The 57,671-nt window shown below is 41.0% G+C and carries 56 protein-coding genes (1 of these 56 cut by a window edge); 43 read left to right on the forward strand and 13 right to left on the reverse strand.

Annotated features, from left to right (window positions below; translation table 11 throughout):
* Positions 1-269 precede the first annotated feature (269 nt).
* From VPNCDNU1_RS14545 to rpmG, 4 genes are all read left to right on the forward strand, one after another.
* Positions 270-1,256 carry a cytochrome-c peroxidase gene (locus VPNCDNU1_RS14545; RefSeq protein ID WP_104400983.1) on the forward strand — a complete coding sequence of 329 codons (987 nt, stop codon included), beginning with the start codon at positions 270-272 and terminating at the stop codon, positions 1,254-1,256.
* Between the two features lie 248 nt (positions 1,257-1,504).
* Positions 1,505-2,179 (forward strand): RadC family protein, encoded by a 675-nt coding sequence (gene radC / locus VPNCDNU1_RS14550; RefSeq protein WP_101111461.1) that lies wholly within the window; start codon positions 1,505-1,507, stop codon positions 2,177-2,179.
* Positions 2,180-2,549: 370 nt separating this feature from the next.
* A complete protein-coding gene (rpmB, locus tag VPNCDNU1_RS14555; protein WP_004728407.1) occupies positions 2,550-2,786 on the forward strand; it encodes a 50S ribosomal protein L28 in 237 nt (78 codons plus the stop codon).
* A 13-nt stretch (positions 2,787-2,799) separates the two neighbouring features.
* On the forward strand, positions 2,800-2,967 hold the full coding sequence (gene rpmG / locus VPNCDNU1_RS14560; RefSeq protein WP_004405486.1) for a 50S ribosomal protein L33: 168 nt from the start codon (positions 2,800-2,802) through the stop codon (positions 2,965-2,967).
* Positions 2,968-3,106: 139 nt separating this feature from the next.
* Here the strand turns inward: rpmG and VPNCDNU1_RS14565 are convergent, their stop codons facing one another.
* Positions 3,107-3,577: a hypothetical protein gene (locus VPNCDNU1_RS14565; protein WP_104400984.1), complete on the reverse strand. Its 471-nt coding sequence runs from the start codon at positions 3,575-3,577 to the stop codon at positions 3,107-3,109.
* An 80-nt stretch (positions 3,578-3,657) separates the two neighbouring features.
* Here VPNCDNU1_RS14565 and mutM point away from each other — a divergent pair, with 80 nt between their 5' ends.
* The gene (gene mutM / locus VPNCDNU1_RS14570) at positions 3,658-4,479 is read left to right on the forward strand and encodes a bifunctional DNA-formamidopyrimidine glycosylase/DNA-(apurinic or apyrimidinic site) lyase (RefSeq protein WP_104400985.1); all 822 of its coding nucleotides are present in this window, start codon (positions 3,658-3,660) and stop codon (positions 4,477-4,479) included.
* Here mutM and coaD read toward each other — a convergent pair.
* Entirely contained in the window at positions 4,458-4,964 is a 507-nt protein-coding gene (gene coaD, locus VPNCDNU1_RS14575; RefSeq protein ID WP_104400986.1) for a pantetheine-phosphate adenylyltransferase, read from the reverse strand. The genes mutM and coaD overlap by 22 nt on opposite strands.
* Before the next feature lie 112 nt (positions 4,965-5,076).
* Between coaD and VPNCDNU1_RS14580 the strand changes: the two genes are divergently transcribed.
* Positions 5,077-6,108, forward strand: coding sequence for a glycosyltransferase family 9 protein (locus VPNCDNU1_RS14580; RefSeq protein WP_104400987.1), 1,032 nt, complete (start codon positions 5,077-5,079; stop codon positions 6,106-6,108).
* Positions 6,109-6,139: 31 nt separating this feature from the next.
* Here the strand turns inward: VPNCDNU1_RS14580 and VPNCDNU1_RS14585 are convergent, their stop codons facing one another.
* Together VPNCDNU1_RS14585 and VPNCDNU1_RS14590 are read right to left on the reverse strand one after the other, a co-directional pair.
* Positions 6,140-6,928 carry a glycosyltransferase family 2 protein gene (locus VPNCDNU1_RS14585; RefSeq protein WP_104400988.1) on the reverse strand — a complete coding sequence of 263 codons (789 nt, stop codon included), beginning with the start codon at positions 6,926-6,928 and terminating at the stop codon, positions 6,140-6,142.
* A complete protein-coding gene (locus VPNCDNU1_RS14590) occupies positions 6,925-7,977 on the reverse strand; it encodes a glycosyltransferase family 9 protein (protein ID WP_104400989.1) in 1,053 nt (350 codons plus the stop codon). Before VPNCDNU1_RS14590 ends, VPNCDNU1_RS14585 begins: the two co-directional genes overlap by 4 nt.
* 95 nt (positions 7,978-8,072) lie before the next feature.
* Between VPNCDNU1_RS14590 and VPNCDNU1_RS14595 the strand changes: the two genes are divergently transcribed.
* Positions 8,073-8,789, forward strand: coding sequence for a 3-deoxy-D-manno-octulosonic acid kinase (locus tag VPNCDNU1_RS14595; RefSeq protein WP_104400990.1), 717 nt, complete (start codon positions 8,073-8,075; stop codon positions 8,787-8,789).
* A 27-nt stretch (positions 8,790-8,816) separates the two neighbouring features.
* On the opposite strand, the gene VPNCDNU1_RS14600 is transcribed toward VPNCDNU1_RS14595, so the two are convergent.
* From VPNCDNU1_RS14600 to VPNCDNU1_RS14640, 9 genes are all read right to left on the reverse strand, one after another.
* Complete coding sequence (locus tag VPNCDNU1_RS14600) at positions 8,817-10,040, reverse strand: O-antigen ligase family protein (RefSeq protein WP_104400991.1); 1,224 nt, start codon at positions 10,038-10,040, stop codon at positions 8,817-8,819.
* Between the two features lie 107 nt (positions 10,041-10,147).
* Entirely contained in the window at positions 10,148-11,431 is a 1,284-nt protein-coding gene (gene waaA, locus VPNCDNU1_RS14605; protein ID WP_104400992.1) for a lipid IV(A) 3-deoxy-D-manno-octulosonic acid transferase, read from the reverse strand.
* Positions 11,428-12,462 carry a lipopolysaccharide heptosyltransferase II gene (waaF, locus tag VPNCDNU1_RS14610; RefSeq protein ID WP_104400993.1) on the reverse strand — a complete coding sequence of 345 codons (1,035 nt, stop codon included), beginning with the start codon at positions 12,460-12,462 and terminating at the stop codon, positions 11,428-11,430. The genes waaA and waaF overlap by 4 nt, the downstream gene beginning before the upstream one ends.
* A gap of 63 nt (positions 12,463-12,525) precedes the next feature.
* Positions 12,526-14,289 (reverse strand): polysaccharide deacetylase family protein, encoded by a 1,764-nt coding sequence (locus tag VPNCDNU1_RS14615; protein ID WP_104400994.1) that lies wholly within the window; start codon positions 14,287-14,289, stop codon positions 12,526-12,528.
* Positions 14,286-15,227, reverse strand: coding sequence for an ADP-glyceromanno-heptose 6-epimerase (gene rfaD / locus VPNCDNU1_RS14620; protein WP_104401040.1), 942 nt, complete (start codon positions 15,225-15,227; stop codon positions 14,286-14,288). The genes VPNCDNU1_RS14615 and rfaD overlap by 4 nt, the downstream gene beginning before the upstream one ends.
* Before the next feature lie 118 nt (positions 15,228-15,345).
* Entirely contained in the window at positions 15,346-17,568 is a 2,223-nt protein-coding gene (locus VPNCDNU1_RS14625; RefSeq protein WP_104400995.1) for a YjbH domain-containing protein, read from the reverse strand.
* The gene (locus VPNCDNU1_RS14630) at positions 17,565-18,284 is read right to left on the reverse strand and encodes a capsule biosynthesis GfcC D2 domain-containing protein (protein ID WP_104400996.1); all 720 of its coding nucleotides are present in this window, start codon (positions 18,282-18,284) and stop codon (positions 17,565-17,567) included. The genes VPNCDNU1_RS14625 and VPNCDNU1_RS14630 overlap by 4 nt, the downstream gene beginning before the upstream one ends.
* 7 nt (positions 18,285-18,291) lie before the next feature.
* Positions 18,292-18,963 (reverse strand): YjbF family lipoprotein, encoded by a 672-nt coding sequence (locus VPNCDNU1_RS14635; RefSeq protein ID WP_104400997.1) that lies wholly within the window; start codon positions 18,961-18,963, stop codon positions 18,292-18,294.
* Between the two features lie 67 nt (positions 18,964-19,030).
* A complete protein-coding gene (locus tag VPNCDNU1_RS14640) occupies positions 19,031-19,267 on the reverse strand; it encodes a hypothetical protein (protein ID WP_104400998.1) in 237 nt (78 codons plus the stop codon).
* A 204-nt stretch (positions 19,268-19,471) separates the two neighbouring features.
* Here VPNCDNU1_RS14640 and VPNCDNU1_RS14645 point away from each other — a divergent pair, with 204 nt between their 5' ends.
* From VPNCDNU1_RS14645 to wecB, 36 genes are all read left to right on the forward strand, one after another.
* Complete coding sequence (locus VPNCDNU1_RS14645; RefSeq protein WP_104400999.1) at positions 19,472-20,092, forward strand: TetR/AcrR family transcriptional regulator; 621 nt, start codon at positions 19,472-19,474, stop codon at positions 20,090-20,092.
* Between the two features lie 423 nt (positions 20,093-20,515).
* A complete protein-coding gene (locus VPNCDNU1_RS14650; RefSeq protein WP_104401000.1) occupies positions 20,516-21,829 on the forward strand; it encodes a capsule assembly Wzi family protein in 1,314 nt (437 codons plus the stop codon).
* A 110-nt stretch (positions 21,830-21,939) separates the two neighbouring features.
* A complete protein-coding gene (locus VPNCDNU1_RS14655; RefSeq protein WP_104401001.1) occupies positions 21,940-24,567 on the forward strand; it encodes an SLBB domain-containing protein in 2,628 nt (875 codons plus the stop codon).
* Positions 24,568-24,641: 74 nt separating this feature from the next.
* The gene (locus tag VPNCDNU1_RS14660; protein WP_104401002.1) at positions 24,642-25,616 is read left to right on the forward strand and encodes a Wzz/FepE/Etk N-terminal domain-containing protein; all 975 of its coding nucleotides are present in this window, start codon (positions 24,642-24,644) and stop codon (positions 25,614-25,616) included.
* Between the two features lie 26 nt (positions 25,617-25,642).
* Positions 25,643-26,833 (forward strand): UDP-N-acetylglucosamine 4,6-dehydratase, encoded by a 1,191-nt coding sequence (locus VPNCDNU1_RS14665; RefSeq protein ID WP_104401003.1) that lies wholly within the window; start codon positions 25,643-25,645, stop codon positions 26,831-26,833.
* A gap of 12 nt (positions 26,834-26,845) precedes the next feature.
* On the forward strand, positions 26,846-27,991 hold the full coding sequence (locus VPNCDNU1_RS14670; protein ID WP_167404800.1) for a LegC family aminotransferase: 1,146 nt from the start codon (positions 26,846-26,848) through the stop codon (positions 27,989-27,991).
* Positions 27,992-28,077: 86 nt separating this feature from the next.
* Positions 28,078-29,460 carry an ANL family adenylate-forming protein gene (locus tag VPNCDNU1_RS14675; RefSeq protein WP_104401005.1) on the forward strand — a complete coding sequence of 461 codons (1,383 nt, stop codon included), beginning with the start codon at positions 28,078-28,080 and terminating at the stop codon, positions 29,458-29,460.
* Between the two features lie 2 nt (positions 29,461-29,462).
* Positions 29,463-30,191 (forward strand): SDR family NAD(P)-dependent oxidoreductase, encoded by a 729-nt coding sequence (locus tag VPNCDNU1_RS14680; protein WP_104401006.1) that lies wholly within the window; start codon positions 29,463-29,465, stop codon positions 30,189-30,191.
* A gap of 13 nt (positions 30,192-30,204) precedes the next feature.
* Positions 30,205-30,795 carry an acyltransferase gene (locus tag VPNCDNU1_RS14685; protein ID WP_104401007.1) on the forward strand — a complete coding sequence of 197 codons (591 nt, stop codon included), beginning with the start codon at positions 30,205-30,207 and terminating at the stop codon, positions 30,793-30,795.
* A complete protein-coding gene (gene neuC / locus VPNCDNU1_RS14690) occupies positions 30,782-31,969 on the forward strand; it encodes a UDP-N-acetylglucosamine 2-epimerase (protein WP_442758991.1) in 1,188 nt (395 codons plus the stop codon). Before VPNCDNU1_RS14685 ends, neuC begins: the two co-directional genes overlap by 14 nt.
* Before the next feature lie 11 nt (positions 31,970-31,980).
* Positions 31,981-33,048 carry an N-acetylneuraminate synthase gene (gene neuB, locus VPNCDNU1_RS14695; RefSeq protein ID WP_104401008.1) on the forward strand — a complete coding sequence of 356 codons (1,068 nt, stop codon included), beginning with the start codon at positions 31,981-31,983 and terminating at the stop codon, positions 33,046-33,048.
* Between the two features lie 10 nt (positions 33,049-33,058).
* Positions 33,059-34,120: a nucleotidyltransferase family protein gene (locus VPNCDNU1_RS14700; RefSeq protein WP_104401009.1), complete on the forward strand. Its 1,062-nt coding sequence runs from the start codon at positions 33,059-33,061 to the stop codon at positions 34,118-34,120.
* A gap of 1 nt (position 34,121) precedes the next feature.
* Positions 34,122-35,099, forward strand: a complete 978-nt coding sequence (locus VPNCDNU1_RS14705) for a Gfo/Idh/MocA family protein (RefSeq protein WP_104401010.1) — start codon at positions 34,122-34,124, stop codon at positions 35,097-35,099.
* A 3-nt stretch (positions 35,100-35,102) separates the two neighbouring features.
* Positions 35,103-35,801, forward strand: a complete 699-nt coding sequence (locus VPNCDNU1_RS14710) for an acylneuraminate cytidylyltransferase family protein (RefSeq protein ID WP_104401011.1) — start codon at positions 35,103-35,105, stop codon at positions 35,799-35,801.
* Positions 35,791-36,558, forward strand: a complete 768-nt coding sequence (locus VPNCDNU1_RS14715; RefSeq protein WP_104401012.1) for an oxidoreductase — start codon at positions 35,791-35,793, stop codon at positions 36,556-36,558. Before VPNCDNU1_RS14710 ends, VPNCDNU1_RS14715 begins: the two co-directional genes overlap by 11 nt.
* A 15-nt stretch (positions 36,559-36,573) precedes the next feature.
* Positions 36,574-37,560: a Gfo/Idh/MocA family oxidoreductase gene (locus tag VPNCDNU1_RS14720; RefSeq protein ID WP_104401013.1), complete on the forward strand. Its 987-nt coding sequence runs from the start codon at positions 36,574-36,576 to the stop codon at positions 37,558-37,560.
* A 13-nt stretch (positions 37,561-37,573) separates the two neighbouring features.
* The gene (locus tag VPNCDNU1_RS14725) at positions 37,574-38,512 is read left to right on the forward strand and encodes a Gfo/Idh/MocA family protein (RefSeq protein ID WP_104401014.1); all 939 of its coding nucleotides are present in this window, start codon (positions 37,574-37,576) and stop codon (positions 38,510-38,512) included.
* Positions 38,513-38,548: 36 nt separating this feature from the next.
* Positions 38,549-38,803 (forward strand): acyl carrier protein, encoded by a 255-nt coding sequence (locus tag VPNCDNU1_RS14730; RefSeq protein WP_104401015.1) that lies wholly within the window; start codon positions 38,549-38,551, stop codon positions 38,801-38,803.
* Between the two features lie 146 nt (positions 38,804-38,949).
* Positions 38,950-39,942 (forward strand): hypothetical protein, encoded by a 993-nt coding sequence (locus VPNCDNU1_RS14735; protein ID WP_104401016.1) that lies wholly within the window; start codon positions 38,950-38,952, stop codon positions 39,940-39,942.
* Positions 39,939-40,901 (forward strand): polysaccharide deacetylase family protein, encoded by a 963-nt coding sequence (locus VPNCDNU1_RS14740; RefSeq protein WP_201797127.1) that lies wholly within the window; start codon positions 39,939-39,941, stop codon positions 40,899-40,901. The genes VPNCDNU1_RS14735 and VPNCDNU1_RS14740 overlap by 4 nt, the downstream gene beginning before the upstream one ends.
* A 198-nt stretch (positions 40,902-41,099) precedes the next feature.
* Positions 41,100-42,065, forward strand: coding sequence for an FAD-binding oxidoreductase (locus VPNCDNU1_RS14745; RefSeq protein WP_104401017.1), 966 nt, complete (start codon positions 41,100-41,102; stop codon positions 42,063-42,065).
* A 22-nt stretch (positions 42,066-42,087) separates the two neighbouring features.
* Positions 42,088-42,861 carry a glucose-1-phosphate cytidylyltransferase gene (gene rfbF / locus VPNCDNU1_RS14750; RefSeq protein WP_104401018.1) on the forward strand — a complete coding sequence of 258 codons (774 nt, stop codon included), beginning with the start codon at positions 42,088-42,090 and terminating at the stop codon, positions 42,859-42,861.
* A 2-nt stretch (positions 42,862-42,863) separates the two neighbouring features.
* Entirely contained in the window at positions 42,864-43,964 is a 1,101-nt protein-coding gene (rfbG, locus tag VPNCDNU1_RS14755) for a CDP-glucose 4,6-dehydratase (RefSeq protein WP_104401019.1), read from the forward strand.
* Positions 43,946-45,259, forward strand: a complete 1,314-nt coding sequence (gene rfbH / locus VPNCDNU1_RS14760) for a lipopolysaccharide biosynthesis protein RfbH (RefSeq protein ID WP_104401020.1) — start codon at positions 43,946-43,948, stop codon at positions 45,257-45,259. Before rfbG ends, rfbH begins: the two co-directional genes overlap by 19 nt.
* Positions 45,260-45,272: 13 nt before the next feature.
* A complete protein-coding gene (locus VPNCDNU1_RS14765) occupies positions 45,273-46,145 on the forward strand; it encodes an NAD-dependent epimerase/dehydratase (protein ID WP_104401021.1) in 873 nt (290 codons plus the stop codon).
* Position 46,146: 1 nt separating this feature from the next.
* Positions 46,147-47,424: a protoporphyrinogen/coproporphyrinogen oxidase gene (locus VPNCDNU1_RS14770; RefSeq protein ID WP_104401022.1), complete on the forward strand. Its 1,278-nt coding sequence runs from the start codon at positions 46,147-46,149 to the stop codon at positions 47,422-47,424.
* The gene (locus VPNCDNU1_RS14775; protein ID WP_104401023.1) at positions 47,408-48,304 is read left to right on the forward strand and encodes a TIGR00180 family glycosyltransferase; all 897 of its coding nucleotides are present in this window, start codon (positions 47,408-47,410) and stop codon (positions 48,302-48,304) included. Before VPNCDNU1_RS14770 ends, VPNCDNU1_RS14775 begins: the two co-directional genes overlap by 17 nt.
* Positions 48,301-49,578 carry a hypothetical protein gene (locus VPNCDNU1_RS14780; RefSeq protein WP_104401024.1) on the forward strand — a complete coding sequence of 426 codons (1,278 nt, stop codon included), beginning with the start codon at positions 48,301-48,303 and terminating at the stop codon, positions 49,576-49,578. The genes VPNCDNU1_RS14775 and VPNCDNU1_RS14780 overlap by 4 nt, the downstream gene beginning before the upstream one ends.
* Positions 49,575-50,825, forward strand: a complete 1,251-nt coding sequence (locus VPNCDNU1_RS14785) for a hypothetical protein (RefSeq protein ID WP_145959458.1) — start codon at positions 49,575-49,577, stop codon at positions 50,823-50,825. Before VPNCDNU1_RS14780 ends, VPNCDNU1_RS14785 begins: the two co-directional genes overlap by 4 nt.
* A gap of 463 nt (positions 50,826-51,288) precedes the next feature.
* On the forward strand, positions 51,289-51,909 hold the full coding sequence (locus tag VPNCDNU1_RS28715; protein WP_145959459.1) for a hypothetical protein: 621 nt from the start codon (positions 51,289-51,291) through the stop codon (positions 51,907-51,909).
* Between the two features lie 16 nt (positions 51,910-51,925).
* Complete coding sequence (locus VPNCDNU1_RS14795) at positions 51,926-53,062, forward strand: N-acetyl sugar amidotransferase (protein ID WP_104401043.1); 1,137 nt, start codon at positions 51,926-51,928, stop codon at positions 53,060-53,062.
* Positions 53,062-53,676, forward strand: coding sequence for an imidazole glycerol phosphate synthase subunit HisH (gene hisH, locus VPNCDNU1_RS14800; protein WP_104401027.1), 615 nt, complete (start codon positions 53,062-53,064; stop codon positions 53,674-53,676). Before VPNCDNU1_RS14795 ends, hisH begins: the two co-directional genes overlap by 1 nt.
* A 4-nt stretch (positions 53,677-53,680) precedes the next feature.
* On the forward strand, positions 53,681-54,463 hold the full coding sequence (locus VPNCDNU1_RS14805) for an AglZ/HisF2 family acetamidino modification protein (RefSeq protein WP_104401028.1): 783 nt from the start codon (positions 53,681-53,683) through the stop codon (positions 54,461-54,463).
* 19 nt (positions 54,464-54,482) lie between these two features.
* On the forward strand, positions 54,483-55,520 hold the full coding sequence (locus VPNCDNU1_RS14810) for a polysaccharide biosynthesis protein (protein WP_104401044.1): 1,038 nt from the start codon (positions 54,483-54,485) through the stop codon (positions 55,518-55,520).
* Positions 55,520-56,623 carry a UDP-2-acetamido-2,6-beta-L-arabino-hexul-4-ose reductase gene (wbjC, locus tag VPNCDNU1_RS14815; protein ID WP_104401029.1) on the forward strand — a complete coding sequence of 368 codons (1,104 nt, stop codon included), beginning with the start codon at positions 55,520-55,522 and terminating at the stop codon, positions 56,621-56,623. The genes VPNCDNU1_RS14810 and wbjC overlap by 1 nt, the downstream gene beginning before the upstream one ends.
* Positions 56,624-56,632: 9 nt before the next feature.
* Positions 56,633-57,671: the 5' portion of a non-hydrolyzing UDP-N-acetylglucosamine 2-epimerase gene (gene wecB, locus VPNCDNU1_RS14820; RefSeq protein WP_104401030.1), read on the forward strand. 92 nt of this gene lie beyond the right edge of the window; 1,039 of the gene's 1,131 nt are visible here — the first part of the coding sequence; its start codon is at positions 56,633-56,635; its stop codon lies off the right edge, out of view.

The raw sequence follows: 57,671 nt of genomic DNA on the forward strand, positions 1-57,671 counted from the left end.
AAGGCGTTTTTCTTCTGTTTTTTCACTCTGGCATATCAACCTATTGATAAGAATAACAAATAATAGATTGCTAATTTATTCATCTAGTTTGTCGATAAATGTCATCGATTTTTTGCGTTGTCCTTTTTTTAACCACTTATTTTTAATGTCTTACACACGGTGTGGTTATACATGGTCTGTTGTGCTGTCGGCTTGTTCTTTACCACCTGTGTTGTGTCGGAATACACGGTGACGTTTCGTTCACCGAAAACATAATAAGGTAGACAACAATGAAAATAATGACGTTTGCTACACTGGCGGCTTTCTCCTTTAGCGTGCAAGCCCAAACCCTTTCTCAGGAGCCTATTGAAGTGATTGTTCCTGCTGAGGGGCTTAACACCTCTTTGGTTAAACTTGGGAAAAAACTCTGGTTTGATCCTCGTTTATCTAAGTCCAATACCATTTCGTGTAACTCTTGCCATAACCTAGCAACCGGTGGGGTGGATAACCTCCCGAGTTCGATTGGTCATGGTTGGCAAATTGGTCCCATCAATTCACCGACGGTATTGAATGCGGAGTTGAACTTCGTTCAATTTTGGAATGGACGGGCGGAAGACTTAAAAGCTCAAGCCGCAGGGCCTATTGAGAACCCAAAAGAGATGGCGTTCACCCATACCTTAGCGATTGATACGATAAAATCGATTCCTGGTTATCAAGCATTGTTTAAAGATGCGTTTGGGAAAAGCAGCTTTGGTATCGATGAAATTACGGTTGCTATAGCGGAGTTTGAGAAAACACTGCGCACACCTAATTCGCCTTTCGACTTGTGGCTAACAGGTCAATCGGATGCGATATCGGATGTACAAAAAGAAGGGTATGCACTGTTCAAACAAAAAGGTTGTACAGCTTGCCATAGCGGTCCTTTATTAGGTGGCCAGAACTATCAGAAAATGGGGTTGGTTAAGCCGTTTGCGACGGATAACCCCGACGAAGGTAGAAAAGCGATAACTGGTAAGGAGTTCGATAAGTTTGTTTTCAAAGTACCGACGCTGAGAAACATCGAACTTACCTACCCCTATTTCCACGATGGTTCGGTTTGGGATTTGAAAAAAGCCGTCAAAACCATGGCGGATATACAGTTGGGGCAGGCACTAAGTGATGATGAAGCCGAAAAAATCACAGAGTTCTTGAAATCTCTGACTGGCGAGCAGCCGCGTATTACGCTTCCTCTACTGCCGCCTTCGAGTTTTGACACACCTCGACCAGATGTTGGTTAGTGGTATCGACAGATAAACAACGAATTTTGCTAAAGACTGTGTTTATCTAGTTGCAGAGTTTGTTAATAGAGAGGGCGCCGCGCTCTCTCTATTCTCATCTTTTTAGTTCCTCCTAACATGAGTGTGGAATTTACTGATTCCTCAATTTCATAAAGATCATCGCTCGCTCGAAATTTACTGTTTGGTAATTGATATAAAACGACATTCTCTATCCAATGAGCCTCATTGTTCTTTTACAGGTCGTTTCGATGAGCATCAAAAATCTTCCGTCTGAATCTCAGCCTAGAGAAAAGCTACTTAACCAAGGCCCTAGTGCGCTAACCGATGCTGAATTACTGGCTATTTTTCTGAGAACCGGAATCAAAGGCACCAATGTGATTGAATTGTCCTCTCAGCTATTAGATGAGTTCGGTTCGCTGCGAGCCCTCTTTTCAGCAAGCCAAGAAGACTTCTGCCAGAAGAAAGGGCTAGGGTCAGCCAAATTTGTGCAGCTAAAAGCGGTTATTGAGATGACTCAGCGTTATCTTGGGGAAACCCTAAAACGTGGTGATGCGCTGACGAGCCCTGAACACACAAAACTTTATCTTTCTAGTATTTTGCGCGATAGGCACAGAGAAGCCTTCTATATACTGTTTCTAGATAACCAGCATCGTGTGATTCAAGATGAAGTGTTATTTGAAGGGACTATTGATGCCGCAAGCGTTTACCCAAGAGAAGTGGTTAAAAGAGCACTGCACCATAACGCGGCTGCGCTCATTTTAGCGCATAACCATCCTTCTGGCGTTGCAGAGCCAAGCCAAGCGGACAGGAGAATCACTCGGCGGTTAACAGATGCAACTGCACTGGTAGATATTCGGATCTTGGATCACTTTGTGATTGGAGATGGAGAGGTGGTTTCGTTTGCGGAAAGAGGGTGGATATGAATATTGAGCACCGTTTTCTCGCCGAAACTGCGCTTAAAATAATAGAGAATCGCGATAAGGCATACTGAGTCGGCTTTTAGCGTGTTTTGAGCTCACATTTTAGTTGTCTGCTAGTCAAAATCTGCTATCATCCCCGCACTGAAATTTATGAACCTCAATCAGCTCTGCCTAAAAAAGATCACGAAAACCTGTAAAAAGGATCTGTTCGGGTCTTGAGCAATGCATATCAAGTTAGTATAATGCGCGACCTTTGATAGCCTTGTATGGGTATTCCATAACGGTATTTGGCCTCCAGTCTTCTTATATGATAGATAGAGAGGTTCGGCCACCAAGGTTGATATCGAGCTGAAACGATTTGGAGAAGACATTCATGTCCCGAGTATGCCAAGTAACTGGTAAGCGTCCTGTAACGGGTAACAACCGTTCACACGCACGAAATGCTACCAAGCGTCGTTTTCTGCCGAACCTACAAACTCATCGTTTCTGGGTAGAAAGCGAAAAGCGCTTTGTTAAACTACGTCTAACTGCTAAGGGTATGCGTATTATTGATAAGAAAGGCATCGATGCTGTTCTTGTTGATATCCGTGCTCGTGGCGAGAACGTATAAGAGGAATTGAACAATGGCTAAAGGCATTCGTGAGAAAATCCGTCTAGTATCTTCTGCTGGAACTGGTCACTTCTACACAACTGACAAAAACAAACGTAACATGCCAGGCAAATTTGAGATCAAAAAGTTTGATCCAGTTGTACGCAAGCACGTTATGTACAAAGAAGCGAAAATCAAGTAATTGATTTCCAAGTTCTTTGCTAGTGTTTAAAAACCCAGTCAATCGACTGGGTTTTTTATTACCTATATAACTCACTTCCAAGCGCAAGTTAACTAGGCATCACAAATTGTGTTGTGACTAAAACTCATTTAAGCACCAACTACAGAAAGGGGAATAGATAACTCTTTTCTACCGATACTGCTACCCATTCTTTTTGCCAATTTTGAAGCAGCCAAAAGCTTGGGGTTTGGTAAAATGTGATTCTTTCCGGTTCTTCGACACCGACATACCACACCTCTAACGTTCTGGCGGGAGGGAGGTTTCCTTTCAACTTATCGTACGTATCTGAATCCACCTGAGTACCGGTTAGCTCTGTCCATCGAAGCGCAGCTTGTAAAGGGTCGATAGCCAGTTGGCGTGTTGAATTCCATTCATTATCGACATTTTCAAGTGACCATTGAGCAAAATGCAAGGCACTTGGCTTTTCATTCGGGCTAATAACATAAGGAAGCGTATTGGTTTCACCAAGCCCAAAGTGCTTTCTTAATACACTTGGTGCATTGATAACGGCAATAAATGCCAAGATCGATAAGATCAGAATGTTGTTCCAGCCACGACGGGAAAGCTTCATTGAATGCCTCAAACAGACGTATTTTGAGTATAATCATAACCTCGTTCCCGATATACCGACAGCCTAATCAAGGAATTAAGATGCCAGAGTTACCAGAAGTTGAAGTGAGTCGCCTAGGGATCACACCTCATTTGAAAGGGCAAAAAGTTAAAGCCATACACGTGAGACAGCCCAAGCTGCGTTGGATGGTGCCAGAAAGTATTCAAACACTGGTAGGCAAAGAAATTCTGGATATTACGCGCAGAGCAAAATACCTGATGATAGAAACAAAGGCGGGTAGCGCCGTCGTGCATTTGGGAATGTCGGGAAGTTTGCGTGTATTGGATGCCTTCATTGAACCGGGAAAGCACGATCACGTTGATCTGGTTTTAACTAATGGCAAAGTCCTCCGCTATAACGATCCTCGACGCTTTGGATCGTGGTTACACGCGGAATATGGTGAGCAACCTGATGTGCTCAAACATTTGGGACCAGAGCCGTTAACGGACGCTTTCGATATTGATTATTTTACACAGCAAGCCAAGCGTAAGAAAACCGTTGTTAAACAGTTCATTATGGATAACAAAGTCGTGGTGGGTGTGGGTAACATTTACGCCAATGAATCGCTATTTATGTCTCGTATCCATCCACAGTTACCAGCTAATCAACTCAATGATAGCGAGCTTGAATTATTGCACAGCAACATCAAGCGAGTACTGGATACGGCGATTAAACAAGGTGGGACGACGCTTAAGGATTTCAATCAAGCTGATGGCAAGCCTGGTTATTTCGCCCAAGAGCTTCAAGTGTACGGACGTTCGGGGGAAAAATGCACGGTTTGTGAGAGTGTGATCGAAGATGTCAAAATTGGGCAGCGAAATACCTTCTACTGCCCAGTGTGTCAGCCTTTAGAGCGCTCTTGATACTTCTTCTCCAAAGCTGCGGCGACGATAGTGGGAACAAATTGCGCAACACTACCACCGTGAATGGCGACTTCGCGAACAATGGTGGATGAAATAAACGCGTGCTCCTCTGCTGGGGTAAGGAACACACTTTCTAACCCCGGCAGCAGCCTTCGGTACATATTTGTTAAGCCAAATTCGTACTCAAAATCGCCAGTGGTTCGTAGCCCACGAATCAGAACATTGGCTTGTTCCGTGCGAGCAAAATCCACCATCAGCCCTGAAAAACCTTTTGTTGTGACGTTATCTAAATGCTTCGTGACAACTTGTGCAAACTTGACTCGTTCTTCCAAGGTGAACATGGTGTTCTTACTTGGGCTGGCGGCGACGGCGACAATCACTTCATCAAACATATCGGCTGCACGTTCAATCAAATCTAAATGGCCGTTGGTTAATGGGTCGAAGGTGCCCGGGTAAATCACTCGAGAGATACGTTTTGCTGACACATTTTACTCGCTTGCTTTTATTCATTAATCTGCTGTCATCATAGCAAAAAACACTCAAACTTCGCTATGTAACTGGGTATCATGTGTGGCGAACCACAGTGCGGAAAATAAGATGAAAAAAATACTGGTTATTCGAAACGATAAGATAGGCGATTTTATGTTGGCATGGCCGAGTATCGCGATGCTAAAACAATCAATGCCTGATGTAGAAGTTACCGCACTTGTCCCTGGCTATACCAAAGCATTAGCAGAGCTTTGCCCTTGGATTGATTCTGTTATCGTCGATTGTGGTTCAAAAGCGGCGAAGCAAGAAAAAACGGAATTGGTGAAACGAATAAAATCGGAGCAATTTGACGCTTCAATTAATTTATTCTCTACCTCTTACAACGCGTCACTGGTATGGAAAGCCAAAATTCCCTATCGGCTTGCACCCGCAACGAAAATTGCCCAGATTTTTTACAACAAACGAATCAAACAGAAACGTTCACAATCGGCTAAACCCGAGTATGAGTACAATCTCGATCTTGTTCGCTCATTTTTATCGGATATCGGAGGTAAGATTGTTGAGCCTAACGCACCTTATTTGACGATAACGCCAGATGTTTTAGCTGCGCAAAAGAGCAAACTGACTAGGCAATTAGATATCTCCCAAGACAAACCTTGGGTTTTTGTACATGCAGGCAGCGGCGGTTCGGCAAATAATCTTTCATTGGAACAGTATTCAGCGTTTATCAAAAATTTGCAGGTAGATAGAGAATACATTCTCACGGCTGGTCCGGGTGAAGAAAGTAAAGCCATGGAATTACATGCTTTGGTGTCCGATCTTGGTGTGAAATCAGTGGTATACAGCAAAAATGATGGGCTGGTCGATTTTACCTATTCCATTGCCTGTGCAGACATGTTTATTGCGGGCTCGACGGGACCCCTTCATATAGCAGCAACGTTGGATGTACCCACGGTCGGGTTCTTTCCTAGCAAGCGCTCAGCAACGCCACTTCGCTGGCGACCCATTAATTCAGAAGGCAAGCACATTGCTTTTTGCCCACCTGAAGCCAGCAGTAAAGATCAGCAAGAAGATATGTCTCGTATTGATGTGGCGGAATGCGCCGAGCAAGTGAAGAAGTGGTGGGCAGATATAGAATAAACTGCCCTTTAGTATAGGGTTTAGTCACCCATTATTTATAATGAGAATCGTTATCTCTCGCCCACAAATCTGCGTATTTGATAAAGGTAGAATGCGCGGATAATAAAGCAATCAAGAATCCTTGTTTCCCATCTAAAAAACCTCGCTTTAGTACGTACATTTTCATAAAACAGGCAAGCGCATGAACCACCCCTTGAGACAGCGACGCTTTTTTTCCTTTAGCTTGCCTTTGATCCGCCCAAGCTTTGCCGTAACCGGCTGACTTAACGAGGTAATGGTTGAGGTTTTTGTAGGAGTAGTGAAGGATATCACCATCGAGCTCTGCCACTTTACATCCGTCGGGAATAACGACTGATTCATGAACGAGGTTGTTGTTGTACGTTGTTAGCTTATTGGGGTAGAGGCGGACATGTCGATAGTACCAGCCGGAATGTTTTAGGAATCGACCGAAGACCCAAGTTAACTCATTAAGATTAAAAACGGTGTTATTGGGGGCATTTTCTAACATATCAAGAATATTGCTTTTTAATGTTTCATCAATACGCTCGTCTGCATCAACGGCGAGAATCCAATCGCATTCCGTATAGCTCTGGGCAAGTTGCTTCTGCTTGCCAAAACCCGGCCAATCCGAATTGATAAAGAATTTGTCGGTGTATTGTTTCGCGATAGCTTCAGTTTTGTCTGCGCTACCTGAATCAACGATCACGATTTCATCAACCCATGTCAGGCTTTCTAAGCAGTCTTTGAGGCTGTCTTCTTCATTTTTGGTAATGATGACCGCAGCAATAGTCGCGCGGTTAGATTGGGAAAGCTGCGTCATAATTTCTGTTCTCTGCACACACGGTTAAACATTGCGATGACATCTGTCGACGGGATGTTAGCCATCGCTTTTTCGTCTTTGACACGCGAGCGCCAAGGTAATTGAGATGGATTCTTTTCCGTCTGTTTTTCTATCTCTTGTGCCCATACACTGACAACATAATCCTGATACAAATAAGGACCTGTCCGAGCTGGGTTGTGGTGGGCATACAGCCCGATCACTGGGGTATTCATTGCATTTGCCATATGGGTCGGACCCGTATCAGGTGCAACCACCAAATCACATTGATCAAGTAGAGCTAGCATCTCCAGCAAGCTGCTTTTACCCACTAAGTCGGTGACTGGTTTCTTTAACGATTGAAGAATTGACTGGGTTAGCTTTTGTTCCACAGACGATGGGCTACCAGCAAGAATAACGTTCCAGCCCAATTTCTCCGCATGATTGATGAGATCGACATAGCCTTGAATAGTCCAGTTCTTATAGGCTTTACTTGCACCCGGAACGATCACTAGATTACGTTTGTCTGCAAGTAAATGGCTTTGTGCCCAAATACCAGCCGATTCTGGATAAGAAAGATCCCATTTAGGAGAGCTATCCGGTATACCTAATACTTCATTAAAGGCTATCAACCCATCTAAAACGTGAGTTTTTTCGGGTGATGGTACTTTGGTATCGGTAAACCAATGTTGCCCATCTTGACTGCGGATTTTGTCAAAGCCCAACTTGTGTTTGGCTTTAATACCTAAGGTAACAATGCTAGCTCTGATGGCGTACTGCATGTGCAATAAAGCGTCAAACTTTCTTCCTTTGAGTTGCTTCCATACCGATACATAGCCACGCCATCCTTGCTTTTTGTCGAAAACAATGACCTCTATGTTGTCAATAGATTCAAGTAATTGCGCTTCGAGCTTTCCTGTTATCCACGTTACTTGCGTTTCTGGCCAATACTTTTGAATAGCTTGAACCGCAGCAATCGTGTTACAGACGTCGCCAATGGCAGATAAACGCAAGACACAGATAGAGGTGGGCGGGCTTGTAAAAAGCGTCATAGTGAAAGAAAGTTCTTTGATAAGTTGCTAAGGATTATGCAGTTAAGCTTTAAGAATGTAAAATCGACCCACGGTTTTCTCACCTTCTATAAATCATGATTAAGACCCACCGCAGCAAGAATCAAAAAATATGGTATGACAGCAGTGTTATTCATCATGATTTAGATCGCTTGTTCGACATCAACTATTGGCAAAATCAAAACAAAGTAATTGGGCAAGCCAGTGGCAGAGGGACAACATGGTTTGTTGATTTGGGAGAGACACACGCTGCATTGCGACACTATCGGCGTGGTGGGCTATTTGGCAAACTCGTTAAAGATCAGTATGTGTTTACGGGGTTTGACAAAACCCGCAGCGCATTAGAGTTCTCATTGCTTGGCTTAATGCGTAAAAATGGACTTAATGTTCCTAAACCGATCGCAGCCAACGCTCAAAAATCAGGGCTGACTTACCGAGCTGACATCATCACCGAGAAGATAAAAAACGCCAGAGACTTGGTGGACATTTTAAAATCCGAGCCATTAGAAGCACGGCACTATCAGAAAATTGGCCGAGAGATCCGTAAAATGCATGATCTTGGTATTAACCACACTGATCTAAATATCCATAATATTTTGATGGACGAGCAAGAAAAATTTTGGATCATCGATTTTGATAAATGCTTCCAGCAAAGCGGTGAGAACTGGAAGCAAGGGAACTTGGATAGGCTGAAGCGATCTTTTGAAAAGGAAGTTCAAAAGAAAGAGATCGTTTTGAACTTCCACTCGTGCTGGACGTGTGTTAATGAAAGCTATAGTAACCATAAAAGCTGATAGAAGTACCCATCAAGCTCTAACTGGCTAAGTGTCTTTAATATCTTGTTCATCGCTTTCTGTGCACATTGCCATAAAAATAGCGGTGAACGTGACATAAAGCAGAATTCCAGAATGATGATTTAGATATGTTTGTGTTAAGAAATAGCCCATTAACAATGCAATATGGCACCCACCCATAACGGCAAAGTGAGCTTTATCCGTATTTTTATACCGTTGGTATTGCTTTTTAAAGTACCAAATAGGGGCAATGCACATTGCAAGTATTGCAGCTAAGCCAATGATACCTCTCTCTTGAAATGCATCTAGGTATTGGTTGTGAGCGTTTGAATACAACACCGCAGACTTTCCCACTGCACCTACATCAACGAGCTTCTGTTTTTCAGGCATTAAGTTATGATAGCCAGTCCCCAAGATAGGAAATTCTGTGCCTATATATATGGCAGCTTTCCAAAGCTCTAATCGTACAGATGATGAATTTTGACCTCCATTCTGTAATTCATAGCTTATTGCACCAATTCTTTTTTCAATAACTGGGTATGTGCTTAGCGCTACTAAAGAAATAAAAGCCAAAGCAATGAAAGCTAAGCGCTTGGTTATAAATTCTCTATAGTGCCATATTAAGAGTATGATAATAAATGGAGAAATAAGCCAAGCGCCTCTACCTCCAGATAACAAACTTGCTCCAATTCCACCACATGAGCCAATTGCAGAAATGAGTGCAAAAGGTATATTTCTTTTCTCTATAAAGTAAAACATGCTGACCAAAGAGAGAATGCCCAATGTCATTGCCATTCCGCTTGCCTGAATAGGCATATACCCCAAATCTCCAATAGCACGTACATTTAGAACAAAATGCATATAAATAGCGATAACACCAGTAATTACACCTCCAAGGCTAATTCCTAGTACTACCCAACTGACTCTTGGACGATATGCCATAAGAAAGGTAACTATTGGCAAAATAAGCAAGACTCGGTTGGGAATATCTAATTGTTTTGATGGACCATCAAAAATTAAATATGAAACGACAATAGAGACAAAATAACTCAAGATAAACCAGTATGTGTAAGTTATTGGTTTATTGTTAACTAATTTCCTGGCTTTGGTGTAGAGAGCTAAAGAAACTAATGAAATAGAAATGGGTAGCCAAGAATAACTGTGTGACTGAATCAACATAGTTATGGGATAGAGAAAAACGAGGATGGATGAAAGCAATACTAGCTTTTTGTGACATCTATTTATTTGCATATGCTTTACATTGCCTTAGTGATAAATATTAATCGCGGATATTTTTAGCAAAACTTTTGCCTTTCATTCAGTAAACTAATTGTGAGTGACAATTATATTTTTATTGCTCATAGTGTACACGCGGTATTTTTGGTGATTGCTTTCAGTGAAAGGTTTAACGCTCCACGACTTTTTTCTATGAAAGCCATAGCATTAAGCCCGGCTTGCTGAGCTTCTTGGTCTGATGTTAAGAATACTGTCAAGCTATCGACCAAGTCCGTCGAATCTTGAATAATCTTGGTAGCATTAAGCTTGTGGAGCTCTTTTGTTATTTCCAGAAAGTTATAATAGCTTGGACCAATAATCGTGGGTTTTCCTAATGCAGCTGGCTCCAACAGATTATGCCCACCCACTTTATTCCCCAATAAGCTACCACCTATAAAGCACACATTTGCTGCTTGCATCAATATCAGCATTTCGCCCATGGTATCACCCAAGTACACTTGTTGATCGCTAAAATCATGGTTTGGTTGTGTTCTTCTTACGACCTTTAAGCCTTCTGCCATACAAAGGTTAAACACGGCATCAAATCTTTCTGGGTGCCTCGGTACTAGTATTAGTAAGGCATCTGGTAGTTTCTCTAATAGCTTTTTATGTGTATCTATTATTTGCTCATCTTCACCTAAATGTGTACTGGCCGCTATCCAGATGGGTCTTTGAATACCAATCTTGTCTCGAAGAAGATTACCTTCTCTTACCGTGTTCTCTGTTACCTTGATGTCAAACTTAATTGAGCCAGTGATCTGAACTTTCTTATCGCTAACCCCAAGCTTTACGAAGTTATCTGCGTCTTCGCCGTGTTGGCATAGCACTTGCGATATATGGTTTGCGATACCTGTAAATAAAGGTTGGACTTTTTTATACCCACGAAACGATTTATCTGACAGCCTTGCGTTCAGAACCGTAATGGGAATGCCTTTCTTTGATGTTGCGTGGATGGTGTTTGGCCATAATTCAGTTTCCACGATTATAAGCTGTGAAGGGTTAACTCTCTCTAAAAATCGTTGAACAGAAAAGGGAAAATCGACGGGGGCGTAGCGGTGTGTGGCAAGGCTTGATAGCTTTTCTGCTTGTTCTGCTCCCGTCGGGGTTGTGGTGGTGATCAATATTGGTGTATCGGGAACGTTTTTTTTTAATTCTTTTATAAAAGGGGTTACCGCAAGGACTTCACCCACTGATACAGCGTGTATCCATATCGGGCTCACTTCACTATCCAATTTAGGCGTCAATCCAAAATGTTCTCTCCAACGAGAACCGACAGACGGCTTGTTTTTGCGTTTCCGGAAAAGACCATAAAGTAATACTGGCGCGGCTAATGTGAGTATAACAGTGTACAAGGCTCTTGCGATCATGCCGAAGCCTTATTCGTTTCTAATGCGGATATCACTCGGCTAGGAGACAACTCTGTTAAACACTTCATATGTCCGTATGGGCAGGTCTTCTTAAAACATGGACGACACTGAATGTCAGTGTTCAGCATGGTCAACTTGTCGGTTAACGGTGGCGTATATTTTGGTGAGCTTGACCCATAAATCGCAACAATATTACAGCCGACTGCAGCTGAGACATGCATTAGACCAGAATCGTTGCAGACAACGGTATCACAGGCTGCGAGTAAGTCCACGGCTTCAATTAAGCTCGTTTGTCCGGCCAGATCATGGCAATGTGCTTGAAGTGCTTCGGGCAAGGCGTTTCTAATCTTCTGAGTGACTTCTCTGTCTTTGGCAGATCCAAACAACCAAACTTGTTTGCCTTGTTCTATAACAAACTGTGCAACTTTCGCGTAGTAAGCGTCAGGCCACCGCTTTGCAGGACCGTATTCTGCGCCTGGGCAAAGACCAATTGCGATTCTTTCATCGGACAGGTTTAACCTAAGTAAGGCACTTCGCTGAGAGTCTGAATCTATCGTAAGTTTTGGTGTTGGGCACTGTGGCAAGACAACCGAATCTAGCATGGTATTTTTGCTGTGAGCGAGTGCGACATACCGCTCGACCATATATTGGAAAACTTTTCGATCAGGACGTAAATCGTTAAGCAATCCATATCGCATTTCACCTTTCCAGCCAGTACGGTTCGGTATGCCCGCAAACCAAGGAATCAGTGCAGACTTCGCCGAGTTAGGGAGGATGAAAGAGTGCGTATAGCCTTCTTGGGCTAGAGATTTACCTATTTTGCGTCGACCGAATAAATTAAACTCCCCGTGCCCCATAGGCATTTCTATTGCTCGGGATATCTCGGGCATACGTTCTAGGATGGGTTTACACCAGGCAGGAGCAAGTACGTCAATCGTGGCTTCCGGGTGCTGGATCTTCAATTCTGTATACAGGCTTTGCGACATCACCATGTCGCCTACCCATGAAGGTCCAATAACCAAAATCTTCATATTGTTGCTCACCGATTTTTCTTCTAGTGCGATAGGATATCATCATTGAATCTTATCGCGAGATCATTTCTTACGGAAAGTATAGCGTCCAGATACCTTACGCCATAGCCCTAAGGCATCTGTTCGCGGGAAAATAGCGATGCGACGAATTTGGGTTAAATCTTTATGGAATTCAACCGGACCACTGTTGGTGGCAACGGCGTATTGATAACCCACTTCTAACGCGATGTCTTTTGTTTTTTGGTTGTGATCGCCATAAGGGTAAGCAAAAGAGGTGAGAGGTTTACCTAGTATTGACTCCAGCTGAATCTTGTTTTCTAAGATTTCATGTCGCTGCTCTTCAACGGAAAGTTGACTCAATTTGGGGTGCGTTAATGTGTGACCACCAATTTCAATGAACCCAGAATCTGCCATTGCCTTGATTTCGTCTTTGGTCATGAGTTTGAACGGCTTATCTGGGTTTTCGTCTACCTCTACATCCCAGCGATTGAAGGATTCTCCAGTGACCACATAGACGACAGCTTTGAATCCATATTTTTTTAAAAGTGGCAGCATCAGGTGGTAATTGTCTGAAAATCCATCATCGACAGTGATCATAACGTACCGTTTACCCGAAGCCAGTCTATCAATGGTTCGTCCCTTTGAGAGTTCTTCGAAGGTGAGACTTTCGAAGCCCTTTCTTTTTAGCAGCTTTAGATGTTTCTCAAACATTTGGATATCAAGATACGGGCCACGCGTGCCTTTTTCTTCTTCGCTTTGAATAAAGCGATGGTACATGAGAATAGGCATCTCACTTTGGCGTGCCTGAACGTACGTTGTTTGGTACTCGTCTTCCAACTGGTCGACAACACGCTGAAGATCGTAGTTGGCTAAGATCGTTTCTTTTACGGCGACGTCACAATGAGTCTGGTTGATACCGAGCTTTATTTGATCGGTCAGTGCCGGAAAGTCAATGTCCAAAACCTTTGGTCCAATATCACCAAAGTTAGTGGCCATAGCGTGGGGTAGGTTATCGCTTGTAACCAGACCAATTGAGATTGCCTCTCCAACGGCAAGGGTTGGTCGTCCACATAGCAACGATTCCATCGCGACTCTGCCAGCACCAATCACTAAGTCAGACTCTTTTAACATCTTTGGTACGTTATTGGTGTAACCCGTAAAATTCACTTTTTCTTTGAATGAGTCAAAGCGTTCGTCTGGCTCAGACCCAGAAACCACTCGAATATCGTAAAGGTTGAAATCCAAACATTCAGACAGCAGTCGGTAACACAAATCACCTTTAGGTCCTGTCAACCGACCAATAACTGAAATGACAGGTTTGGTATTGGAAGGTGCATCCTGCCAAGTAAAATCGTCTGTTTCAATCCCATTACGAGCGACCGTTAGCATGCCTTCCGGTACACCCAATTCTTCAATCAGTTGCTTTTCAATCGCTTCGCAGACAGGGAAGGCTTTGTTACCCATGGCATGAAAGCGTTTTCTTGAAGCGTGAACGGGCTGCCTACCGTGTACTGTTGTGATCATCGGAGTGTTGGTCAACTTACAGACAATATGACAGCTCCAGCTGGAGGCTCTTGAATGCGCGTGCACTAACTGAATATTGTGTTTTTTTATGAGGAAGCAAAGGTACCCAACATGCCAGAAACGGCGTAATACACTGCGCTTATTAAAACGCAGTTTAAAAAATTCACCCACATGTGGTTTGGTAAGAGTATCGGAGACATAAAATACGTTATGTCCCCTTTTTGATAGCTCGTTTCCTACGGTAGTCGCATAGACTTCGGCACCCGTCACCTCCAACTGTGACAGTGCCATTAGGATATTCATACGTTTACAATTGTCATATATTCAGCGACACCTTCTGCCACCGTTTTAAACTGATGATCACAGCCTGCTGCGCGAAGATTAGACATGTCCGCTTGAGTGTATTCTTGGTAGGCGCCTTTCAAATGCTCAGGGAACGGAATCGTTTCAATTTCTCCTTTACCATGGAAAGCGATCACGGCTTTTGCCACCTCTTCAAAGGATTCTGCATTGCCTGTACCAAGGTTGAAAATGCCGGATACCCCATTTTCTAAGAACCAAAGATTGACCGCCGCAACATCGCCAACATAAACAAAATCACGAATGAATTGCTCACTGCCTTCAAATAATTTTGGGTTTTCGCCTGCGTTCATTTGATTATTCAGGTGGAAAGCAACGGACGCCATTGAGCCTTTGTGATCTTCACGAGGACCGTACACATTGAAATAGCGGAAGCCTGTTACTTGAGGCAGTGTTTCACCGTGTGCGGCCGCATCTTCCCAAACTTTGCGAACGTAATTATCGAATTGTTGTTTGGAGTAACCGTATACATTAAGGGCGCCTTCGTATTCTTTTTCTTCTTTGAAAACCGTAGTTTCACCGTAAGTCGCTGCAGAAGAGGCATATAAGAAGGGGATTTCACGTTCTAAGCAGTAGTGAAGTAACTCTTTGGAATACTCATAGTTGTTTAGCATCATGTATTTGCCATCCCACTCGGTGGTGGCTGAGCAGGCACCTTCGTGAAATACAGCGTCAATGGGACCAAAGTTTTCACCCGACATGATTTGAACTAAAAAGTCATCACGATCCATGTAATCAGCGATATCAAGGTCAACGAGGTTTTTGAACTTTTTACCGTTTTTTAAGTTATCTACAACTAGGATGTCGTTGATGCCTTGTTCGTTTAGGGCTTTGATAATGTTGCTGCCAATCATGCCAGCGCCGCCAGTTACAATGATCATGTTTTCACCAAGCTTTAAATTGAGTTGTTGCGAGTGTACCAAATAAGGCGCTAAAAAATACAGAGGCATAGCGCCTCTGTATTGTATTTTGTTCTTATTGATTTATACCTACGTTCCTCTATGGCTGAGGAACCGTGTTCTTTCTTGTAAACCAAGGCGAGGCTGAATCTGTTAGGCTAAACAAGTCGTGTTCCTTATTGAGCTTTTGACCGCCGTCTCGAGTCAGAGGTTGCCAATCAAATTTCGCTCTGTTTCGGCTTGGTTTTACCGTCATAACGTCGAATGGAATCGAGATATAAAACCCTTTGGTAAAGCTGCCTTCGCCAAATTCTTCAGCGGATAAATTGCTCAAGCTGGCGTAAGCGCCCACTATCACCCCACTTTTGAATTGCTTAGAGAAATCCCCACGAACGCCCACATCCTGAGCGAGGTACTGACCAACATCAACCTTGAACAGAGTGTCATCCAGCCATGACCACTTTGGCATATAGTAACCCGAAACGAAGCCGGTATAGCCTTTGTCTAACACTTTGAATGATCGACCATCTGCAGCACTGTATTGAGTTTCTTGCTGGTATACACCAAACCAGCTATCGGGATCGCGCTGCGCAACAAGGTTGATGTCTGCACCAATGGCCCAGTTCTTTCCTCTTGGGCGATAAATCCATTCCGTTCCCACACCAGCAAACATACTTTCTAGGTAACCTGCGTAAGTTTGTTGATAAATGCTGTCGCCGAAATTATCAAACCAAGTCAGTTGAAGCGTGTCCATTCTGACTGGGTTGTCGTGGAAATACATCCGACCCAATGATCGAACTCTAGGGGGAACCGTTGTGCCATCTGGTGGAACGATAAAGTTTAGCTCAGGGTAATTGTCGTATAAATTGACTTGGATTGAGCTCGATGCTTGAAGCTGGTTTGTTAACCAATAGCTGGCTTCACCACGAACGCCGAGATTGAAAATATAAAACTCTTCGGGTTCTGCTATCGATTGACGTAGTGTTGGGGAAACACCGTAGTATAGGCGTTCAGAGCCATCATGCACTTGTTTACCACGGACTTTAGTATCCGTACTGACGCTTGAAGCATCAGAAATGTGTGGGTTGATATAACTGACATTAGCAACGCGATCGTATTTTTTCGCATCAATGTCGGCGGATTCAGTTGCGATGTGCTGTTGCGTATTGATCACTTTGTACGTGTTGATGGATTTAGGCAGTTGATTGCGCAAAACGGCAGCCGCACGCTCGTGGGCGATCTCTGAGTCTCGATATTTAACTTGTTCACCGGAGATAATCACTGTCGTATCATCCACATGAACTTTAACACCCTCGTAGCCCGCGACCAGCGCAAGTTGTTTTTCGAGTGATTGCCAATCTACTTCATTGATATTTTCTGGCTGCTCATTGCTCGGGCGAGGAATAGGTTCGTCACGCCATTGTGATGCCAGTTCATTGTAGTTAGTGCGAAGGCTGAACCCTGCAGAAACGGTGTCTCCCCGTTCGTAGCTTAAGCGGAGATCAATATTTCGATGCGCGCGATAAATTAAACCAACGTTTATGGGCGTGTGCTGAGTCATATCGACTTCGTAGAAATCCCCTGGTCGAAATCTTGTCGGAAAATCTTCGGAGTAATCATTGGTATCGTATTCCACTTTTAAGCGAAGTGGTTGATAGGGTGTTTGATATTCGACGCCACCATAGATGGCTGCTGGTCCTTTGAACCAGCGATGGTAATCCACTTCGCCGCCAGTGCCGCCAAAATCTTTTGGTCGCTCACAGAATTTGTCGTTGGCTTTGCAAAATGGATTGGTCACGTTGCCGTGCATGCCCATATAGCCCCAACCCATACCTAATGTGAAGTCGAATACACCGTAATCATTGGTGTAGACCTTTTTGGATGCGGCGATGAACTCGCCATCAAACAAGCCAGTCCCGCCAAAGTCTCGGACACCCGCTGCTACTTCCGGTAACCAACGGCTTTCTTCCAATAAGCGGAATTTAAAATCGATGCCTTTATCCAGATAAGGGCTGTCCCCACTGAACTCTTGGGCACCCATCCGCTTGTTTGGCACGATCGCGTAGCGAATGGTCGCTTCGAACCATGGAAAAAGAGCGATTGATGCATTGTACATGCGATATTCATGGTTGATGTTTGCGCTTAAATTGAACTCCCCTTCTGGTGCCATTCTCCCTGTTGGCATCTTGATGAGACCAACACCGCCAAAATCCATTTGGGATGGCGTGTAAGAGACAGGTTGGAATACAGTGTCTGAAGACTCTGCGTTAGCGTAAAACGCAGCGAATAGAGAAAGGGCTAGCATTGATTGGCGAAACATCATTTATCCACCGCGTATCTAAGAAGTTGAGCTATGTCTTTGTTTGTTTCCGGAGTATCTCTGGAACCAATGAATATCTTTGAGCCTGGGCTTATGTAATAGCGCTCTGGCTGCCAATAAGCCAGCTTTGCATGGATGAGGTCACCATTGGCATGAATAATATAGGTTTGATCTAAATCGCCAAATTCAGAGAGCTCAAGACCATTCAAATAAGCGGTGATGTCTCGACCGTTTAATAATGGGGTATGAGTTGGATTTTTAACGTGCCCTAGAATGCGAACTTGATTGCTTCGTGGGGAGACATAAAAATCATAGCGTCCAGATAGTAAGGGGTTTAATTCGGGTTTTAGCCGAACGAGATCATAGTCTAGGCTTACCCATTCGCGACCAACGAAATGCATCGCTTTAAGTTGATTCAGAAGGTGCAGGCTTTGCTCAGAGTTTTCACGAGTAAGCCGTTTAAATATTGAGTGTTTAAGGCTGTCAACTTTGGCTTGCTGTTTAGCACTCGCTAATGCACCACCTTCAAAAAACAACGCTTCTTTATTTTGTGCTTGTGTGTCTGCTATGACCTGGGATAGCTGACTTGGCAACATATAGTTTAGATTTAATTTTTGGCTGGGAAGGTGTACGGTCAGTTGATGTGATGACGCTAAAGTACTAAACACCAGTGTACAGGCAAGCAAGGTATTTAATAGGGAGGTAAATAAAGTTCTCATAATAAGACTACCTTGCTGGCGCAAACGCTTTCAATATGGTCATTTCGAATTTATTCATATTTGGGCCGATATACTGAATCGATTTCATGGTTTCACCTGCATCGGTAACCCAGTAACTATTGTTAAAGGCTTCATTTAGCTTACCAAAATTGACGTGTTCATCAATTTTATTGGTTTCGAGCGTCCACTGGTTTGTGCTTATCGTTTCTCTTTTTATGAACGCTGAATTAACCGATGCACTAAAATGGTAGCGGTAGTCAGGAGACCAATCATAAACAGCGTTCCATTGGTTATCTGTGATGATACCCGTTGAGATACCTTTACCCGTAATATTGATGAGATTACTGCCGTCAAATCCTAGTGTTTTTACGATTCGACCTTGTTCCGTTGCTATCATGGACCCGTCTGCAGACGCCCATTTTAGTTGAGTATTACCTGTTGTCGGATTTAAGTCAGCAAATGCTAACACCATGAATACTTGGCGACCGTCATTGATGCGCACATAGGTACTGGCGTACGGGAGGTTGGAAATTTCTTCTTGGCTAAGTGTGACATCATCAGAAGCTGAAAAGGCTTCGGATAAGCTGCTGCCCACATCGTTCATCTTCTGAGTACAGCCTATTAAGAAAGAAACCACAGAAAGGTAAATCAATGTACGCAATGAAAAATTTGAAAGCACAGTCGTATGATCCTACAGATAAAAAATCGCCCTGAACCAGTCAGGGCGATTGCATAGCGATATCAGATTACTGAGATACAGACGTAGAAGTTGTACCAGAATCTGCAACTGCAACTGCAACTACAGCAGCAGCAGCAACGCCACCAACGACTGCAGTGGTAGTGCCTACTGCAGCACCAGTAGCACCAGCGCCGCCTGCAGCCCCGCCACCTGAAGCAGCTGTTGAACTTCCCGCTTCACCAGCGGCAAAAGCGTTACCTGCAGCACCTAGTGCAACCAGCATTGCTAGAGCGATATGTTTCATTCTTTATCCTTACTTATTTACATCGATGTAATGAGGTGATGAAATTCTCCTCAAGGCTATTCTAGTGTACACATTCGGATAAAGTAAATAATCAGTATGCAGATCAGACCATATTTAACGAAGAAAGTTGAAATGCATTGTTTAATGTATGGTCTCATGAGGCATTAATCATTAAGCCATTGAATAATCTATTCGGAGTATAGTGTGAAAACAAAAGTGAAAATAGTTCTAGGCGCTCTGGAGCTTTTTAATGAGCATGGCGAACGGAATGTGACCACAAACCACATCGCAGAACACCTTTCTATGAGCCCTGGTAATCTCTATTACCACTTTCGCAACAAAGAGGAAATTGTTCGAGGTATTTTTAAGCTCTACGAGGAAGAGTTACTACGTCAGTTTTCGCCAAGTATTGATTTGAAAGATGCTGTGAGCCTGTTTGAGCATTACATGAACAGTATTTTTGCCTTAATGTGGAGGTTCCGGTTTTTTTACTCCAACCTCCCTGACATTCTCGCTCGAGACCCCAAATTACATCGCGACTATCTATCTGTGCAAGAGCAGTTACGTGCGAATTTGCTTTTGATATGCGAGTCCTTCCAATCGTTAAATTTGATTTATATTGATGAGATTGAAAAGGGCGAGCTGCTCACGTCTATTCATTTCATTGCGACAAACTGGTTTAGTTATCAAAGTGCCATTACTGCACACGAAAAAGTCACAGAGCAAGATGTGGCTAACGGGATAAGGCAAATGGTGAGTGTGATGAAGCCTCATGCTACAGTGGAAGGTAAAGACATTTTAAATCAATTCGTTAGGTGCTTATAAATAAGCCGAAATCATTAGATGAATATGAGCAGTAGGCGCTCTGTTTGCAACATTCTGTTGAAGGATTTAATACAATATGTCTAATGCTGATTTATGGTCTATCATTCCATACCTATTTATTAAACAGTAAATTACATTTTATTACCAATAATGTTCCATGTGGAACTATAGTTCGTTGCTGGGCTTTGTTGTCATTTCCTAAATATATGACGCTTTTTTATCAGTTTACAGAGCTACTTCGTTGAGATTTGATTCTCGTTGTGGATAATGGTGTCGCAATAATAGGGCTTGACTGGAAAACAACAACATTAGCCCTAATTAAACACTCATTCGATAGATGAAAACGCAATGTGGCTATGCGTGTGCTAATGGGCGGTAGCGTGCTTAAACACCAAGCTTTATTGCGTTAGGACAATCATTCCCGTGAATAAGATTCAGCTCAACTCTTTGCTTACCCCCATCAGGCCGATTGGTTATTTAGTGGTATTTTTACCACTGGGTATGACTTCATTTTCTTCCTACGCTTCTCCTTGGCTCGAAGCCAAAGATCCCTTTTTGCGTTCTGATGTAACGCTCCTTTCTGATGCTGGTTTGTTGCAGTCATCAGTCAATCATTATCCTTTACGATGGGCTTCTATTGGTGATGATTTAGATAAATCGCATTATGACAATAAAAGTATTGCTCGAGCCAATGCACATGTGAGTTATGCCTTGAACTCAGCCAAATATTCAAGGGGCAACCGTTCGGCTAAAGTTGTGATCGGAAACGAACCTTCTTCTTTCGTTGGTTTTGGGCAGTTTAATCAAGATGAATGGGGGGCTTACGCATCGTATGAAGCATTGGAGAATAGCTTCGCTTTTCGTGTTTCAACGGGATACGCAAAACAAAATGGCGATGATCAGTTTGTTTGGGATGATAGCTACTTGTCTCTCAATGCCGGAGCTTGGTTGTTCTCTATTGGTAAGTTAGATAAATGGTGGGGGCAAGGTTGGCAACACAATCTTGTACTGGGCAGTTCTAGCTCGTCAACTGCGGATCTGAGTGCGAGTTATATCGGTAAAAATGCCTTTTTAGGTGGTTGGAGTGCAGAAGCGATTGTGGGCTTTGCTGATGATGCAAGTTTTGAACGGTTCAGTGCTTCACGGTTTACCTCCAAGCCTTTGGATTGGTTGGATCTAGGCGTTACTTATCAAACTTGGTTTGACGGAACAAAGATTAATAATGGGGATAAACAGCTTGCTGTCGATGCAAAAGCCTCATTGCCATCATTTGAGCGTCTATACCATTCTATTTATGCAGAAATTGCTTCAACCTATGATATTGCTGAAGCCGGTGCTTATCTTTACGGTTGGACAGGTCAACTTGATGCATTCAGCCATACTTGGCGCTTAGTGCTTGAAAGGCAGGAGTCTACATCAGCTAAAGAGAACGAGAATGCCCAAGGGTGGACTAATGGTATGTACCCTTCATCTCACGATGATATATCTCGCAATACGTATCTGCTAGAAAAAAGTACATCCGCCTCTCTCTATCTGCAAATGGAAAATGACCATAAGCTTAGCGTTGTATTACAGGACTCGTATCAAGACCAAAATCGATACAAAAATACCAATGTCACTTATCAATTCCCTGCAGTCGCCGGAATGGTTCACGCTGGTATTGGTTATAGCCAACAGACTGGGGATAAGACCGAAAACTCAACGTCTGTCTGGACCGGGTACGAGTTTCGATTCTAAGTGACGAGTTTCGACGGCAAGTATCTTACTTCGATTCTTACAATGACAACTATCTTTCTACAAGCGGTCAGCACCTAAGTTTTCGCTGGCACATAAAAGTGAAGTTAACCATGCACAACATTTTTAAGACTCTATTTCTTGCGTTTTGCATCTCAGCATTGAGCGCCAATGCAATCGCAAATACACCAACACCAACACCCGCACAAATGACGCAGTTTAAGAGTTTACCTAAAGCACAGCAGGAGCAATTGGCACGCCAATACGGTATTGATTTAAACGTATTACAGCATTCAGGGCAGCCTAGCCAAGATATAAATTCAAATAACACTCAGGTGCCTGAGCGTACTCTTCCGACAAAAAATTCAGAAAACGGAGTGGCAAGTTACGAAGAGCAAGATGGTCTCAAGCACTTCGGCTACGACGTATTGTTAGGCGAACCTCAAGGGTTTACACCTACTGATACCTTACCCGTTCCATTGGATTATGTTATGGAAGCGGGTGATGAGATTAAAGTGCAGCTTTACGGCAAGACGAACCAAGAGTATCGGTTAAAAGTTGATCGAGAAGGAAAGGTATACTTCCCTGAATTCGGGCCATTGGCAGTAGCAGGGCAGACTTTTTCTCAAGTGCGTTCGCAAATAACGCAGCTAGTGGAGCAAAAAGTGCTAGGTGTTGATGTGGCTGTCACTATGGGCAGTATGCGCACAATGCAAGTGTATATTGTGGGTGAGACCAATCAACCAGGCGCATATAACGTGAACGGACTGACTACGATAACCCAAGCACTTGTTGCAAGTGGTGGGGTAAAAGAGTCGGGCAGCCTTCGTCAGATACAGCTTAAGCGGAAAGGTGAAACAGTCGCGACTCTCGATCTTTATGATCTTCTCATTAGCGGAAACACCTCTTATGATGTACGTTTACTTGCTGGAGATACGTTGTTTATTCCAGCGAAGTCATCGAGTATTGAAATCGACGGTGAAGTACTTCGCCCTGCTATTTATGAGCTTGGTGGTGCAACAACATTATCAGATGTGATTAAGCTTGCTGGTGGTGTTTTACCTCAAGGGTATTTATCGAAAATTAATGTTCGCCGCCAGACATCTCAAGGGCAAGAGCAATTTACTTTGGACTTAACGAAGGCTTCTGGTCGTGATTTTTCTATAAAATCAGGTGACAAAATAGAAATTGCACCTTCTTCCAGTAACCTAAAAGGGGCAGTCGCAGTACGTGGTGAAGTAATTCGCCAAGGTGCATTGAGTTACCAAAAAGGCATGCGCGTGTCTGATGTGATCAGCTCCGCTGACGATGATCTTAAACTGAATGCTGATTTGACTTATGCATTGATTGTACGAGAAGTGAATGCCAACCGTGATATTGAAGTGATTCAGTTTAACTTAGGGCAAATTCTAAAAAATCGCCGTTCTACCGAAAATATCAAATTAAAAGAACGTGACCAGATCTTTGTTTTTGATAACGGGCTTGAACTGGACTATTGGTATGGCGAGCAAAAGAATAAAAAAGTAGAAGGTAAAGAGAAGCTTACTGAAAAGCATCAGGAATTGGTTGATGAAGAAACTGGTGCAGTTGTATTGAATGAGCAAGTGAATGAAATTGCAGTTCAAAATGTAGATACAGTAGCCCAAGCCGATAACATCAAGCAATCTAGCCGTGAACAATTACTTAACCCTATTATTGAACGCTTAAAAGCCCAGTCAAGCTTCAAAAAGCCTGCTAAGTTGGTGGAAGTCTCAGGTGCAGTCAAATTCCCTGGTACATACCCACTGCCTGCGGGCGAAACATTAGAGAAAGTTATAGAAGCAGCAGGCGGTTTAAGTGAAAGAGCTTATCTCACCCAAGCTGAGATAACGCGTAGCCAAAGAGTGGGAGAAAGCTTTGAATCACGCCATATTCCGTTTTCTTTGCGTGATGTACTCAAAGGCGATTCTAACTTAGAACTTCAAGCTCAAGATCATGTTGTAATTAAAACTCAACCAAACTGGCAGCAAGATATGGTAATTGAGCTGCAAGGTGAAGTCGTTTTCCCAGGTAAATACAGCTTTCAACGTGGCGAAACACTGAGTGATGTGATTAATCGTGCAGGTGGTCTGACAGAGTACGCTTATGCAAAAGGTGCGGTATTTAGCCGATTAAGGCTTAAACGCCAAGAGCAAGAGCGCTTACGATTATTGAATATGCAGCTCAAGCAAGAAATTGGCAATCTATCGCTGAGACGCCAAAATTCCGCTGCGACTTACACTACACCGCCTGCGCAAGCGATGGAAATTGCAGAAGAGCTCTCTAAAACTGAAGCGGTTGGTCGTTTGGTGATTAACTTACCTGAAGCGATGGAAGAAGACCCAATCTCGGACCTTATGCTAGAAAAAGGCGACAAGCTTTATATACCAGCCAAAAACCCAACTATTAGCGTGATGGGGGAAGTTCAATACTCGTCTAACCATACATTCCGTCCTGACATGACAGTGGAAGAGTATTTAGAATCCGCCGGTGGCACGAAAAAGCAAGCGGATACAGACCGTATTTACATTGTAAGAGCGGATGGTTCCGTGATGTTGCCAAACAATTCTTTCTGGTTTAGCCGCAAAGACAAGCCACTGGCACCAGGTGACACCATCATTGTCCCAATTGATACGGATTACTTAGATGGGCTAAGTACGCTCACCTCAGCAACGCAGATCCTTTACCAAATTGGTGTTGCTTGGAAAGCCATTTCAGACTAGCCAAACGATTATAACTTTCTCAAAATATACATTTGGAGCGTGATTAACTTCACGCTCTATTTTTAGGTAACACTATGAATCAACAATTACCGCCAAACCAGCCGTATCCTCCATACTACCCACAACCTCAGGTTGAAAATGACGAAATCGATTTGAGAGAACTCTTTTCTGTAATGTGGAAGGGGAGATGGGTCATTCTGCTATTTACCACAGTATTTGCAGTAGGTGGTGTGTTCTATGCGCTTTCACAGCCCAATACTTACAAAGCAACTGCCGTTTTGGTCGCTGCCAGTGATAATGGAAAAGGCGGAATGACCGCCATGGCTTCACAATTTGGAGGCTTAGCTTCTTTAGCGGGTATCAACCTAGGGGGAGGTGGAACCGATAACAAAGCCATGGCGCTTGCGGTGCTTCAATCTCGTCAATTTATTAATGCGTTTATCCGAAAGCACGATTTGTTGGTGCCGTTAATGGCTTCGACTCAATGGCATAAAGACAGCGGTGAACTTGAATTGAATACAGAATTATATGACGCCACAACCAAAGAATGGATCCGGCAGGTGCCCATAGGGCAATCGGTAATTCCAACAGATTGGGAGGCGTATAAAGCCTTTAAAGAAATTCTTTCTAATTCAGAAGATAAAAATTCAGGATTAGTTAGCCTATCTATCACCCACTATTCGCCTGCAATCGCACAGCAATGGGTTGACTGGTTAGTGTTGGACTTAAATACTTGGATGAAAGAAAAATCTCTGAATGAAACAAAACGTAATATTGGTTATTTGGAGCAGCAACTGAATAAAACCAATATAGCTGATATGCAAACCGTATTTTTTCAGCTAATTGAAGAGCAGACCAAAAACTTGATGCTGGCAGAAGTAGAGGCAGAGTTTGCTTTCAAAACCATAGACCCAGCAGTAGTGCCGGAAGAAACAACTGGACCGAAGCGAGCACTAATATGTGTGTTAGCAACATTACTGGGAGGGATGATAGGCGTCACTATTATAATGTTAAGGTTTGTGTTTAAACAAAATCAACCGAAAAAGTAGTAACCCATATAGTTAGGAATTTTGAAATGAGTAGTATATTACCGTTGATCGGTCGTACCCGAAACTTATTCTCTCAGGATATTAAAAACAATGAAACAGAACTGTCACACATTGTATCTGAGTCAAGTTTCCTTGTTCTTGGTGGTGCTGGTTCCATTGGCCAATCCGTAACCAAAGAAATCTTCAAACGTAATCCTAAGAAGCTACATGTTGTCGATATTAGTGAAAACAACATGGTAGAGCTTGTTCGAGATGTCCGCAGCTCATTTGGTTACATAGATGGTGATTTCCAAACATTTGCTTTGGATATTGGTTCTCTAGAGTACGATGCATTCATTAAAGCCGATGGTAAGTTCGATTATGTACTGAACTTATCTGCGCTTAAACATGTTAGAAGTGAAAAAGATCCTTATACATTGATGCGCATGATCGATGTAAATGTTTTTAATACCGACAAAACGATCCAGCAGTCTATTGATGCTGGATCGAAAAAGTATTTCTGTGTTTCAACTGATAAAGCTGCAAACCCAGTCAATATGATGGGGGCATCCAAACGTATTATGGAAATGTTCCTGATGCGTAAAAGCGAGCAAATAGCAATCTCAACTGCTCGCTTTGCAAACGTCGCATTCTCTGATGGCTCGTTGTTGCATGGATTTAACCAACGTATTCAAAAACGCCAACCTATCGTGGCGCCAAACGACATCAAACGCTACTTTGTGACTCCTCAGGAGTCAGGGGAACTATGTTTAATGTCTTGTATCTTTGGTGAAAACCGTGACATTTTCTTCCCAAAACTGAGTGAAGCTCTTCATCTTATTTCGTTTGCAGATATTGCGGTGAAATACCTAGAGCAACTTGGCTTTGAACCTCACCTATGTGAAATAGAAAAAGAGGCCCGCCAACTTGCACGTACGCTTCCAGAACAGGGAAAATGGCCATGTTTGTTTACTGCAAGTGATACAACGGGTGAAAAAGACTTTGAAGAGTTTTTTACAGATAAAGAGGAGCTAGATATGTTGCGATTCGAAAATCTGGGCATCATCAAAAATGATCCTCTTTATGAGCAAGAACTTCTTACTTTATTTGAAAACAGTATTTCTGAGATGAAAGGTGAGCGAGCTTGGACTAAAGAGCAGATTGTGAAACTGTTCTTCACCATGCTGCCTGATTTTGGGCACAAAGAAACGGGTAAATACCTCGATAGCAAGATGTAAGTGGTGTATTCAATGAAAGCGACATCTATTGTTGAATTTGTGAGAGATACTTACAAAACAGACGAATTTATTCCCTTACATGCACCGACGTTTGATGGCAACGAAAAAGCGTATGTAATGGAAACGATTGAAAGTACATTTGTTTCTAGCGTCGGTAAGTTTGTTGATTATTTTGAGAGAAAAATTGAAGCTTACACTGGTACGGCTAAAGCGGTAGCTACAGTGAATGGTACAGCAGCATTGCATGCTGCATTGTACATGGCTAATGTTCAAAGAGGCGACTTGGTGATCACGCAAGCTTTGACTTTTGTTGCAACCTGCAATGCTCTTTATCATATGGGGGCTGAGCCTATTTTTTTGGATGTCTCTCCATTGAGTTTAGGGTTGTGCCCTAAGGCTGTGGATGCATTTTTAGAAGAGAATGCTGAAGTCTCAGACGCGGGGTGTATCCATAAAAAAACAGGCAGAAGAATCAAAGCAGTTGTACCTATGCACACGTTCGGTCACCCTGTAGAACTTGATGAACTAGTTGCAGTTTGCTTGAAATGGAACATCACGTTGGTTGAAGATGCCGCAGAAAGTCTAGGTTCTTTCTATAAGGGCAAACACACCGGTACTATTGGTGATTTTGGTGCTGTCAGCTTCAATGGTAATAAGGTTATTACCACTGGTGGTGGTGGCATGGTCCTATGCAAGACTCAAGAATTAGGTGCGCGTACTAAGCATGTTACTACGACAGCAAAAGTTCCTCATCCCTATGAGTTCTTCCATAATGAACCTGGCTTTAACTACCGAATGCCTAACCTGAATGCAGCTCTAGGGTGTGCGCAGATGGAAGTCATTGAGCAATACCTGAAAAAGAAAAGACTACTTGCAGAAGGCTACAAGGATTTCTTCAACGGAACAGATTTTAAATTTGTCACTGAGCCAGAATATGCGCAGTCAAACTACTGGTTAAATGCAATCATTTGTCCTGATAAAGAAAGCCGCGAAGAGGTACTTACAGGCACAAATGGTTCAGGTGTAATGACGCGTCCTATTTGGCAGCTCATGCACAGATTGCCTATGTTTGAGAATGCGATACGTGGTGATCTAACTTGCTCTGAGTATATCGAGGCACATCTAATTAACCTTCCAAGCACACCTATAAAGAAATAGCCTCTGTACAGTTATTATTAATTTTGTAGATATGAGCGATTTAAAGCTAATAAGTTTAGCGCTAATGTGATTTAGAGAACTAACTAATGTTAATAGAACAAATTAACTTATTTCCAGATAACGATACTCTTTGGTTCTACCAAGGTCAAACCGTCATAGCAATAGATTTCAAGCGTTTTTGGAATAGTGCAAAAAGTTTTCGTAAGAGCATTCATGGTAAAAAAGTGGCTCTTCATCTTTCCAGTCCTTTGGATACGGCTCGCGCGCTATGTTTACTGGATGGAACAGCCGAAAGTATATTGTTGTTACCAACCGAACAAAATAGTGATGACATTGCCAATTTTGTTAAGACAACAGGGTGCTCTTCCCTACTAACGGATAACGCAAGCCTAGGCAATGTAATGCCTGAAGATGTTTCAATTGTCACAGTGTCTCAGCTAGAACATGAGCAACACAATGAAGCGCCTGTAGAAAGCGATGAAATGTTGTCGAAGCTGGCATCTAACTGGATTATACCAACCTCAGGTACAACAGGGGTGCCAAAACTGGTATCTCACTCTATTCAGTCGTTAACAAGAAGTGTAAGAACAAATCGAGCCGTTGGTAGAGAATATACCTGGGGCTTGCTCTACGGGCTAATGCGATTTGCGGGATTGCAAGTGTTTTTGCAGTGCCTTTATTCTGGCTCATCGTTAGTTCTCCTTAAAGGAAGCGAAACGACGGATGATGCATTGTCCCAGCTAGCCTCAGCAGGTTGTAATGCTTTATCCGCAACACCAACAATGTGGCGTAAAATTTTGATGTTTGAACATCATCGCCAGTTAAAATTAAGGCAAATTACGCTTGGTGGTGAATCTGTGGATCAACAAGTGCTAAATGCGTTGGGTGCAGCTTTCTCTGGTTCGAGGATTGTTCACATTTATGCTTCAACGGAAGCTGGTGTAGGCTTTGCTGTTACAGATGGGAAAGAAGGTTTTCCTGACAGCTACTTAACGTCACCCCCAAGTGGAGTCAAGATTAAGGTTGATAACGAAGGCTTTTTGCTATTGAAACCAGAAATCTTGAATCAATCTTATATTGGAATCAAAGAAAAACTAAAACAAGACGACGGCTACATCAACACAGGGGATGTAGTCAAACTAGAGGATGGTCGATATCTCTTCTTGGGTCGTGCAAATGGTGCCATCAATGTCGGTGGAAACAAAGTTCAACCGGAAGAAGTGGAAAAAGTGATGCGTTCATTTGCTTGTGTTAAGTTGGTTTCTGTTTATGCTAAGCCCAGTCCAATAATGGGAGACCTAGTGGCTGCAGACGTTGTAGTAGATAATTCTGTTGAAGATAAAAAATCATTCAGAAAAGCGCTGGTTGAGCACTGCCGTTCACAGTTAGCCAGTCACAAAGTTCCCGCTGTAATCAAGTTTACTGACGACATTAAGTTAAATCATACAGGAAAAATATTAAGGTCATAAGAATGCAAAATGTTTTAGTTACTGGTGCTACCAGAGGCTTAGGTCTGTCAATTGCGCGTTTGCTGAAGACGGAAGGGTATAACGTTATAGCAACCGGACGAAAGTTGACGCCTGAGTTAAAAGAGTCGATTGAAGATGACAGTGCTTCAGGCAACATTCATTTTCATGCTTTTGACATGAAAAATACCTCAGAGATTCATGAGTTTGTTAAAACGTTAACTAAAGAGCATGGCCACTTCTATGGTTTGGTTAACAATGCTGCACTTGGGCATGACGGAGTGTTAGCAACAATGCACGACTCCCAAATAGAAGAGTTAGTTCAGGTTAACGTACTTTCTGCAATTTTGTTGACCAAGTATATGAGCCGATCAATGTTGTTAAACCGCAAAGGACGAGTAATCAATGTATCGTCTATTATCGCGTCTACAGGGTTTAATGGTTTGTCGGTCTATGGTGCAACTAAGGCGGCACTAAGTGGTTTTACTCGCTCTCTGTCAAGGGAGTTAGGTAAATCGCGTATCACGGTGAATACTATTGCTCCTGGGTACATGGAAACGGATATGACATCAGGTCTTCAGGGTGAAAAGCTAAAATCGATCAAGAGAAGGAGCCCACTAGGTAAGCTTGCTGGGGTAGATGATGTGGCACACAGTGTCTCCTTTTTGTTGAGTGATAAAGCAGTATCGATGACAGGGTCGACGGTTACTGTTGATGCTGGCAGCACTGCTTAGATGGGGAACGATTATGTCAGGCTGGTTAACGCTATCTGAGCTAGAATCTATGGGATTTGCATCTCTGGGAGAGAATGTTTTCCTATCTAAAAAATGTAGTGTGTATGGTGCAGAAAGAATTCATTTAGGCTCAAATGTCAGAATTGATGATTATTGCGCACTGTCTGCAGGTGAGGGTTGTATTCACATTGGAGACTATGTTCACTTTTCAACTCATGTCACCATTGCTGGGGCGGGTAAGGTTACGATTTCCGATTTTTCTGGTGTATCCTCAAAAACATCCATTTTTTCTTCTTCAGATGATTACTTGGGAAGAGGGATGTCCAACCCAATGGTCCCTGATAAATACAAGTTCGTTAAGCACGATGAAGTTTTTCTTGGTAAACACACCCTCATTGGAGCTAACTCAGTCATACTCCCAGGAGCAAATCTGCCTGAAGGTTGTTCTGTCGGAGCACTTTCCATGGTTTCTAACCGGCTCGAAGCTTGGTCAGTATATCTAGGTAATCCAGCAAAAAAAGTAGTTAAGCGTTCTAAAAACCTCTTAAAACTGGAACAACAGTTTTATGATGACTTGAATTCAGCTGCTAATGATGAGACGTAATGTCGCTATGCTTGAAAATATTAAGGTCTGTGTATTCACGGGAACAAGGGCAGAGTATGGACATCTATACTGGCTACTCAAAGATATTGAGCAGAATGAGAAAATTGAGCTTCAGCTTTTAGTGTCGGGAGCCCACCTTTCCCCTGAGTTCGGCTCAACATATCAAGTGATTGAAAGAGATGGTTTTCACATCAATGAAAAAGTAGAAATGTTACTGTCTTCCGACACCCCACTCAGTACAGCAAAAAGTGTAGGCTTAGGCTGTATGGGATATGCTGAGGCATTCTCACGAATGCAACCTGACTGCGTATTAATTTTGGGTGACCGCTATGAAGCATTAGCCGCCGCTCAAGCTGCTTTCTTCTTAAGAATACCCGTTGCTCATCTTCACGGTGGTGAAATTACGGAAGGTGCTTACGATGATCCTATTCGGCACTGCATTACTAAGTTGAGCACATTTCATTTTGTCGCCAATGATAGTTATGCCAAAAGGGTCGAGCAACTTGGAGAATCACCTAATAGCATTTTTTGTGTGGGAAGTGTTGGTCTTGAACATTTGACTAGGACCAAGTTGTTAACTATTGAGGAGCTGTCTGAGTCTATTGATTTTCAATTGACCGCTGACAAGTTCTTTTTGTTCACTTATCACCCAGAGACTATGTCAAATGTTCAAGCTAGCAATCAACTTAAAGCGTGTTTAGAAGCGCTGGATAAGTTTCCAGAGTATAAAATCCTATTTACTTATCCAAATGCCGATGACGGCGGTCGTGAAATTATTCGTGGCATCGAAGCGTACATTGAACATAATCGAGAAAGGGCGGTTGCGGTTAAATCGTTAGGTCAAATTCGATATTTGTCTGCGGTAAAATATTGTTCCGCTGTTGTTGGCAACTCATCTAGTGGTATTTCTGAAGTACCATCTTTTAAGATTCCAACCATCAATATAGGGAATAGACAGACAGGCCGATTGTTTGCTTCTAGTGTTGTAACGACAACGTTAGATGGTAACGCTATCGCCATGGCTATCAATAACGTGTTAACCGGTGCCAGTTATTCTAAAGGTCAGCCCGTTAACAACCCTTATGGTGACGGGAATGCCTGTACTAAGATTATTGCAGAATTAAAGAAGCAGCTACCGTGTCAGCAGAGTGCCAAAAAGTTTTTTGATTTTTAAGAGAGGTTAGTATGGCAGTGGTAATTGCCGAAATAGGTGTCAACCATAACGGAAGTGAGGAGCTTGCAAAGCAACTGATTGACGTCGCTAAATCTGCGGGGGCAGATATTGTTAAGTTCCAAACGTTTAAAGCTGAAAAGTGTATCAGCACAGTTGCTGATAAAGCAGAATATCAAAAGCAATCAACTGGTAATACTGAGAGCCAGCTAGATATGGTGAAGCGCTTAGAGCTATCGTTTGAAGCGCACAAAAGGTTGGTTGGCTATTGCGTTGAGAGCGGAATTGAGTTTTTGTCGACTGCCTTTGACCATGAAAGCCTGAGCTTTTTGGTCGATGAACTTGGGCTTAAAACCCTAAAGCTTCCATCTGGTGAAATTACCAATGCTCCTTTGGTGTTAGCCCATGCAAGAACTGGTTGCGATATTATTCTATCAACCGGCATGGCAAGCTTAAGTGACATTGAACTGGCTCTTGGTATCATTGCATTTGGTCTGACTGCACCTATCGAAGATGCACCTAGCGTAGAGAAATTTAAGGAAGCTTACTTCTCTTCAGAAGGACAGGAAGCCATTCGCTCTAAAGTGACAGTACTACACTGTACTACAGAGTACCCAGCACCACTTGAAGATATCAACCTAACAGCGATGCAAACGATTAGTTCTGCATTTGGTGTTCGTATTGGTTATTCAGATCATAGTGAAGGCATTACGGTTCCCGTTGCTGCTGTAGCACTGGGTGCCGAGATTATTGAGAAACACTTCACTTTAGATAGAAATATGGAAGGTCCCGATCATAAGGCATCGCTAGAGCCTGATGAACTCAAAGAGATGATCACTTCTATTAGAAAGGTGCAAAAATGTTTAGGAGACGGTGTTAAGGGTCCTAGGCCTTCTGAACTTAAAAATATGGACATTGCGCGCAAAAGCTTAGTCGCAACTGTTGATATAAAGGAAGGTGAAACTTTTTGTGAGCATAACCTAACCGTTAAGCGGCCGGGTGGAGGTATCTCACCTCTTAATTATTGGTCAGTGCTGGGCACGGTAGCTAAAAAGAACTATAAAAAAGATGAGCTAATTTAGGGGTTATTTCATGATACGTAGTTGGGAGAATGTACTCCTTTCAGAAAACGCTTCCATAAAAGATGCATTGGAAGTTATTAATAATGAATCTCTTAGAGTTGTCATTATTGTTAATGCATCGAAAGAGCTGCTGGGAACTGTCACTGATGGTGATATACGAAGAGCATTCTTGCGTGGAGAAGGGCTTGACTCTAAGGTGATTCACGTTATGAATCCTTCACCTGTCTCGGTACAGGTTGGTACATCAAGAAACGAAATGCTTGAAATGATGAACCAGTTAGATATCTTGTTTATCCCTATCCTTGAAGGTAAAAAAGTTGCTGGTTTAGAAACGCTACATGATGCTTTAGTCGTTAAAGAATGCTATTCAAACCCAGTTTTTATTATGGCTGGTGGCTTTGGTACTCGCTTACGCCCTCTAACAGATAATTGCCCCAAACCTATGCTTAAGGTTGGTGACAAACCAATTCTAGAAACAGTTATCCGCAGTTTTATCAATGCTGGCTTTAACAATTTTTATATTTCCACTCACTATATGCCTGAGCAAATTCATACACACTTTGGTGATGGCTCTTCGTTTGGGGTAAATATTCACTATGTACACGAAGATACCCCATTAGGAACTGGTGGCGCTTTAGGTCTTTTACCTAAAGAAATTGTGAAGGATGAGCCTATCATTATGATGAATGGTGATGTGTTGACTAAAATAGACTTCCGTCGCCTTTTGGAGTCTCATATGGAGAATGATGCGGTTGCTACCATGTGTGTGCGCGATTATGAGTATCAAATACCCTATGGCGTGATCAATGGTGAAGGCAATCAAATTGTCTCGATGGAAGAAAAACCGATTCAACGTTTTTTTGTTAATGCTGGTATATATGTAGTCTCTCCTGAAGTCATTAAATCTGTACCAGAAAATCATCGTATTGATATGCCGACGTTACTTGAACAACACATTAATAATAAAGCCAAAGTTTTGATGTTTCCGATACATGAGTATTGGCTTGATATTGGGCGAATGGATGATTTTCACAGAGCTCAGGCTGATATTATGACATTGGGAATGGACTGAGATGATGGATATAGCGGTTATTGGTTTAGGTAATATAGCAAACCGACATCGTAGCAATTTAAAAAAACTCTTTCCTGAATGTAAAGTATGGGCAATGTCAGCTAGTGGACGAAAACCTACTTCGCCCATTAGTGATTGTGATGTGGTAGCAAATGATATACAGACATTAATTGATGCTAATATCTATTTTGCTATCGTTGCCTCCCCTGCTACGTTTCATGCACAACATGCGATAGAACTGATTCAAGCTGGGATTCCAATTCTTATCGAAAAACCCATTGCAGCGAATATTCACGATGCAAATCGAATCCGAGAAGCGGCGATTCGGTGGAAGACACCTGTTGCCGTTGGCTATTGTTTACGGTACTTACCTTCTGCGCATCGCACCAAAGAGATTATTCAAAGTGGTGTTTTAGGTGCTTTGTATAATTTTAATGCTGAAATTGGGCAGTATTTACCAAATTGGCGACCAACCAAAGACTATCGTGAGTGCGTATCAGCTAACGCTGAACTTGGCGGTGGCGCTTTGTTGGAATTAAGCCACGAGTTAGATTATACACAGTGGATGCTAGGTACATTAGACCTACAATTTGCTCATCTTCGTGCTACGGAAGAACTGAACCTCGATGTTGAAGAGCTTGCCGATGTGGTCGCATTAAACCCCCAAGGTGTTCTAATCAATATCCATCTGGATTTTTTACAGAAAAAAGCGTTTAGGAAGTGTTCCCTAATTGGCATGAATGGTCGGTTGGATTGGGATCTAATAGAAAATCGAGTTGAGTTACAAATGGCGACGAAAGACGAAATTGTATATCACGACTCTGATTGGGACAAGAATCAGATTTACTTAAAAATGCTAGATGATTTCGTTGAGTTAATTGAGGGGCGTAGTAATGAATGTGTGTCTATCGATGAAGCCATAAAGACAGTCTCTCTTATCGAAGATATTAAATCATCAACACCTATTACTAGAAATTAATTTATGAAGAATTTTGCATTTATTTTTGCTCGAGGTGGCTCGAAGGGATTGCCAAAGAAAAATATCAAGTTATTGGCTGGTAAACCTCTTATTCAATACTCAATTGATGTCGCGTTAGCAGCCCCTTCTATTAATAGAGTGTTTGTCTCAACTGATGATGATGAGATTGCACAAGTGGCAGCTAATGGTGGTGCTACGGTTATTAAGCGACCAGATGAACTTGCCTCCGATACTAGTCCGGAAATACTTTCTTGGAAGCATGCGATTGAACATGTCCAGGAAGAGTATGGTGATTTTGATGGTTTTGTCAGTTTGCCTGCTACAAGCCCTTTGCGCTTGGTTCAAGACGTAGAACGTGTTGTAGCCAAAAGGGTTGAAACGGGATCTGAACTCTGTATCGCAATCTCACCTGCTTCGAGAAGTCCATATTTTAATATGGTCAAGTATGCGGAAGATGGTTCAGTTGAATTAGTCATTCAACCTGATAGTGATGTTTCTCGACGCCAAGATGCGCCACAAGTTTTTGATATTACTACAATGGTGTACGCAACGACACCAGCTTACGTTCTAAGAACAGAGAGACTGTTTGATACTAGAGTAACCAGTATCGAAGTGCCAAAAGAGCGTGCTGTAGATATAGATGACATCTATGACTTTTTATTTGCTGAAACCTTACTTAGAGAACAAGTCAATGAATACTAGCCTAAAAGACAAAACGATATTGATAGCAGGTGCTGGCGGGCTGCTAGGAGGAAGCTTAGTTTCCGCTCTGGTGGGAAGAGGTGCCAATATAATTGCAGCAGACGTTGATGTTAATAGAATGAAGGAAAAAATGAGTCAGATGTCTAATGCTGAACAATCTCAGATTGAGTATGTTCAGTTAGATGTGACTGATGAAAAAAGTGTTAAAGCATTCTTTTCTACACCAAGACGAATTGATGGCGCGGTTAACTCGTCATACCCAAGAAATAGTACATACGGCGCGCATTTCTTTGATGTGAGCCTAGATAGCTTCAATGAAAATCTATCCCTTCATTTGGGTAGCGCATTTTTGTTTACTCAGCAATGTGCTGAGTACTTTCGCAGGGAACAAACCCCTTTTTCTCTTGTTAATGTGTCGTCTATTTATGGTGTTATTGCACCAAAATTTGATATTTATAAAGGTACGCACATGACAACCCCAGTAGAATACGCAGCGATTAAGTCGGCGATTTTGCACCTGAACAAGTATGTTATCGCTTATATAAACGACAGCCGATTCCGAATTAACTGTATCAGCCCAGGCGGTATTCTTGATGGCCAACCAGAGTCTTTCTTATCTGCTTATAAGGCAGAAACGAATGGTAATGGAATGTTAGATGTTGAGGATGTGTTAGGCAGTGTGCTTTTCTTGCTTTCGGATGACTCTAAGTACGTTACAGGGCAAAACATAGTCGTTGATGATGGATTTTGTAATTAAATAGTGAGTAAATAAATGTCTCGCAATATATTAGTCGTCGGTGCAGGTCAACTGGGAAGTCGACATCTTCAGTCTATGGCTCTTCTTCCTGAAGGCTTTAAAGTGCATGTGTTGGATCATTCGAAAGACTCGTTGGAGCTAGCTGAGCAAAGATATAACTCAGTAAGCTCGAGTACTTCTCCAGATGTGGACTATCATACCTCCTTGAGTGCAATAAAAGACCAGCATTTTGAGGTAACAGTGGTTGCAACAAACTCTGCAAACAGACTTCAAGTCTTAGAGCAGTTGGTCGAAAATGTGTCTCTTGAACACCTCATCCTTGAAAAAGTCTTGTTCCAGTCAACTGAGCAACTCAAAGCTGCAGAAAGACTGTTGAAACAGAACGAACTCAATACTTGGGTTAACTGCCCTAGACGAATTTTTACTGCTTATAAAGAGATTAAACAGCATTATGCGTCCAGTAGTTCAGTGGAAGTAACGGTGTCTGGCTACAACTGGGGCCTAGCATGCAACGCAATACACTTTATCGATTTGTGGCAGTTTTTCGCCAAGTTTGAAAGCTATAGCTTGGATTTTAAAGATATAGCCGTTATTTCTTCTAAGCGTTCAGGGTACCAAGAGTTGACGGGGGTGATTGAAGGCATCTCCGATAGTGGTAAACACAAACTGAAGCTAAGCTGCTCTTCTACTGATGACAAGGTTGTTAGTTCAAAACTAGTGGTATCCTTTGATGGCCAAGCCATTGTTTTTGGAGAGTCTGAAGCAATACTTAGGTGGCTTGATGATACGGGGCAAGTGATAAAAGAAGCACCTTATAATATTCCATACCAAAGTGAATCTACACAGCTGCACGTGTTGGCTCTTCTTGAAAGTGGTGTCTGTGAACTTACGCCTTTTGATACGTCTTCAATGTTACATGAAGAATTTCTAAATAAGGCGCTTGCTGCGTTTAATGAAAGTTCAAACGCAACAGTTCAAAATAAAATTGTACCGATAACTTAAGGGATCACAAATAATGATTATTTTAGTCGGCGCTGGCCCTATGGCTCAAGCATATGCCCATGTGCTTAAATCCTTAGAAAAGGAATTTACTGTTATTGGTCGAGGGAAAGAATCTGCTGCGGAGTTTTATTCTAAAACTGGTGTTGAAGCGGTGCCTGGCGGACTAGAGAAGTTCTTGTCAGGGCACAGTGTTTCAAATGTACAGGCAGCCATCGTAACGACAGGGGTAGAGCAATTACATCATACGACAGAACTTCTACTGAATGTTGGTGTTCGTCGTTTTCTTGTAGAAAAACCTGCTGGTCTTGATGGCGACGATATTCGTTCTTTGGCAGAAAAAGTTCAGAAAGCTAATGCGGATGTCTTTGTTGCTTATAATCGTAGATTTTATTCTTCTGTACAAGCAGCTAAGCAGTTGATTGAAGAGGACGGTGGCCCACTAAGCTTTAACTTTGAACTTACTGAATGGGGCCATGTTATTCAAAATATTCCCAAGGCGCCAGGGGTTAAAGATAACTGGTTCTTAGGAAATACAACGCATGTTGCAGATTTGGCATTCTTTTTAGGTGGCAAACCCAAAGAAATTAGTACTTTTACGAGCGGAAGTTCTGATTGGCACTCTAGATCATACAACTTTTCAGGGGCCGGGGTAGCTGAAAGTGGTGCATTGTTTTCATATAATGGCAACTGGGGGGCACCTGGACGCTGGAGAGTTGAGATATTGACGCAAAAAAGGCGCTTTATATTCAGTCCTCTAGAGAAGCTGCAGGTTCAAAATTTGGGAAGTGTGCAACAAGACTTTGTTGAAATCGATGACAAGATCGATACTGACTTCAAAGCTGGTCTTTATGAGCAGACAAGAGCTTTTCTAACCGATGACCTTCAAGACTTATGTGACTTGAAAGAGCATTGCGAACTACTCAACAAGTATGAGATGATGGCAGGCTATTAAGCCTTTAGAAAGTTAATTAACCAATCAAGGAAAGCTATGTCAAATTTAAGAGACATTGTCATTGAAACCTTCCATGAAGCATTGGAAGCTACAGATTCAGTTCTTATCGGTGAGCTAAATGACGACACAGTTTTATTAGAAAGTGGACTCGATTCGTTGGGTTTCGCCATTCTTGTAGCTCGCTTGGAAGAAGAGCTAGAGTACGACCCATTTACCATGATGGACGAACCGGTGTATCCGACAACATTTAAAGAGTTTTTGGATATTTATACTCGTTTCCAACCGAATTAAATGAAACGGGTTAAAATAGAAAAGAGTGCAACAAGCGCTCTTTTCTGTTATGGCTACTTTGATAAAAGTACTATGTTTGTTGAAATGAAAATTTAAATTTGGTTGTAAAAAGATAACAGCCAGAGCTGGGTAAGAATAATTTTTATATGAAAACAGAATTTAAAGTTTGCTCTCTTGATATGGTTGACGAGTTAATTGGCTTTATTGACGAACACTGGAGAAAAGATCATATCTTTACCAGAGATCGAAAATTATTTGACTGGCAACATAAAAATGGCGACCAATATAATTTCGTTCTAGCAATGCGAGGCAAAGAAATTATCGCGATTCTTGGGTTCATCCCTACTTCTCAATTTTCAAAAACTCTGGAAGATCAAAAAGAAGCCTGGCTAGCTATTTGGAAAGTTAGAGATGACATAAGGCAACCAGGTTTAGGTTTGCTGATGCTTAAGTTCTTGAAAAAAGAATTGGATCTTAAGTTAATATGTTCATTAGGTCTAAGTAAGCAAGTAGTCCCTATCTACAAAGCGTTAAAATATGAAGTAGGGATACTTAATCATTTTGCGTTTTTTAACCAAACAATCAGCAATTTTTCGCTTGTACAACCTCCCAACAACTATCTTGCAGCTGTTGAACATACGAGCTTTTCGTACCAGATATTAAATGAGAATGATTCATTTAATGGACTAGAACATTTGTTTGCTAGCCATCCTAAAAAAGATGTGACCTACATAAAAAACAGATACATTAATCATCCAGTGTATAAGTACGAAGTGGTTGTTATTTTTGAGAAAAATGAACCAATATCACTTTTTATTTATCGTGTGAATAATGTCGATGATGTGTTAATAGCACGAATTGTGGATATGCAAGGTGAGAGTATATTGGATAGTAGGTTTAATCATGTAATATCTGATCTTGTTAGTGACAAAGGATTTGACTACATTGATATTGTTACAAATATAAATTCTGACAAAAACAGTGGTTTTAGATCTAACGCATCGGATCAATTTGTCATCCCTAACTACTTTGAACCGTTTGAATTAAAGAATATTAGTATAGATTATGCCTACCAAACGGAAAATCCCAATGTGCGAATTTTCCGAGGTGACTCGGATCAAGACAGGCCTAACTTATGAACAGACTTACTGTAGCGATGTACCACTATGTACGACCGATTAAAACATCACGTTATCCTGAAATTAAAGGGTTGGAGCTGGATTTATTCGTCGAACAATTAGAGTTTTTTCGAGATAATTACTCAATAGTCACGATGGAAGAAGTAATTGAAGCGCAATCTCAAGGCACTGCACTTCCGGAAAATGCTTTATTGCTAACTTTTGACGATGGATATGCCGAGCATTTTACTTACGTTTATCCGTTACTCAAAAAGTATGGTGTGCAGGGAACGTTCTTTATCCCAGCGAAAGCTGTATTGGAACACAAAGTACTTGATGTTAATAAGGTGCACTATGTTCTTGCTTCAGTCGATAACGCACAATTATTAGTCGATACATTGCGAAACGAGCTAGAAAACTATTCCGAAGAATATCAGTTGGATTCTTTTGATAACTACTTTAAAGAATATGCTGTTGCGAATCGTTTTGATACCAAAGAGGTTATTTTTGTAAAACGAATGCTACAACATGCTCTACCTGAAGAGTTACGGAATATATTAGCTGATCGACTGTTTCGTAAGTATGTCGGTCTGAGTGAAGAAGCCTTCGCTAAAGAGCTGTATGTAACTAGAGAACAGCTTGAACTGATGGTAAAAGATGGAATGCACGTGGGGTGCCATGGGTATGACCATTATTGGTGGAATCGTTTAGATGATGAAACATTAGAACTTGAAATAAAACGATCTACTGATTTCTTAAAATCTCTGGGTTGTAAAATGGAAAATTGGACAGCATGTTACCCGTACGGCTCATATAGTGAGGATGTTGTTGCGCTTTTGGAAAGTAAAGGATGCAAGATTGCATTTACTACTGAAGTTAGACAAGTTGATGTACTAAATGATCATGCCTTATTATTCGCACGCTTTGATACCAACGATTTTCCACCTAAATCATGTAATTATCTGAAATATAAAGGTTAAGGTCGGTAGTGGTACATGGCTACATTTGCTAGTATGCTGTATTACATGCTTATTGTTTGAGAATGATTTGACATTTTCTATGTCAAGTCTCTATTTCTGGTATCATTTTCTGGTATCATTCAATGGCTGTAGTAATGGGAAATCTCATCGTCATTGAGCACTTTTGTATAGATGTCGTAGATAGTTTTTGGTTCTTAAATGTCACATAATGTAAAAATCACACCTTCAGATATCATTTTTCAGTCTGAGGAAAACGTTCTTCAGGACGCTTTAGACAGCGATATAGTTCTCGAACATAGCTGTATGAATGGTGATTGTGGAGTATGTGAAACACGATTAGTTGAAGGTAAAGTAGAAAATGATAAAGGTGAGGTTATCGTTGGTGGTAGTATACTTACCTGTAAAACGCGTCCTCTCACTGACATAGTCATCGAAGCAAACTTCTTTCCGGAACTTGCTAAGCTGCCTCAACAAACCTTGCCGTGTAAAGTCAGCTCCATCTCTTTTCCTGCAAATGACATCGCCATTTTGCGCTTACGTTATCCTCCCTCTGCGAATTTTGAGTACATGGCAGGACAGTATCTTGAACTTATTTATAAAGGTGTTAAGAGAAGCTATTCGATTGCCAATATTCCGGATGATACTAAAGAAATAGAGCTACATATTAGAAAAGTTTCAAATGGACAAATGTCAGATCTCATTTTTGATGGCTTGAGAGAAGGTCAGCTAATGAGAACTGAGGGGCCAAAAGGAACTTTTTTTGTTAGGCCTGCAACTCGGCCTCTTATTTTCTTAGCTACAGGGACTGGAATCGCACCAGTTAAAGCTATGGTGGAGCACCTTGTTCATAGTCGTGATGAAAGAAGTATCACTGTGTATTGGGGAATGAGAACCCCTGATGAAATCTATAGTGAAGAATTTATTCAATTTACTAGATTGAATAAGCGCATTGTTTTCGTTCCCGTCCTGTCCCGGTCCCCGGAATGGGATGGAAGAACAGGCTATGTTCAAAATGCTGTTGTTGAAGATGTCCCAAACTTAGAGCATCATGATGTTTATGCGTGTGGCTCTCTTTCTATGATCGAAAGCTCTAAGTGTTTGTTTTCAAATCACAAGCTACCACCAAAACACTTTTACTCAGACGCATTTACTCCCTCGAAATAGTGTCTAATAACTGGAGATAATAATGAAAGCAGTTATTCTTGCAGGCGGCTTAGGAACGCGTCTCAGTGAAGAAACTTCTATAAAGCCAAAACCAATGGTTGAGATTGGTGGTAAGCCAATATTGTGGCACATCATGAAGCAATACTCTGCACACGGTATTAATGATTTTATCATTTGTTGTGGTTACAAGGGCTACGTAATTAAAGAGTATTTCGCTAACTATTTCCTTCATATGTCAGATGTAACATTTGATATGCAAAACAATGAAATGAAAGTCCATCGTAAACGAGCTGAACCTTGGACTGTAACCTTGGTTGATACTGGCGATAGCTCTATGACAGGTGGCCGTTTAGGCCGAGTGTCAGATTACCTGAAAGACGAAGAAGCGTTTTGCTTTACGTATGGTGATGGGGTTGGGGATATAGATATCACTGAAACAATCAGATTTCATAAATCTCATGGAAAAAAAGCTACATTGACAGCAACCTATCCACCAGGGCGTTTTGGCGCATTAGATATCAAACAAGGTCATGTTAATAGCTTCAAAGAAAAGCCAAAAGGCGATGGTGCAATGATTAACGGTGGTTTCTTTGTTCTTTCACCAGAGGTTCTAAGCTATATTGACGACGACGATTGTGTTTGGGAGCAATACCCTTTAAATCAATTGGCAGAAGATGATGAATTAATGGCATATGAGCACCATGGCTTCTGGCAACCAATGGATACTTTGCGCGACAAGGTTTATCTAGAAGACCTTTGGCAGTCAAATAAAGCACCTTGGAAAATCTGGGAGTAAACATGAACCCTAATTTTTGGACTGGTAAACGAGTATTCGTTACAGGCCACACAGGTTTTAAGGGTAGTTGGTTATCACTGTGGCTTCAAGAAATGGGAGCGCTCGTAAAGGGGTACTCTCTGCCGGCACCAACAACTCCTAGCTTGTTTGAAGAAGCAAAGGTATGGGAAGGGATGTCGACTGAAGAAGGTGACATTCGTGATTTTACTCACCTGCGCCAAGTAATTAATGACTTTAAACCTGAAATTGTTTTTCACATGGCCGCACAACCTTTGGTTCGTCTTTCGTATGATGAACCAATAGAAACCTATTCGACCAACGTGATGGGTACGGTTTACTTACTTGAAGCCGTCAAACAGGTTGGTGGTGTTAAAGCTGTCGTTAATATCACCTCAGACAAGTGCTATGAAAACCGAGAGTGGGTATGGGGCTATCGTGAAGACGAACCAATGGGCGGCTATGATCCATACAGTAATAGTAAAGGCTGTGCTGAATTGGTTGCATCTTCTTATCGTCAGTCTTTCTTCAACGCTGAAAAATACTCAGAACATGGCTGTGCCCTTGCATCTGTTCGTGCTGGTAACGTAATTGGTGGTGGTGATTGGGCAGATGACCGCCTTATCCCTGATATTTTGCAGGCATTCACTAATAACAAAAAAGTTGAAATTAGAAGCCCTTATGCGATTAGACCATGGCAACATGTTTTAGAGCCACTATCGGGTTATATCACGATAGCAGAAAAGTTATATTTAGAAGGGCTAAGTTTTGCCGAAGGCTGGAATTTTGGCCCTAAAGATGAAGATGCTCAACCCGTTGAGAAAATCGTCAAGCACCTGACCCAATCATGGGGAGAAGGTGCGGAGTGGTTCTTGAGCCAAGAGGTACACCCTCATGAAGCTCATTACTTGAAACTGGATTGCTCGAAAGCAAAAATGCGCCTAAATTGGCAGCCAGTTTGGGACCTTGAAACTACTTTAGATAAAATCGTAAGTTGGCAAAAAGCTTGGCTTAATGGCGAAGATATTAAGACCTACACGATTAATGAAATCAAAGAATACATGACCGCAAGAGCAGGTAATAAAGAATGTCGAAAGAGCAATTAAGAGCTCATATTGCTGAACTTGTAGAGCAATATGCAGAACTAAAATACGCACCAAAAGAATTTGTCGGCGGAGAGAGCATTGTCCCTCCATCGGGTAAAGTTCTTGGTGCCAAAGAGCTTCAACTGATGGTTGAAGCTTCTCTAGATGGTTGGTTAACCACAGGGCGTTTTAATGATGCATTTGAAAAGCGCCTAGGTGAGTATTTAGGTGTACCTTACGTGTTAACAACAACATCCGGTTCTTCGGCTAACCTTCTTGCGTTAACCGCCCTGACTTCCCCAAAGCTAGGTGAACGTCAGCTGAAGCCAGGTGATGAGGTCATTACTGTTGCAGCTGGTTTCCCTACAACGGTAAACCCAACGATTCAGAATGGTTTAGTGCCTGTGTTTGTCGATGTTGATATCCCAACATACCAAATCAAACCAGAAATGATTGAAGCGGCAGTTTCTGAAAAAACTAAAGCAATCATGGTTGCGCACACTCTGGGTAACACATTCGACCTGACTGAAGCTCGCCGAGTAGCAGATAAGTACAATCTATGGCTTATCGAAGACTGCTGTGATGCTTTAGGCTCAACTTACAATGATCAAATGGTCGGTTCTATCGGTGATATCGCAACGGTAAGCTTCTACCCAGCTCATCATATTACCATGGGTGAAGGCGGTGCGGTATTTACAAAAGATAAAGAGATACGTAAGCTGATTGAATCTTTCCGCGACTGGGGTCGTGATTGCTACTGCCCACCGGGCTGTGACAACACATGTGGTAAGCGTTTTGAACAACAACTAGGCTCTCTGCCTGATGGCTACGATCACAAGTACACATACTCTCATCTGGGGTACAACCTGAAGATTACTGACATGCAAGCTGCTTGTGGCCTCGCTCAGATGGAGCGCGTTGAAGACCTAGTTCAAAAACGTAAAGATAACTACGCCTATTTGCGTGATGGTCTAGCTTCATGTGAAGAGTTCATTATTCTTCCTGAAGCAACAGAAAACTCTGACCCATCATGGTTTGGCTTCCCAATCACCATTCGTGAAGACTCTGGTATTGACCGCGTTGACTTACTGAAGTTCATGGACCAGTACAAGATAGGTACTCGCCTTCTGTTTGCTGGTAACCTGACACGTCAACCGTATTTTGAGCACGTAAATTATCGAGTTGTCGGTGATTTAACCAATACAGACCTAATCATGAACAATACGTTTTGGATTGGTGTTTACCCAGGTCTTGGACATGAACATTTAAATTTCGTTATTGAGAAGTTCGAAGAGTTTTTTGGCGTTAGTTTCTAATAGAGAATAACTCGTGGTTATATTTATAACTGGTGCTTCTGGCTACTTAGGCAGTCAGTTAGTGAATAAGCTTTCAAAGACGCACAAATGTGTGTCTTTGGTTCGTAAATCATCGTCGCACGCTCGCTTAGAGAATATCAATACGGACTTAGTCTATATTGATGAAACTGGTTCTTTGGAGCATGCATTTAATAAATATCGACCAGATATTGTGATTAATACGATTGCACTTTATGGTCGAAATAACGAATCACTCTCTGACTTAATCAGGGCGAATGTCTTGGTACCATCAGATTTGTATGCATTAAGCAATAATTATGGCTGTAAAGCCTTTTTGCATACTGGAACCTCCCTGCCAAGTGATGTTTCAACATACGCAGCAACAAAAAACACCTTTGTTGAACTGATTAGGCCTCTACACATATCGAAAATGAAATTCATAAATATCGCTTTGGAACACTTCTATGGTCCTGAAGATGACAACAGCAAGTTCACAACTTATGTTATCAACTCTTGCTCCAACAATAGCGATTTGAACTTAACAAATGGGTTACAACAACGTGATTTCATTTTTATTGACGATGTTGTGAGCGCATATCAAACATTGATGGGTAATCTAGCGAAATTGCATGATTTCGAAACAATACCATTGGGCTCTGGCATCGCACCAACAGTGAGAGAGTTTGTTGAAACTGTACATGAAGTCAGCCAATCTCAATCCGCTTTGAATTTTGGAGTAATTCCAATGAGAGATAAAGAGCTAATGTATAGTTGTGCTAATACTACAAGGCTAAATGGTTTAGGCTGGTTAGCAGCTTATTCTCTTGAACGTGGAATCAAAAAGGTCATAGGTTCTCACTCCAATGTTAAGCATGTGAGTTTATAGTATGGAAAAATTAGTTGTATTAGGTGGTGGTATTACTGGAATATCAGCGACATATCATGCGAAGAAGCAAGGTATAGATGCTACTTGTTATGAAAAAAATGAGGATATAGGTGGTCTGGTTGGAAACTTTTCAATACAAGGTTTCCGCTTTGATAACGCAGTTCATTTAAGTTTTACATCGGATGAATACGTTAAAACAATTTTTGGGAAGACAGATTATCTCACCCATAAGCCAAACGCTTATTGTCTTGAAAAAAGCAAATGGCTTAAGCACCCAATTCAAAATAATTTATACCCTCTTTCTGTAGAAGAAAAAGTAAATCTACTTGAGTCATTTACTGGAAGGCCTGACTTAAAACCCAGCAACTACGGTGAATGGTTAGATCACCAATATGGCTATGCTATTTCCCAACGGTACCCTAGAAATTATACGCGCAAGTACTGGGGAATGGAAGCAGAGAACTTATCTACTACTTGGATTGGAAGTCGGGTCAGACGCGCCGACATACGAGAGGTGCTTCTCGGTGCATTTGAAAAACGTGACGATAACCACTATTACGCTTCAGAAATGCGCTATCCAAAAACAGGAGGTTATTTCCAGTTTATTAAAGCTATTTCTGAAGAGTGTAATATAAAAACAGGCAAGTGTGCAGTTGCGATAGACTCTATCAAGAAGAATGTTAGGTTTAGTGACGGCGATATACAAGAATATAGTACGCTGATTAGCACTCTTCCATTACCAGTAATTATTGGATTGCTGCCTACTGTACCAAAAGACGTAAAGAAGGCTGCTGAAAGCTTATTGTGGACAACCGTTGACCTAGTTTCTATCGGTTTTAGAAAATCTAATATCCCACCTTATCTTTGGTATTATATCTACGATGAAGACAACCTAGCAGCAAGGGCATATTCCCCTTCATGGAAATCTCTGGATAATGCACCACAAGGGAATTCATCACTCCAATTTGAAATTTATAATCTTTCTACAAAAGCCAAGTTAGATCCGGAAGTTTTGAAGAAAAATATTGAAAATAAACTTTTAGAAGACAAAATTTGCGCTATTGAAGATATTATTTTCATACATCACAAACATCTTCCATTTGGTAATGTTGTTTTCGATCATGGTATGGAAGAACGAAGAAATGTTGTTCTAGAGTATTTAAAGTCTATTAATATAGAATCATGTGGTCGATTCGGAGAGTGGGATTATTTTTGGAGTGATCAAAGTTTTTTAAGTGGTAAGAAAGCTGTTCAAAGGACATATGAAAAAACAACATAAACTAAGTATTATTATACCAACACATAATCGTCACGACAATATACAGAATAGTGTTAGATTCTATTCAAACTTTTCGACTGAAATAAGGATATTGTACCTCGATTCATCGCCTAACAGCTTAGAGTTAGAACTGGACGCAGATAATATAGAATATATACATCTACCCGGCCTTAGTTTTATTGAAAAGCTAAATGTAGCAATTGGAATGATTAGCACAAATAATGCAATGCTCTGCCCTGATGATGATTTTGCTTTTGAGCGATCTATTGAACTTGCAATGTGTCATATGGCTGAAAAGAAGGTCTCTATGGTTTCCGGAAGAATCATGGGATTTAACAAAGGGAGTGCATATAAATTGGATGATCTATATTGTCTCGACGATGGTAAAAAGTTTCGTGAGAGTATATATAGAGATCACGAGTTTTTTCATCATTATCATCAAATATTATGGTCGCTTTACGATGTAGCTGTTTTAAAGTCGATAGTTAATAACCTATTAAGTATTCGGTTAGATAATGACAATTTTTTAGAGATGGTATTTGCTGCCCATGCAATTGATCAACATGGAATCTCTCTAATTAATCGGCCATGGCTTGTTAGAGAGGTGTCAAATGTAGGGCATTGGGGGCAAAGACACAAACCACTCGCTCAATGTGCGCCTGTAGAACTTGAGCAAGATTTGCGTGCTCTGTCAACTATTTTTACAAATGACCTATTTATGAATTGTTTTTCTTCTTATGTAAGCAGTCAAAATAAAAAGGCGAAAATCTATAATAGGTTTTTATATAAATTGTATAGGGTTTTAGATGATAGAAAAATGAAGCAAAGCTTTTCAAGTTGTGCAGAAATAAATAAGATTTTTGAAATTATTTCTAGATGAATATCCAATATCAGTACTTTAGATATAGAAAAATAGTTAACTATTTATTTTTTAACTATATGGAGTTTGGGATTTTTGCGCTTATTAGCATATACTTTTCAAGTGTGGCTTCTTCGGAAGAATTGGCAAGTTCAAGTGTGAGTTTCATAATTATTTCTTACTCAGCGTTTGCGTCTTTGGGGCTGTTTAGTGCTCTTATTAAAGAGTCTGCTATATCAGGGAGGGATAGAACGCATATTAATTATATTATAAAAGTAGGAAATATATATGTGGTTGCTGTTTTTAGTATATTTGCTTTTATGTTGTATCTTCTGTTTGTTAATCTTTTCAATTGGGAAAGAGCTTACGTTGAGTTTATTTCATTCGGTTTGCTTATCGGTGGAATGAATTTGGTGAAAAGTTATTGCCAAAGTTATTTTCGTATTTATAAGCTGGATAAAGCACTTAACGTCACAAACTTATCTTGGGTATTAGTATTTGGTTTTTGTTTTTTAATTGGTTATTTTTTATTTGCATTTCCACTTGTGCAATCTTTTTTTGTAAGTTGGGCTTTAGGATTGATATTATGTTATGGCGTTGCTTTAATACATATTTCTCGAAAAGTATTTAGAGAAAAAAATATAACTAGATTCTCAAGTGTTACAATTATAGCGTCATCCTTTCATCTTTTTTTAAACTCAGTAAATCTTACTTTAATTTTGACCTTTGATCGTTTGCTTTTAAATTTCATCGGGGCTGATGTTGAAATTATAGCTAAGTTTCAATTTTCAGACATGATATCAAATATATTTTTCTTAGGATTTTCGAGTGTAATTTATTACTTAACTCCAAATATGATTTATAAGTTTTCTAATAGTCATGATATATATGTCTTTAGAAACTGGTTGAAGCAAACGATTGTCGCAATAATTTTTCTAAGTATTGTCTTTTTCTTGATGGTGCTAGTGTATTTAAACATAATAAATAGATTCGAATATGATCAGGCCATGATATTACTATTACATATAATATTTAAGGGGGCCTTAATTGTGTTTGGTTTATTCGTTATGTTTCTCCATTCTGTCAGAAAAGAGCGGATGTCTACATATTATTATATATTTATTGTTACTTTTGTAGCTATTTCTGTTTTGTTATTTCAACAATGGTGTGTAAATTACAATAGTTCACTCCAGATTTATATATCCACTATACCTATTAGCATAATAGCAGTTACGTCTACAGTTTTATATTTTCATATGAAAAATAAGTTCCGATCTAGTCGAGGAAAATTATGATGGCGTTGGTGGTATCTGGCTTAATTTTATTGATATATTTGGTTTTTAGGAACAAAAAGGCACTAGTTCCCTCGAACATCGTTTTCCTAAGCTATTTAATGTATTTAATCTTTCCTGCTTTTTTATACTATACGTTAGACCTTATAGATTGGAACTACATTTTGCCTTGGGGTAAGATACATGATTGGAGCACGCTTAGTGATAAAGCACTTATTGATTTTCTTTATGTGTTTATGCTGTTCTTTTTCATCACTAGATTTTTAGAGATTGTTTTTGACCGAAATCAAGATAGTTGCAAAAATACATTTATAGTTAGTGATAAGAGTATTATTTTACTCTCAATGCTAATTTTCTTGGGGTTGTTGTATTTTATTCATCGGACAGGAGGGCTATCTAATTGGTTGAATGACTATAGTTACACGTATTTAACAAGAAAAAAAGGAAGCGGTTTTCTTAATTTTGTATTGATTCATGCGGCCAACTTTCTTGCAATGATTCTGGGTTTTTACTGTTTTATTAACAATAGAAAAAACATTACAACTGTGTTGCTTGTTGTATTCGTACTTATTTTAGCTGCATGGTTGCAAGGGTTTAAAAGTCGTATACTAGTTTTTTTGATATTCTTTTTAGTTATTCCTATTTCTAAATCTAGAATCAGTGTGATTAAAGGTGTGATGATTTTTATATTGTTCATTATTCTTTTTTCCTTAGGGATGTATGTAAGATCTAATGGATTTTATAATAGTATGCCTATGCTTATTGAATATCTATTGAGCTATTTTAATACCATATTTCTACACGATCGTGTTTTATCTGATATGGACGGGAATACATTATCAACGCTTGGGTTTGCAATTAACAAATGGATCGAATTACTCGGGTTTTCTTCAAGCGAAACCTTTTTTGATATAAGTGCTTGGTTAACTTCAATATATTTTCCAGATCAATGGTATAATGAATCGGCTACTCAACAATGGCCTATTGAAACTGAACTATATCTTAATTTTAATAATAAGCTGTTTTGGTTTTCTCCGATATTTTTATATAGTTTATATATTTGTTTTCTTTGTAGGTATAGAAATGAACCTTTAATGACATATGTTTACATTAATGAGTTGTTAATATTCCTTTCTTTGTTTAGAGGCACTATGTTTCAATGGATAGGTGTCTTTAATGTTTTCATGTATATGGTATTTATTGCCATTGGTTGGTTGATGATTAAACGAGGTGATAATGCGAAATATTAGTGACATTATTCTCAATGCATATAAGAATGAAATATTCTTAGATAAATACTTGTCGGAAAAGTTTCTTGGTGATTATGACTCAGTCTTTTTGAACTATCTTTCGTTTAAGCCATATAGTTTAATTAAGTTTTCAAAGTATGGGAAAGTACCTTTTTTTGTTCTCTTTTTTCTGAATAAAATTCTGTTCCTGACTTTTATAGTATTAACGCCTTTTCTTATAACCCTTTCAGTACCTGCCTTGCCTTTTTTGTCGAGAAACAAGATAAATCGAAATGTGCTTATTTACTCTACATCATCAGAACACATATTCAAAACTTTAGACTGTTACAATTTGGCCACTAAAGTTCATCCGAGAAAATTTTTCAACTTACTGTCATTTCTAACTTTAAAAGACATATTTAGGGCATGTTCTTTGTCCCTGTTAGTTGCTGTTAAAGCTCTCACTACCAATAAGTGCATGTTTTTGAAAAAAACAAACAGTATGCATTTTTATGATCTTCCTAATATATGTTTGCTAACTGTGTTGCTGGATAAGCTTAATAATAGTGATCACTACGTGTTTACGGATAGTAATTTGCAACGTTGGGATTATTTACAATCGCACTTAGTTTCGAAAAATGGCGTTTTACAACACGGGTTTATTTACTCTGATATAATCTTTCCTCAGCGTTTCGGCGTCGTTGACCAACTGTTTCTTTTTTCTAATCAGTTTGAACCCGTTTTTTCTTCATACTTTGATTATAAGTCGGTCTCCCTTATAAAAACCTCGATGCGTCTATCATATTATGATGAAGTGAGTGATGATAAAAAGATTTGTTTACTCGCTTCCGCTCAACCTTATGTGGAGTATGAAGTGGCTTATATAAATGAAAAAATTGATAGGGATAAATACCATGTGCTTGTTAAACTTCATCCTAAGCATGTTTATAGTGAAGAAGAGCTTCAAAAACTTGAAGGTGTAGCGGATAAAATGATAATCGATACTTTTTTCCCTGAATGTGATCTCATGGTATCCTACGATTCTTTTTTAGGATATGAGTATAGTAGTCTTGGTATCCCAGTGATATTTATCAAAGGCGAATGAGTTGGTTGATAGAGCAATGAAAGAATACAAGATTTGTAGTAAATGTATCATGGATACAAGTGATCCTAGTATTTCCTTTAATGAGCACGACGTGTGCAATCACTGCTTGAACTTTGAAAGCACTATTAAACCGAACTGGAACACTGATAGCCAAGGCCATCAGCAGTTGATGGAAATGGGTGAGTTGATCAAGAAAGATGGTGTGGGCAAGGATTTTGATTGCATCATCGGTTTGTCTGGTGGTTTGGATAGTTCATATGTAGCTCACGTCGCGAAAGAAGTGATGGGCTTAAGGCCGCTTTTATTTCATGTAGACGCTGGGTGGAACACTGATCAGGCAGTCGGCAACATAGAGAAATTAATCGAAGGACTAGAAGTCGACTTGTACACCGAAGTTGTAAACTGGCAGGAAATTAAAGATCTTCAAGTTGCTTTCCTGAAATCTGGTATACCAGACCAAGACTTAGTTCAAGATGCTGCATTCTTTTCCGGACTTTACCGCTTCGCTCGAAAGCATAACGTTAAACATATATTAACGGGCTCTAACTTTTCTACCGAATGTTGTCGAGAACCTGAAGAATGGGGTGGGTATTTAGGTGTTGATTCTACGCTCTTTAAAGACATCCACAGTAAGTTTGGCAGTAAGAAAAAGTTAACAGATTTTCCTCTGGTAGATATTTTATTCTACAAAATTCTGTATAAGATTTATCCAGGAATGAAAGTACATTACCCTTTGAATCTTGTTCCATTTGTCAAAGTTGAAGCAGAGCAAGAGCTTAATGAAAAGTATGGCTGGGAAAAGTTCCAACACAAGCATCATGAATCTCGCTTTACCCGTTTTTATGAAGACTATTGGCTGCCGAGACGTTTTGGTTTTCAAAAACGTCGCGCTCATTTTTCCAGCTTGATTCATACTGGGCAAATGAGTCGAGAAGCTGCTTTAGAAAGAATTGCCAAACCTGAGATGGACGAGCACTTTCTGACAAGAGAATTCGAATATGTAGCGCACAAATTAGATTTAACCGTCGAAGAGCTGCAAGCGCTATTTGGCGCACCAAAGAAAACCTATCGAGACTACAAAAATAAACGTTGGTTGATTCAATTTGGAGCATCTGTGCTGCGTAAAATTGGAAAAGAGAAGAGGAATTTCTAGTGGTTCACATTATTGATTATGGTGTGGGTAACATTCAAGCATTTTTAAATGTCTTTAAAAGGCTCGGAATACCTTGTAAACGAGCGACATCAGTTCAAGATCTTACAGGCTCTACGCATCTGATTCTTCCTGGTGTTGGCTCGTTCGATCATGCGATGACTCGTTTCTCTGACTCTGGGTTGCTAGAAAAAGTAGAAGAGCTTGTTGAGGTTCAAAAAGTTCCCGTTCTCGGTATATGTGTAGGAATGCAGATGTTAGCGACCAGCAGTGAAGAGGGTTGTTTACCTGGCTTAAACTGGATTCCTGGTCGGGTCCGCTCGTTCGGGAGTTGCCCTCAAAGTGAAGCACTTCCTATGCCACATATGGGCTGGAATAAGGTTGTGTTTTCTAAGCCGTCACCACTTTTCAAAGATTTTCCTGAAGATCCGGAGTCCTATTTTTTACATTCATACTTTTTTGATTGTGATTATGAAGAGAGTAGTCTGGCTAAAGCAGATTATGGGTTGAAGTTTGATTGTATCGTAAATTCTGGAAATGTTTACGGCATACAATGTCACCCAGAGAAAAGCCATCAATTTGGTGAGACTATCCTAAAGAATTTTGCGGAGCTTTAAGGCGATGTTACGACCAAGAGTTATTCCTTGTCTTTTAATCCACCAAGGTGGGCTTGTAAAAACTCAAAAATTTGGCTCTCCAAAATATGTTGGGGATCCAATCAATGCAGTTAAGATTTTTAATGAGAAAGAGTCTGACGAATTAATGGTGATTGATATCGATGCCACTGTTAATGGAGCAGAACCCGACTATGATCTCATTGCTAAGTTAGCAGCTGAGTGCAGGATGCCACTATGTTATGGTGGTGGCATCAAAACGGCTGCTCATGCTTCTCGTATAATCGGCCTTGGTGTCGAGAAAGTGGCATTGAGTTCTGCTGCTATTGCAGATCCAAACCTGATTAGTGAAATATCGAGTAGTATTGGTAGCCAAAGTGTTGTAGTTGTGGTCGATGTACAAAAGAAAAAAGGACTTTTTTCTAAGGGTTATCAGGTTCTTACTCATAATGCCACTCAGGTTCACAAGGTGGACTTATTTGCGTTGGCAAAAATCGTAGAAGAGCATGGCGCTGGTGAGCTTGTTATTAATTCCATCGACCTAGATGGTATGATGACAGGGTATGACCTAGAACTATCAAAGAAAATAAAAGAACAAATGCGTATCCCTGTTACTTTCCTTGGGGGAGCTGGCAGTGTATCTGACCTCGAGAAACTGGTACAAGAATGTGGTGTTGTCGGTGTTGCGGCAGGCAGTTTGTTTGTCTTTAAAGGTAAATATAAAGCGGTTCTGATTAGTTACCCAACTAAACAAGAGAAAACCGATTTAAGCAAACAAGTTTCAATTTAGAGTGATAACGGGGTTAACAGTGTTTAACAACAAAGTATTATTAATCACAGGTGGGACAGGCTCATTTGGTAACGCTGTATTAAAGCGATTTTTAGATACAGATATTAAAGAAATTCGCATTTTTTCTCGCGATGAGAAAAAGCAAGATGATATGCGTAAGCAATATCAGCACCATAAACTTAAGTTTTATATTGGTGACGTGCGAGATTATAATTCTATTTTATCTGCCACTCGTGGTGTCGATTTTGTCTATCATGCAGCCGCTTTAAAACAAGTTCCTTCCTGTGAATTCCATCCAATGGAAGCTGTAAAAACTAACGTTCTAGGTACAGAAAACGTGTTAGAAGCTTGTATTGCAAACGAAGTATCTAGGGTTGTTTGTTTAAGTACAGACAAAGCGGTTTATCCGATTAATGCAATGGGTATTTCTAAAGCGATGATGGAAAAAGTTATCGTAGCAAAGTCACGTAACGTTGACTCAGAAAAAACCGTTATATCTGCAACTCGTTATGGCAATGTTATGGCCTCTCGCGGTTCTGTGATTCCGCTGTTTTTGCGCCAAATTATGAATGGTGATCCAATCACAATTACAGACCCGAACATGACGCGATTCATGATGACTTTGGATGATGCGGTAGACCTTGTTTTACATGCATTCACACATGGCGTAAATGGTGATATTTTCGTCCAAAAAGCACCAGCTGCGACAATTGAGGTTTTGGTTGATGCGCTGAAAGAGATCACTTCGAAGCTTGATCATCAAGTTAATATTATCGGTACAAGACACGGTGAAAAGTTGTACGAAGCACTATGTAGCCGTGAAGAAATGTTTGTTGCTGAAGATCAAGGTGGCTACTACCGAATCCCATCTGACAATAGAGATTTAAACTACTCTCAATATGTTGAGGAAGGTGAGCAGGATCTAAGCACGATTGAAGATTATAACTCCCATAATACTGAACGCTTAGGCGTAGTGGGTATGATTAAATTACTTCATAAGTTGGATTTTATTGCAGATATAGAAGCTGGCGGTGTAAATGTTCCGGAAGGTGTGTAATGAAAGTTCTAGTTACCGGAGCAAAAGGGTTTATTGGAAAGAACTTATCTCTACTTCTTAAAGAGCAGGGTAAATACATAGTTACTGAAGTTGATCGCGATACCTCTGTAAGTGACTTGAACGAAGCATTGGTCCAAACTGACTTTGTTTTCCACCTTGCTGGTGTTAACCGACCGAAAAACGACTCAGAGTTTAAAGTAGGCAATGCAGACCTAACTTCCCATATTGTCACTGCTTTGAAAGCTAGCGGTCGTAAGGTTCCTTTGATGATTAGCTCATCAACACAAGCTGTCAGCGACAATGCGTACGGTGCCAGTAAAGCAGAAGCTGAGAAAATTGTAGAAACTTATGGGGAAGAAACAGGATCGCCTTACTTCATTTACCGCTTCCCAAATGTATTCGGTAAGTGGTGCCGCCCAAACTATAACTCTTTCGTAGCAACCTTCTGTCATAATATTCTGAATGACATTGAGATTAACATTCACGACCCTAGCGCTCCTGTTACATTGATTTATATCGATGATGTTTGCAATTGTATGATGGGTTTGATAGAAGGCGACACTCCATTTGGTGCAATCAAGGTTACTCCTGAATACCCAACAACAGTGGGCTATGTTGCAGACAAGCTAAGGGAATTCAAAGGTAGTCGTGATACTTTAACTACTGAAAATGTGGGTGTTGGTTTAGAGCGCGCCCTATATTCAACTTACTTAAGTTACATGCAACCTAGTCAGTTTAGCTATACCGTTCCAAGTTATGGGGATGAAAGAGGTGTCTTTTGTGAAATGCTAAAGACGAAGCAAGCTGGTCAGTTCTCGTTCTTTACGGCTCACCCAGGTATTACTCGCGGTGGTCATTATCACCATACTAAGAACGAAAAATTTCTCGTGATCAAAGGTCAAGCTTTGTTCAAGTTTGAACATGTGGTTACTGGCGAACGTTATGAACTAACAGTTGATAGTGACAAGCCAGAGATTGTAGAGACAGTCCCGGGGTGGTCACATGATGTGACTAACGTAGGTTCTGAAGAATTGATCGTTATGTTATGGGCGAATGAAATTTTCGACCGAGACGCACCAGATACAATTGCTAAACCTCTGTAAGGTAAAACGATGAAAAAAATGAAAGTAATGTCAGTGGTTGGCACTCGCCCTGAAATTATTCGCTTATCTCGTGTACTTGCTAAACTTGATGAGCATTGCGAACATATTTTGGTGCACACAGGACAAAATTATGACTTCGAGCTAAATGAAGTTTTCTTTAATGATCTTGGTGTTCGTAGACCAGATTATTTCTTAAATGCAGCAGGTAAAAATGCCGCAGAGACTATTGGTCAAGTTATTATTAAGGTTGATGAAGTTCTAGAGAAAGTACAGCCAGAAGCAATGCTCGTTTTAGGCGATACTAACTCTTGTATCTCTGCTTTACCTGCGAAGCGACGTAAAATTCCTATCTTTCATATGGAAGCGGGCAATCGATGCTTCGATCAAAGAGTCCCAGAAGAGACAAACCGACGAATTGTCGATCACACTGCGGATATCAATTTGACCTACAGCACGATCGCTAGAGACTACCTACTAGCAGAAGGTTTACCTGCTGATCGAGTGATCAAAACGGGTAGTCCAATGTTTGAAGTTCTAAATCACTATATGGATCAGATTGATTCTTCAGGTGTTCTGCAAAGATTGAAACTAAATCCAGGCGAATACTTTGTAGTGAGCTTGCACCGTGAAGAAAATGTTGACTCTCCTAAGCAACTGGCCAAGTTAGCAGAAACACTAAATACTGTTGCAGAACGCTACAATTTACCACTTATCGTTTCTACCCATCCCCGCACGAGAAACCGTATTGAGGCGCAAGGTCTAGAGTTTCATCACAATATCCAACTACTTAAGCCTTTGGGTTTCCATGATTACAACCACCTTCAAAAGAACGCGAAAGCGGTCCTTTCTGATAGTGGTACAATCAATGAAGAGTCTTCAATCATGAACTTTCCAGCGCTTAACATGCGTGAAGCACATGAAAGACCTGAAGGTATGGAAGAAGCTTCTGTAATGATGGTTGGATTGGGTGTGGAAAGAGTAATGCAAGCCCTGCAGATCCTTGGATCTCAAGCTACTGGTGAAGAGCGATTACTCCGTCAAGTTTATG

The sequence above is a fragment of the Vibrio penaeicida genome (assembly GCF_002933855.1).
Taxonomy (GTDB): Bacteria; Pseudomonadota; Gammaproteobacteria; order Enterobacterales; family Vibrionaceae; genus Vibrio; species Vibrio penaeicida_A.

Coding starts and splice junctions, on each gene's coding strand:
- rfbH (WP_104401020.1), top strand. CDS start 43,946: ATGTCGAAAGAGCAATTAAGAGCTCATATTGCTGAACTTGTAGAGCAA.
- waaA (WP_104400992.1), bottom strand. CDS start 11,431: ATGATCGCAAGAGCCTTGTACACTGTTATACTCACATTAGCCGCGCCA.
- VPNCDNU1_RS14805 (WP_104401028.1), top strand. CDS start 53,681: ATGTTACGACCAAGAGTTATTCCTTGTCTTTTAATCCACCAAGGTGGG.
- VPNCDNU1_RS14715 (WP_104401012.1), top strand. CDS start 35,791: ATGAATACTAGCCTAAAAGACAAAACGATATTGATAGCAGGTGCTGGC.
- rpmG (WP_004405486.1), top strand. CDS start 2,800: ATGGCTAAAGGCATTCGTGAGAAAATCCGTCTAGTATCTTCTGCTGGA.
- VPNCDNU1_RS14655 (WP_104401001.1), top strand. CDS start 21,940: ATGCACAACATTTTTAAGACTCTATTTCTTGCGTTTTGCATCTCAGCA.
- VPNCDNU1_RS14685 (WP_104401007.1), top strand. CDS start 30,205: ATGTCAGGCTGGTTAACGCTATCTGAGCTAGAATCTATGGGATTTGCA.
- VPNCDNU1_RS14585 (WP_104400988.1), bottom strand. CDS start 6,928: ATGACGCAGCTTTCCCAATCTAACCGCGCGACTATTGCTGCGGTCATC.
- VPNCDNU1_RS14615 (WP_104400994.1), bottom strand. CDS start 14,289: ATGAATATCCTAATGGCACTGTCACAGTTGGAGGTGACGGGTGCCGAA.
- VPNCDNU1_RS14700 (WP_104401009.1), top strand. CDS start 33,059: ATGATACGTAGTTGGGAGAATGTACTCCTTTCAGAAAACGCTTCCATA.
- VPNCDNU1_RS14710 (WP_104401011.1), top strand. CDS start 35,103: ATGAAGAATTTTGCATTTATTTTTGCTCGAGGTGGCTCGAAGGGATTG.
- VPNCDNU1_RS14720 (WP_104401013.1), top strand. CDS start 36,574: ATGTCTCGCAATATATTAGTCGTCGGTGCAGGTCAACTGGGAAGTCGA.
- VPNCDNU1_RS14640 (WP_104400998.1), bottom strand. CDS start 19,267: ATGAAACATATCGCTCTAGCAATGCTGGTTGCACTAGGTGCTGCAGGT.
- VPNCDNU1_RS14600 (WP_104400991.1), bottom strand. CDS start 10,040: ATGCAAATAAATAGATGTCACAAAAAGCTAGTATTGCTTTCATCCATC.
- rfbF (WP_104401018.1), top strand. CDS start 42,088: ATGAAAGCAGTTATTCTTGCAGGCGGCTTAGGAACGCGTCTCAGTGAA.
- VPNCDNU1_RS14625 (WP_104400995.1), bottom strand. CDS start 17,568: ATGATGTTTCGCCAATCAATGCTAGCCCTTTCTCTATTCGCTGCGTTT.
- VPNCDNU1_RS14705 (WP_104401010.1), top strand. CDS start 34,122: ATGATGGATATAGCGGTTATTGGTTTAGGTAATATAGCAAACCGACAT.
- rfaD (WP_104401040.1), bottom strand. CDS start 15,227: ATGATCATTGTAACTGGCGGCGCTGGCATGATTGGCAGCAACATTATC.
- VPNCDNU1_RS14545 (WP_104400983.1), top strand. CDS start 270: ATGAAAATAATGACGTTTGCTACACTGGCGGCTTTCTCCTTTAGCGTG.
- VPNCDNU1_RS14680 (WP_104401006.1), top strand. CDS start 29,463: ATGCAAAATGTTTTAGTTACTGGTGCTACCAGAGGCTTAGGTCTGTCA.
- VPNCDNU1_RS14780 (WP_104401024.1), top strand. CDS start 48,301: ATGAATATCCAATATCAGTACTTTAGATATAGAAAAATAGTTAACTAT.
- neuB (WP_104401008.1), top strand. CDS start 31,981: ATGGCAGTGGTAATTGCCGAAATAGGTGTCAACCATAACGGAAGTGAG.
- VPNCDNU1_RS14590 (WP_104400989.1), bottom strand. CDS start 7,977: ATGACGCTTTTTACAAGCCCGCCCACCTCTATCTGTGTCTTGCGTTTA.
- rfbG (WP_104401019.1), top strand. CDS start 42,864: ATGAACCCTAATTTTTGGACTGGTAAACGAGTATTCGTTACAGGCCAC.
- VPNCDNU1_RS14745 (WP_104401017.1), top strand. CDS start 41,100: ATGTCACATAATGTAAAAATCACACCTTCAGATATCATTTTTCAGTCT.
- VPNCDNU1_RS14770 (WP_104401022.1), top strand. CDS start 46,147: ATGGAAAAATTAGTTGTATTAGGTGGTGGTATTACTGGAATATCAGCG.
- VPNCDNU1_RS14565 (WP_104400984.1), bottom strand. CDS start 3,577: ATGAAGCTTTCCCGTCGTGGCTGGAACAACATTCTGATCTTATCGATC.
- rpmB (WP_004728407.1), top strand. CDS start 2,550: ATGTCCCGAGTATGCCAAGTAACTGGTAAGCGTCCTGTAACGGGTAAC.
- VPNCDNU1_RS14775 (WP_104401023.1), top strand. CDS start 47,408: ATGAAAAAACAACATAAACTAAGTATTATTATACCAACACATAATCGT.
- VPNCDNU1_RS14785 (WP_145959458.1), top strand. CDS start 49,575: ATGATGGCGTTGGTGGTATCTGGCTTAATTTTATTGATATATTTGGTT.
- neuC (WP_442758991.1), top strand. CDS start 30,782: ATGATGAGACGTAATGTCGCTATGCTTGAAAATATTAAGGTCTGTGTA.
- VPNCDNU1_RS14660 (WP_104401002.1), top strand. CDS start 24,642: ATGAATCAACAATTACCGCCAAACCAGCCGTATCCTCCATACTACCCA.
- VPNCDNU1_RS14735 (WP_104401016.1), top strand. CDS start 38,950: ATGAAAACAGAATTTAAAGTTTGCTCTCTTGATATGGTTGACGAGTTA.
- VPNCDNU1_RS14740 (WP_201797127.1), top strand. CDS start 39,939: ATGAACAGACTTACTGTAGCGATGTACCACTATGTACGACCGATTAAA.
- VPNCDNU1_RS14595 (WP_104400990.1), top strand. CDS start 8,073: ATGATTAAGACCCACCGCAGCAAGAATCAAAAAATATGGTATGACAGC.
- mutM (WP_104400985.1), top strand. CDS start 3,658: ATGCCAGAGTTACCAGAAGTTGAAGTGAGTCGCCTAGGGATCACACCT.
- VPNCDNU1_RS14725 (WP_104401014.1), top strand. CDS start 37,574: ATGATTATTTTAGTCGGCGCTGGCCCTATGGCTCAAGCATATGCCCAT.
- radC (WP_101111461.1), top strand. CDS start 1,505: ATGAGCATCAAAAATCTTCCGTCTGAATCTCAGCCTAGAGAAAAGCTA.
- VPNCDNU1_RS14670 (WP_167404800.1), top strand. CDS start 26,846: ATGAAAGCGACATCTATTGTTGAATTTGTGAGAGATACTTACAAAACA.
- VPNCDNU1_RS14630 (WP_104400996.1), bottom strand. CDS start 18,284: ATGAGAACTTTATTTACCTCCCTATTAAATACCTTGCTTGCCTGTACA.
- VPNCDNU1_RS14665 (WP_104401003.1), top strand. CDS start 25,643: ATGAGTAGTATATTACCGTTGATCGGTCGTACCCGAAACTTATTCTCT.
- VPNCDNU1_RS14675 (WP_104401005.1), top strand. CDS start 28,078: ATGTTAATAGAACAAATTAACTTATTTCCAGATAACGATACTCTTTGG.
- wbjC (WP_104401029.1), top strand. CDS start 55,520: ATGAAAGTTCTAGTTACCGGAGCAAAAGGGTTTATTGGAAAGAACTTA.
- VPNCDNU1_RS14795 (WP_104401043.1), top strand. CDS start 51,926: ATGAAAGAATACAAGATTTGTAGTAAATGTATCATGGATACAAGTGAT.
- VPNCDNU1_RS14580 (WP_104400987.1), top strand. CDS start 5,077: ATGAAAAAAATACTGGTTATTCGAAACGATAAGATAGGCGATTTTATG.
- waaF (WP_104400993.1), bottom strand. CDS start 12,462: ATGAAGATTTTGGTTATTGGACCTTCATGGGTAGGCGACATGGTGATG.
- VPNCDNU1_RS14730 (WP_104401015.1), top strand. CDS start 38,549: ATGTCAAATTTAAGAGACATTGTCATTGAAACCTTCCATGAAGCATTG.